41 protein-coding genes are annotated in these 46,544 nt (G+C 72.8%); 23 read left to right on the top strand and 18 right to left on the bottom strand.

Going from position 1 to position 46,544, the window contains the following annotated elements:
• Positions 1–129 precede the first annotated feature (129 nt).
• From leuA to ACWERV_RS24160, 7 genes are all read left to right on the top strand, one after another.
• Complete coding sequence (gene leuA, locus ACWERV_RS24190) at positions 130–1,893, top strand: 2-isopropylmalate synthase (protein WP_398181930.1); 1,764 nt, start codon at positions 130–132, stop codon at positions 1,891–1,893.
• Between the two features lie 279 nt (positions 1,894–2,172).
• Entirely contained in the window at positions 2,173–2,877 is a 705-nt protein-coding gene (locus ACWERV_RS24185; RefSeq protein WP_452936568.1) for a TerB family tellurite resistance protein, read from the top strand.
• Between the two features lie 167 nt (positions 2,878–3,044).
• A complete protein-coding gene (locus ACWERV_RS24180; RefSeq protein ID WP_452936506.1) occupies positions 3,045–5,213 on the top strand; it encodes an MMPL family transporter in 2,169 nt (722 codons plus the stop codon).
• Between the two features lie 102 nt (positions 5,214–5,315).
• Positions 5,316–6,620, top strand: coding sequence for a sensor histidine kinase (locus ACWERV_RS24175; protein ID WP_452936504.1), 1,305 nt, complete (start codon positions 5,316–5,318; stop codon positions 6,618–6,620).
• A complete protein-coding gene (locus ACWERV_RS24170) occupies positions 6,617–7,315 on the top strand; it encodes a response regulator (protein ID WP_398181941.1) in 699 nt (232 codons plus the stop codon). The genes ACWERV_RS24175 and ACWERV_RS24170 overlap by 4 nt, the downstream gene beginning before the upstream one ends.
• Before the next feature lie 71 nt (positions 7,316–7,386).
• Positions 7,387–8,181, top strand: coding sequence for a DNA repair protein RecO (recO, locus tag ACWERV_RS24165; RefSeq protein WP_398181944.1), 795 nt, complete (start codon positions 7,387–7,389; stop codon positions 8,179–8,181).
• A gap of 13 nt (positions 8,182–8,194) precedes the next feature.
• Entirely contained in the window at positions 8,195–9,007 is an 813-nt protein-coding gene (locus tag ACWERV_RS24160) for an isoprenyl transferase (RefSeq protein WP_452936501.1), read from the top strand.
• A gap of 15 nt (positions 9,008–9,022) precedes the next feature.
• Here ACWERV_RS24160 and ACWERV_RS24155 read toward each other — a convergent pair whose 3' ends face one another.
• From ACWERV_RS24155 to ACWERV_RS24140, 4 genes are read right to left on the bottom strand one after another with little or no spacing between them, the layout of a single operon-like run.
• Positions 9,023–9,454, bottom strand: coding sequence for a Fur family transcriptional regulator (locus ACWERV_RS24155; protein ID WP_452936498.1), 432 nt, complete (start codon positions 9,452–9,454; stop codon positions 9,023–9,025).
• 10 nt (positions 9,455–9,464) lie between these two features.
• Positions 9,465–10,331, bottom strand: coding sequence for a metal ABC transporter permease (locus ACWERV_RS24150; RefSeq protein ID WP_398181952.1), 867 nt, complete (start codon positions 10,329–10,331; stop codon positions 9,465–9,467).
• Positions 10,319–11,086: a metal ABC transporter ATP-binding protein gene (locus ACWERV_RS24145; protein ID WP_452936494.1), complete on the bottom strand. Its 768-nt coding sequence runs from the start codon at positions 11,084–11,086 to the stop codon at positions 10,319–10,321. Before ACWERV_RS24145 ends, ACWERV_RS24150 begins: the two co-directional genes overlap by 13 nt.
• Positions 11,083–12,078 (bottom strand): metal ABC transporter substrate-binding protein, encoded by a 996-nt coding sequence (locus ACWERV_RS24140; protein WP_452936491.1) that lies wholly within the window; start codon positions 12,076–12,078, stop codon positions 11,083–11,085. The genes ACWERV_RS24145 and ACWERV_RS24140 overlap by 4 nt, the downstream gene beginning before the upstream one ends.
• A gap of 160 nt (positions 12,079–12,238) precedes the next feature.
• Here ACWERV_RS24140 and ACWERV_RS24135 point away from each other — a divergent pair, with 160 nt between their 5' ends.
• On the top strand, positions 12,239–13,621 hold the full coding sequence (locus tag ACWERV_RS24135) for a glycine--tRNA ligase (RefSeq protein ID WP_398181962.1): 1,383 nt from the start codon (positions 12,239–12,241) through the stop codon (positions 13,619–13,621).
• Positions 13,622–13,791: 170 nt separating this feature from the next.
• Here the strand turns inward: ACWERV_RS24135 and ACWERV_RS24130 are convergent, their stop codons facing one another.
• Positions 13,792–15,264: an MFS transporter gene (locus ACWERV_RS24130; RefSeq protein ID WP_452936566.1), complete on the bottom strand. Its 1,473-nt coding sequence runs from the start codon at positions 15,262–15,264 to the stop codon at positions 13,792–13,794.
• Positions 15,265–15,374: 110 nt separating this feature from the next.
• Here ACWERV_RS24130 and ACWERV_RS24125 point away from each other — a divergent pair, with 110 nt between their 5' ends.
• Both ACWERV_RS24125 and ACWERV_RS24120 read left to right on the top strand, forming a co-directional pair.
• Positions 15,375–16,301: a helix-turn-helix transcriptional regulator gene (locus ACWERV_RS24125; RefSeq protein WP_452936488.1), complete on the top strand. Its 927-nt coding sequence runs from the start codon at positions 15,375–15,377 to the stop codon at positions 16,299–16,301.
• A gap of 9 nt (positions 16,302–16,310) precedes the next feature.
• Positions 16,311–16,913 (top strand): TetR/AcrR family transcriptional regulator, encoded by a 603-nt coding sequence (locus ACWERV_RS24120; RefSeq protein ID WP_452936486.1) that lies wholly within the window; start codon positions 16,311–16,313, stop codon positions 16,911–16,913.
• Between the two features lie 60 nt (positions 16,914–16,973).
• Here the strand turns inward: ACWERV_RS24120 and ACWERV_RS24115 are convergent, their stop codons facing one another.
• Entirely contained in the window at positions 16,974–17,510 is a 537-nt protein-coding gene (locus tag ACWERV_RS24115) for a MarR family winged helix-turn-helix transcriptional regulator (RefSeq protein ID WP_452936483.1), read from the bottom strand.
• A complete protein-coding gene (locus tag ACWERV_RS24110; RefSeq protein ID WP_452936563.1) occupies positions 17,507–18,898 on the bottom strand; it encodes an MFS transporter in 1,392 nt (463 codons plus the stop codon). Before ACWERV_RS24110 ends, ACWERV_RS24115 begins: the two co-directional genes overlap by 4 nt.
• Positions 18,899–19,067: 169 nt before the next feature.
• Between ACWERV_RS24110 and dusB the strand changes: the two genes are divergently transcribed.
• Together dusB and ppdK are read left to right on the top strand one after the other, a co-directional pair.
• The gene (gene dusB, locus ACWERV_RS24105) at positions 19,068–20,231 is read left to right on the top strand and encodes a tRNA dihydrouridine synthase DusB (protein ID WP_452936480.1); all 1,164 of its coding nucleotides are present in this window, start codon (positions 19,068–19,070) and stop codon (positions 20,229–20,231) included.
• A 443-nt stretch (positions 20,232–20,674) separates the two neighbouring features.
• A complete protein-coding gene (gene ppdK / locus ACWERV_RS24100; protein ID WP_452936477.1) occupies positions 20,675–23,386 on the top strand; it encodes a pyruvate, phosphate dikinase in 2,712 nt (903 codons plus the stop codon).
• 146 nt (positions 23,387–23,532) lie between these two features.
• Here the strand turns inward: ppdK and ACWERV_RS24095 are convergent, their stop codons facing one another.
• From ACWERV_RS24095 to ACWERV_RS24080, 4 genes are all read right to left on the bottom strand, one after another.
• On the bottom strand, positions 23,533–23,883 hold the full coding sequence (locus ACWERV_RS24095; RefSeq protein ID WP_452936475.1) for an ATP-binding protein: 351 nt from the start codon (positions 23,881–23,883) through the stop codon (positions 23,533–23,535).
• Positions 23,884–24,377: 494 nt separating this feature from the next.
• Positions 24,378–25,523 (bottom strand): helix-turn-helix domain-containing protein, encoded by a 1,146-nt coding sequence (locus ACWERV_RS24090; protein WP_452936560.1) that lies wholly within the window; start codon positions 25,521–25,523, stop codon positions 24,378–24,380.
• Positions 25,524–25,549: 26 nt separating this feature from the next.
• Positions 25,550–26,191, bottom strand: a complete 642-nt coding sequence (locus ACWERV_RS24085; protein ID WP_452936472.1) for an HAD family hydrolase — start codon at positions 26,189–26,191, stop codon at positions 25,550–25,552.
• 9 nt (positions 26,192–26,200) lie between these two features.
• Positions 26,201–26,605 carry a MarR family winged helix-turn-helix transcriptional regulator gene (locus ACWERV_RS24080; protein ID WP_398182165.1) on the bottom strand — a complete coding sequence of 135 codons (405 nt, stop codon included), beginning with the start codon at positions 26,603–26,605 and terminating at the stop codon, positions 26,201–26,203.
• Between the two features lie 207 nt (positions 26,606–26,812).
• On the opposite strand from ACWERV_RS24080, the gene ACWERV_RS24075 reads away from it, so the two are divergent.
• The 3 genes from ACWERV_RS24075 (at position 26,813) to ACWERV_RS24065 (ending at position 29,694) form a co-directional block, all read left to right on the top strand.
• A complete protein-coding gene (locus ACWERV_RS24075; RefSeq protein WP_452936469.1) occupies positions 26,813–27,655 on the top strand; it encodes a nitroreductase/quinone reductase family protein in 843 nt (280 codons plus the stop codon).
• A gap of 150 nt (positions 27,656–27,805) precedes the next feature.
• Entirely contained in the window at positions 27,806–28,894 is a 1,089-nt protein-coding gene (locus ACWERV_RS24070) for a LacI family DNA-binding transcriptional regulator (protein ID WP_398181982.1), read from the top strand.
• Positions 28,895–29,121: 227 nt separating this feature from the next.
• Positions 29,122–29,694, top strand: coding sequence for a cellulose binding domain-containing protein (locus ACWERV_RS24065; protein WP_452936466.1), 573 nt, complete (start codon positions 29,122–29,124; stop codon positions 29,692–29,694).
• Between the two features lie 31 nt (positions 29,695–29,725).
• Here ACWERV_RS24065 and nirD read toward each other — a convergent pair whose 3' ends face one another.
• Both nirD and nirB read right to left on the bottom strand, forming a co-directional pair.
• Positions 29,726–30,100, bottom strand: coding sequence for a nitrite reductase small subunit NirD (gene nirD / locus ACWERV_RS24060; RefSeq protein WP_452936464.1), 375 nt, complete (start codon positions 30,098–30,100; stop codon positions 29,726–29,728).
• A complete protein-coding gene (gene nirB, locus ACWERV_RS24055; protein WP_452936461.1) occupies positions 30,097–32,691 on the bottom strand; it encodes a nitrite reductase large subunit NirB in 2,595 nt (864 codons plus the stop codon). The genes nirD and nirB overlap by 4 nt, the downstream gene beginning before the upstream one ends.
• 251 nt (positions 32,692–32,942) lie before the next feature.
• On the opposite strand from nirB, the gene ACWERV_RS24050 reads away from it, so the two are divergent.
• From ACWERV_RS24050 to ACWERV_RS24030, 5 genes are all read left to right on the top strand, one after another.
• On the top strand, positions 32,943–33,545 hold the full coding sequence (locus ACWERV_RS24050) for a cysteine hydrolase family protein (RefSeq protein WP_398181994.1): 603 nt from the start codon (positions 32,943–32,945) through the stop codon (positions 33,543–33,545).
• Positions 33,542–34,453 (top strand): GlxA family transcriptional regulator, encoded by a 912-nt coding sequence (locus ACWERV_RS24045; protein WP_452936457.1) that lies wholly within the window; start codon positions 33,542–33,544, stop codon positions 34,451–34,453. Before ACWERV_RS24050 ends, ACWERV_RS24045 begins: the two co-directional genes overlap by 4 nt.
• 97 nt (positions 34,454–34,550) lie before the next feature.
• Positions 34,551–35,237, top strand: a complete 687-nt coding sequence (locus tag ACWERV_RS24040; RefSeq protein ID WP_452936454.1) for a SanA/YdcF family protein — start codon at positions 34,551–34,553, stop codon at positions 35,235–35,237.
• Positions 35,238–35,505: 268 nt separating this feature from the next.
• Complete coding sequence (locus tag ACWERV_RS24035) at positions 35,506–36,354, top strand: GH25 family lysozyme (RefSeq protein ID WP_452936452.1); 849 nt, start codon at positions 35,506–35,508, stop codon at positions 36,352–36,354.
• A 201-nt stretch (positions 36,355–36,555) separates the two neighbouring features.
• Positions 36,556–37,779, top strand: coding sequence for an FG-GAP-like repeat-containing protein (locus ACWERV_RS24030; protein ID WP_452936449.1), 1,224 nt, complete (start codon positions 36,556–36,558; stop codon positions 37,777–37,779).
• 56 nt (positions 37,780–37,835) lie between these two features.
• Here the strand turns inward: ACWERV_RS24030 and ACWERV_RS24025 are convergent, their stop codons facing one another.
• The 5 genes from ACWERV_RS24025 to ACWERV_RS24005 form a co-directional block, all read right to left on the bottom strand.
• A complete protein-coding gene (locus ACWERV_RS24025; protein WP_452936446.1) occupies positions 37,836–38,324 on the bottom strand; it encodes an OsmC family protein in 489 nt (162 codons plus the stop codon).
• 13 nt (positions 38,325–38,337) lie between these two features.
• The gene (locus tag ACWERV_RS24020) at positions 38,338–38,961 is read right to left on the bottom strand and encodes a GntR family transcriptional regulator (protein WP_452936443.1); all 624 of its coding nucleotides are present in this window, start codon (positions 38,959–38,961) and stop codon (positions 38,338–38,340) included.
• Positions 38,962–39,417: 456 nt separating this feature from the next.
• The gene (locus tag ACWERV_RS24015; protein WP_452936440.1) at positions 39,418–40,692 is read right to left on the bottom strand and encodes a deoxyguanosinetriphosphate triphosphohydrolase; all 1,275 of its coding nucleotides are present in this window, start codon (positions 40,690–40,692) and stop codon (positions 39,418–39,420) included.
• A 39-nt stretch (positions 40,693–40,731) separates the two neighbouring features.
• Positions 40,732–41,472 carry a sirohydrochlorin chelatase gene (locus tag ACWERV_RS24010; protein ID WP_452936437.1) on the bottom strand — a complete coding sequence of 247 codons (741 nt, stop codon included), beginning with the start codon at positions 41,470–41,472 and terminating at the stop codon, positions 40,732–40,734.
• 115 nt (positions 41,473–41,587) lie between these two features.
• Positions 41,588–42,007, bottom strand: coding sequence for a peptidase inhibitor family I36 protein (locus tag ACWERV_RS24005; RefSeq protein ID WP_452936434.1), 420 nt, complete (start codon positions 42,005–42,007; stop codon positions 41,588–41,590).
• 429 nt (positions 42,008–42,436) lie between these two features.
• Here ACWERV_RS24005 and ACWERV_RS24000 point away from each other — a divergent pair, with 429 nt between their 5' ends.
• From ACWERV_RS24000 to dnaG, 3 genes are read left to right on the top strand one after another with little or no spacing between them, the layout of a single operon-like run.
• Complete coding sequence (locus ACWERV_RS24000) at positions 42,437–43,699, top strand: NAD(P)/FAD-dependent oxidoreductase (protein ID WP_452936431.1); 1,263 nt, start codon at positions 42,437–42,439, stop codon at positions 43,697–43,699.
• A gap of 42 nt (positions 43,700–43,741) precedes the next feature.
• Complete coding sequence (locus ACWERV_RS23995) at positions 43,742–44,197, top strand: GNAT family N-acetyltransferase (protein WP_452936428.1); 456 nt, start codon at positions 43,742–43,744, stop codon at positions 44,195–44,197.
• A 53-nt stretch (positions 44,198–44,250) separates the two neighbouring features.
• The gene (dnaG, locus tag ACWERV_RS23990) at positions 44,251–46,170 is read left to right on the top strand and encodes a DNA primase (protein WP_452936425.1); all 1,920 of its coding nucleotides are present in this window, start codon (positions 44,251–44,253) and stop codon (positions 46,168–46,170) included.
• The last annotated feature ends 374 nt before the right edge of the window (positions 46,171–46,544 follow it).

The raw sequence follows: 46,544 nt of genomic DNA, 5'->3' as shown, positions 1-46,544 counted from the left end.
GTTTCGGGCTGCTTCTCCTTAGCTGCCGCGGCGAGGGCCTGTAGTCGTAGGCCGACCCCCTCCCCGCGGAGTTCGGCGTTTCCCAGCCGTCGGCCGTTCTCGAAGCGGACCCCGAGGAGATCAGGACCCATGAGCACCCCCCAGCGTGTCGGCAAGCCCACGCCCATCACCGCCGCCACCGTCACCCAGCGGCCCAGCGGGATGCCGATCCACAAGTACGGCCGCTACGAGCAGGTGGACCTGCCCGACCGCACCTGGCCGGACGCGCGCATCACGAAGGCCCCGCGCTGGCTGTCGACCGACCTGCGGGACGGCAACCAGGCCCTGATCGACCCCATGTCGCCCACCCGCAAGCGCGAGATGTTCGACCTGCTGGTCCGCATGGGCTACAAGGAGATCGAGGTCGGCTTCCCGGCCTCCGGCGCGACCGACTTCGACTTCGTGCGCTCCATCATCGAGCAGGGCGCGATCCCCGAGGACGTGACGATCTCCGTCCTGACCCAGGCCCGCGAGGAGCTGATCGAGCGCACCGTCGAGGCCCTGCGCGGCGCCCCGCGCGCCACCGTGCACCTCTACAACGCCACCGCCCCGGTCTTCCGCCGTGTCGTCTTCCGCGGCAGCCGCGAGCAGGTCCGGCAGATCGCGGTGGACGGCACCCGGCTGGTCATGGAGTACGCCGACAAGCTGCTGACCGACGAGACGGTCTTCGGCTACCAGTACAGCCCGGAGATCTTCACCGACACCGAGCTGGACTTCGCCCTGGAGGTCTGCGAGGGCGTCATGGACGTCTGGCAGCCCGAGCCCGGCCGCGAGATCATCCTCAACCTGCCCGCGACCGTCGAGCGCTCCACGCCCTCCACGCACGCCGACCGCTTCGAGTGGATGTCCCGCAACCTGTCGCGGCGCGAGTACGTATGCCTGTCCGTGCACCCGCACAACGACCGCGGCACCGCCGTCGCCGCCGCCGAGCTGGCTCTGATGGCGGGCGCCGACCGCATCGAGGGCTGCCTGTTCGGCCAGGGCGAGCGCACCGGCAACGTCGACCTGGTCACGCTGGGCATGAACCTCTTCAGCCAGGGCGTCGACCCGCAGATCGACTTCTCGCAGATCGACGAGGTCCGCCGCACCGCCGAGTACTGCAACCAGATGGAGGTCCACCCGCGCCACCCCTACGCGGGCGACCTGGTCTACACCTCCTTCTCCGGCTCCCACCAGGACGCCATCAAGAAGGGCTTCGAGGCGATGGAGGCCACCGCTGCCGCCGCCGGGAAGACCGTGGACGACATCACGTGGGAGGTCCCGTACCTGCCCATCGACCCCAAGGACGTCGGCCGCTCCTACGAGGCCGTCATCCGCGTCAACTCGCAGTCCGGCAAGGGCGGCGTCGCCTATGTGCTGAAGAACGGGCACAAGCTGGACCTGCCGCGCCGTATGCAGATCGAGTTCTCGAAGATCATCCAGGCCAAGACCGACGCCGAGGGCGGCGAGGTCACGCCCGAGCAGATCTGGTCCGTCTTCCGCGACGAGTACCTGCCCACGCAGGACAACGCCTGGGGTCGCATCACGCTGCGCTCGGCGCAGGCGTCAACTTCGAGCGACGGCACGGACGCTCTTACGGTGGAAGCCGTCGTGGACGGCGAGCCGACCGTGCTGAGCGGCAACGGCAACGGCCCGATCTCCGCCTTCTTCGACGCCCTGGGCAAGATCGGCGTGGACGCCCGGCTGCTGGACTACAGCGAGCACACCATGAGCGAGGGTGCCTCCGCGCAGGCCGCCTCCTACATCGAGTGCGCCATCGGCGGCCGCGTCCTGTGGGGCATCGGCATCGACGCCAACACCACGCGGGCCGCGCTCAGCGCCGTCGTCTCGGCGGTCAACCGCGCCGGCCGCTGACCTCGGCAGGCCCGTTCGACACCCGTGCCGCACCCGTTCCGCACCCGTTCACCAACCGGGTAAAACGGCATGAAACGTCCTACGCGTACGGGGGCGGTGGGGAATTGCCCCCGTACGCGGTACTGACTGCGCCTCACTGATGTGGCTAACATCACGGCGTACGGCACCGTCGCCGGGGCTTCACCGCGCACGCAGCGCATGATGCAGCGCACGCCGGGCCGATGCGGGCGATGCGAGTGCGTACCGGGACGAGGACGGGCCGGAGGGTGCAGCGTGAAGATGCTGGGGCTGATGATCTGGGGTGTGCGCACGTCCTGGCACACCGAGGACGACGGTGAGTTCTTCTGCCCCGACTGCGGGGGCGACCGCAGCTACCACCGCAGAACCGGCACCCGCCGCCTGACCGTCCTCAGCGTGCCGCTGCTCAGCCGCGGCAGCGCGGGCTCCGTCATCGAGTGCTCCGCCTGCCACCGCCACTACGACTCCGCCGCGCTGCTCACCCCCACCACCACCCGCTTCTCCGCGATGCTGCGCGACGCCGTCCACACCGTCGCGCTCGCCGTCCTCACCGCGGGCGGCACCGGCGGACGCCCGGCCCGCGAGGCCGCCGTCGGCGCGGTGCGCGCGGCCGGATTCAGCGACTGCACCGAGGACCAGCTGCTCGGCCTGCTCGCCGCGATCGTCGCCGACGAGGGCCGCTACGGCACCTCGCAGGAACTCGGCCACTACTCCTTCGCCGACCAGCCCATCGACGGCTGCGGCAGCTGGCTGTCCATCGAGCTGCACGAGGCGCTCGAACCGCTCTCCGACCACCTCGACGACCTCGGCCGCGAGCGGGTGCTGCTCCAGGGCGCCCACATCGCCCTCGCCGACGGGCCCTACCTGCCCGCCGAGCGCGAGGTCCTGGAGGCCGTCGGCCGCTGCCTGTCGCTGAACCGCGACGACATCGACCGCCTGCTGGCCGCGGCTGCGACCACGGGCTGACACCCACGGGCGTCAGCTACCTCCCCGCGTCTACTCCGCGGGGAGTAACAGCCCCCCGCGGTCGTCGCAGGGAGTAACACCCACTTCACTCCTCAGCCCGATGATCCGCGCTCCCCGTGACGGGACGCTGGTGTGGTCAGCCAGTGCACGTCGGAGGGGAGGCCCCGATGAGGGCCACGGATCGTCACAGCGCAGAAAACAGCGAACACCGCACGAGCGCGCAGGGCCCCGCGCCCGGCGGCGGGACGGCGACCGCCCAGCTGCGGTCAGCCGCCGACGCGGGCCCGCCCCGACCGGGCGGCGCGAGAAGGTCCACGGGGCGGCGGGGGCTGCCGTGGGCCGTGATCGGGCTGTGGATCGTCGTGCTCGCCGTGGCCGGTGTCTTCGCGGGCAAACTCAACGGCGTCAAACACGACGAGGCCGTCGACTACCTGCCCGCGAGCGCCCAGTCCACCCAGGTCGCCAAGATCCAGCAGCGGATGGCCGGCGGCAGCGCCACCGACCTCGTACTCGTCTACGACCGCGCCGCAGGCCTCACCGCCGCCGACCGGGCGACCGCCGCACGCCAGGCCGCCGAACTGGGCCGCGCCTACCCGCTCGCCGCCCCCACCCCGGCACCCGTCACCTCCGCCGACGGCCGCACGCTCATGGTGCCCGTCTCCCTCGCCGAGAGCGCCGGCAAGCCCGAGGACGTGGTCAAGGAGGTACGGGACCGGCTCGCCGCCGACCGCCCCGCCGGCCTCACCCTCGACGTCGGCGGACCCGGCGCCGCCCAGGGCGACGCCAAGGAGGTCTTCGCCAGCATCGACGGCACCCTGCTCTTCACCACCGCCGGGATCGTCGCCCTGCTGCTCATCCTCACCTACCGCAGCCCCTTCCTGTGGCTCGTGCCGCTCGGCGTCGTCGGCGTCGCCGCCGGCACCTCGATGGCCCTCGTCTACGGCCTGGTCAAGGCCTTCGGACTGACCGTCACCGACATGAGCTCGTCCGTCATGACCGTGCTCATCTTCGGCGCGGGCACCGACTACGCCCTGCTGCTCATCTCCCGCTACCGGGAGGAACTGCGCCGCGAACCCGAACCGTACGCGGCGATGCGCGCCGCCCTGCGCGGCGTCGGCCCCGCCGTCCTCACCTCCGCCGCCACCGTCGTCGCCGGACTGCTCTGCCTGCTGGCCGCCGACCTCAACAGCAGCCGCGGCCTCGGACCCGTCGGAGCCGTCGGCATCGTCTGCTCCCTCGCCGCCATGACGACCCTGCTGCCCGCCGTGCTCGTCCTGCTCGGCCGCCGCGTCTTCTGGCCCCTCATCCCGGCATACGGCAGCGCCACCCGCTCCCGCCGCGGCGTCTACCGGCGCATCGGCCTCTTCGTCACCCGCCGCCCGGTCGCCGTCCTCGCCGCCTCCACCCTCGCCGTCGGCGCGCTCGCCCTCGGCATCGGCAACCTCCCCGGCGCCCTCCACCAGGACGACACCTTCACCAGCACCCCCGAATCCGTCTCCGCCGACCACACCCTGCAACGCGCCTTCCCCGGACACAGCGCCCAGGCCATCACCGTCGTCGTCCCCACCGCGAAGGCCGCCACCGCCAAGGCCGCCGCCGCGGCCACCGACGGCGTCGCGAGCGCGTCCACCGGGCGCACCGGCAGCGGCTGGACGGAGATCAACGTCTACGCCACAGCCGCACCCGACACCGCCGCCGAGAAGGCCACGATCAAACGGCTGCGGGCCGCCACCGCAGCGGACCACGGCCTCGTCGGCGGCGCCAGCGCCCAGACCATGGACACCGCGACGACGTCCTCGCGCGACCGCGACCTCGTCATCCCGCTCGTCCTCGCCGCGGTCTTCCTGCTCCTCACCGCCCTGCTGCGCAGCCTCGTCGCCCCGCTGCTGCTCACCGCCGCGATGGTGCTCGTCTGGGCCGCCGCCCTCGGCATCGGCGGCCTCATCTTCGGCCCCCTGCTGGGCTTCCACGGCATCGACCCCGGTCTGCCGCTGCTGAGCTTCGTCTTCCTGGTGGCACTCGGCGTCGACTACGGCATCTTCCTCATGCACCGCATGCGCGAGGAAGCCCGCGCCGGGGCCGACCCGAAGGAAGCGGCGGTCGCCGCGCTCGACACCACGGGCGGTGTCATCGCCTCCGCGGGCATCGTCCTCGCGGCGACGTTCACGGTCCTGGCGTCCCTGCCGCTGGTGATGATGGTCGAGATGGGCCTCGTCATCGCCCTCGGCGTCCTCCTCGACACGTTCGTCGTCCGCCCCTACCTCGTCCCCGCGGCCACCACCTTGCTGGGCAACCGCGTCTGGTACCCGTCCCCGACACCGCCGGGCAAACGGTAGAAGCTCGCGGCTGCGCCCGGGGGGCACCCGTTTTCAGGGGCGCAGCCGCGGCCTCCACCAAGCCCGCCCCCGCGGGGGCACCTCATCCCGGAAGATGGAGCCGTGCTCAAGAGCCTCGACCTCAGCGTGAGGTCCCCCAAAGCGGCGGAGCCGCACGCCGCGGCGAAGCCGCCCGACGTGTCGGGCCGGGACATCGCGCTGGTGGTCGTGGTCCTCGCCGTCCAGGCCGCCATCGCCCTCGCCCTGCCGGAGGCCCCCCGCAGCCACCGCCCCGACGCCCTCGGCTGGCTCCTGCTCGCGTCCAGCGCCGCCGTGCTCACCTGGCGGCGCCGCGCCCCGATGTGGTGCCTGCTCGGCATGCTCGTGGTGGTCGCGCCCTACCACTACCTGGAGAACATCCAGGAAGCCCCGCTGCTGTCCAGCGTCGTCGCGCTGTACTCCGTGGCGGTCGCAGGGCCCCCGCTGCGGACGTTCCTCGCGGTGCCGACCGTCTTCGGGCTGATGGCCACCGTGATGACGACGATCGGCAAGCCCACCGCGGGCACCGCGATGCTCCAGGGCGCGGGCTGGATAGTGGCGGTCGCGGTGGTCGGCGAGGTCGTCCGGATGCACCGAACGTACATCGCCGCGATCAAGGAGCGCGCCGACCGGGCCGAGCGCACCCGCGAGGAGGAGGCGGCCCGCCGGGTCGCCGAGGAGCGGCTGCGGATCGCGCGGGACCTGCACGACCTGCTCGCGCACAGCATCACCCTCATCGGGGTGCAGACGTCCGTGGCCGCGCACATCCTGGTCGCCGACCCCGAGCGGCTGGACCGCACCGCGGTGGCGGGCGCGCTCGACGCCATCGCCGACACCTGCCGGGAGGCGCGCGCCGAGCTGCGGACGACGCTGAAGGTGCTGCGGGCCGACAGCGACGGCCCGCTGCCGGACCTCGAAGGCATACCGGCCCTGACCCGGGCGGCCGAGGCCGCAGGCGCCAAGGTCGAGCTGGACCTCGACACCAAGCCCCAGCCGGTACCGCCCGGAGTGGGCGCGGCGGCGTACCGGATCGTGCAGGAGTCGCTGACCAACGCCGTACGCCACTCCGGCGCGCTCTCGCCGGTGGTGCGGGTGAGCGTGGTGCGCCAGGGCGAGGCGCTGCGGGTGTCCGTCGAGGACGACGGGCCCGAGCCGGTCAAGCCGCCCGAGGCCGGGCGGCCCGAGGGCTTCGGGCTGGTGGGCATGCGCGAGCGGGCCCGCAGCGTCGGCGGCACCTTCACGGCGGGCCCGCGGACCGACGGCGCCCCGGGCTACGCCGTCCTCGCGGTGCTGCCGTGCACCGCGTCCGCGCCGGGCGAGGAGACCGGCGGGATTCCCGGACCCGCCGCCGAACCCGGCACCGACCACCTCCAGGGAGAGCCCAGATGACCACCCCCGAACCGATCCGGGTGCTGCTCGCCGACGACCAGACGCTGGTGCGGGCGGCCTTCGCGATGCTCGTCGAGTCGGCGCGCGACATGGAGGTGGTCGGCGAGGCGGCCAACGGTGCCGAGGCCGTCGCGGCGGCCCGCACCTCGCGCGCCGACGTCATCGTCATGGACATCCGCATGCCGGTCATGGACGGTATCGAGGCCACCCGCCGGATCGCCGCCGACGACGACCTCGCCGGGGTGCGCATCCTGGTGCTGACCACCTACGACGACGACGATCACGTGGTGGCGGCGCTGCGCGCGGGCGCGTCCGGCTTCATGGTCAAGGACACCCGGCCGGCCGAGCTGCTGGACGCGATCCGTACCGTCGCCGCCGGTGACGCGCTGCTGTCGCCCGGTCCCACCGCCCGGCTCATCGCCCGGGTGCTGCGGCTGCCCGACCGCCCGCCCGTCCCGGTGCCCGCCCCCGCCGCCGGACGGCTCGCCGGGCTGTCCGACCGGGAGCGCGAGGTGCTCACCCTCGTCGCCCGTGGCCTGAACAACACCGAGGCCGGTGAGGCGCTGGGCCTCAGCCCGCTCACCGCCAAGACGCATGTGAGCCGCATCATGGGCAAGCTGGGCGCCCGCGACCGGGCCCAACTGGTCATCGCCGCGTACGAGTCCGGCCTGGTCGCCCCGGGCGCCGAACGCTGAGCCGGGCGGTGGCGCGGACCAACCCCGGGAGACGGCCCGCGGCGGTCGCGGCGTAGGCGAGAATGGGCCGCATGAGTCTGTTCCGCGACGACGGCATCGTGCTGCGCACCCAGAAACTGGGTGAGGCGGACCGGATCATCACGCTGCTGACCCGCCGGCACGGCCGGGTGCGCGCGGTCGCCCGCGGGGTGCGCCGCACGAAGTCCAAGTTCGGCGCCCGGCTGGAGCCCTTCAGCCATGTCGACGTGCAGTTCTTCGCACGCGGCGGCGACCTCGTCGGCCGCGGGCTGCCGCTGTGCACACAGAGCGAGACCATCGCCCCGTACGGTGGCCCCATCGTCGCCGACTACGAGCGCTACACCGCCGGCAGCGCCATGCTGGAGACCGCCGAGCGCTTCACCGACCACGAGGGCGAGCCCGCGGTGCAGCAGTATCTGCTGCTGGTCGGCGCCCTGCGCACGCTCGCCGCCGGGGACCACGACGCCCGGCTCGTCCTCGACGCCTTCCTGCTGCGCTCCCTCGCCGTCAACGGCTACGCCCCCAGCTTCGACGACTGCGCCAAGTGCGGCATGGCCGGGCCAAACCGTTTCTTCGCCGTCGGCGCGGGCGGTGTGGTCTGCGGGGAGTGCCGCGTTCCGGGAAGCGTCGTACCCTCGCGGGAGTCGCTGGAACTCCTCGGCGCGCTGCTCGGCGGCGACTGGGAGACCGCCGACGCCTGCGAGCCGCGGCACTGCCGTGAGGGCAGCGGGCTGGTCGCGGCGTATCTCCAGTGGCACCTGGAGCGCGGCCTGCGCTCCCTGCGGTTCGTCGAGAAGAACGACAAGTCCGAGAACACCGGCAAGGCCGCCGCGCCGGCCGAGATGTAGGAGAAGCACGAGCATGGCACGTCGCGGGATTCTGGCCCGGAACCGGTCCTCCTACCGCACTCCCGACCCGCACCCCTCCGGCGCCAGGCCGCCGAAGCTCCCCGCGGAGCTGGTGCCCAAGCACGTCGCGATCGTCATGGACGGCAACGGCCGCTGGGCCAAGGAGCGCGGCCTGCCCCGCACCGAGGGCCACAAGGTCGGCGAGGGCGTCGTCCTGGAGGTGCTCAAGGGCTGCCTGGAGATGGGCGTCAAGAACCTCTCGCTCTACGCCTTCTCCACCGAGAACTGGAAGCGCTCGCCCGACGAGGTGCGCTTCCTGATGAACTTCAACCGCGACGTCATCCGCCGCCGCCGCGACGAGATGAACGAGATGGGCATCCGCATCCGCTGGGCCGGCCGCATGCCGCGCATGTGGAAGTCCGTCGTCCAGGAGCTCCAGGTCGCGCAGGAGCAGACCGTCGGCAACGACGCGATGACGCTGTACTTCTGCCTCAACTACGGCGGCCGCGCGGAGATCGCCGACGCGGCGCAGGCCATCGCCCGCGATGTCGCCGCGGGCAAGCTCGACCCGGGCAAGGTCAACGAGAAGACCTTCGCGAAGTACCTGTACTACCCGGACATGCCGGACGTCGACCTCTTCCTCCGCCCGAGCGGCGAGATGCGCACGTCCAACTACCTCATCTGGCAGAGCAGCTACGCGGAGATGGTCTTCCAGGACGTCCTGTGGCCCGACTTCGACCGCCGCGACCTGTGGCGGGCCTGCCACGAATTCGCTTCCCGCGACCGGCGCTTCGGCGGTGCCCTCCCGAACGAGGCCCGCGGGTAGCGCCGCGGAAGGCGCTCACCCCGCGGCGCAGTCCTTGCAGGTGCCGAAGATCTCGACCGTGTGGGCCACGTCCACGAAGCCGTGGTCGGAGGCCACCGCCTCCGCCCACTTCTCGACCGCGGGGCCCTCGACCTCGACCGCCTTGCCGCAGGTGCGGCAGACGAGGTGGTGGTGGTGGCCGCCGCCCGAGCAGCGGCGGTAGACGGACTCACCCTCACCCGTACGGAGGACGTCGATCTCGCCCGCGTCGGCGAGAGACTGCAGGGTGCGGTAGACCGTGGTGAGGCCCACCGAGGCGCCGCGGTGCTTGAGGATGTCGTGCAGGTCCTGCGCGCTGCGGAATTCGTCGACCTCGTCGAGTGCCGCCGCGACGGCCGCCCGCTGGCGCGTCGCGCGCCCGGCGACCGGGGGAGCGCCGGCGGGGGCGGACTGCTTCGTGGTGGTCACCGGTGCCTCCTCATGACGGCGTACGCGTCCCGACGCCCCCATTGTGCCAGCCCCGGCGCATCCGGCCGAGCCGCCGGAGCGCGGGAGAGCCCGCGGCGGCGAAGAGCAGGAAGAGGGCCAGGGCGGCGAGCACGATGCTGGAGCCGGGCGGCACGTCCGCGTAGTAGGAGAAGACCGTGCCGGACAGCGCGACCGTGACGCCGATCACCACGGACACCGCGAGGGTCCACGCGAAGCCCCGGGTGACCTGCTGGGCTGCGGCGACCGGGATGACCATGAGCGCGCTGACCAGCAGCAGCCCCACCGCCCGCATGGCGACGGTGACGGTGACGGCGGCGGTCACCGCGAGCAGCAGGTTGAGCGCGCGCACCGGCAGCCCGCCGACGTACGCGAACTCCTCGTCCTGGCACACGGCGAACAGCTGCCGCCGCAGCGCCACCACCACGAGCAGCACGAACGCGGCGAGCGCGATCATCGGCGGGATGTCCTGCGGGGAGACCGTGCTGATGGAGCCGAAGAGATAGGTGGCGAGGTTGGCGTTGGAGCCGTTGGGCGCCAGGTAGATGATCATCACGCCGCCGGCCATGCCGCCGTAGAAGAGCATCGCGAGCGCCAGGTCGCCGCGCGCCTTGCCGTACGAGCGGATCAGCTCCATCGCGACGGAGCCGGCCACCGAGACGGCGACGGCCGTCCACACCGGGCTGACCTGGAGCAGGAAGCCCAGCGCGACACCGGTGAGCGCGACATGGCCGATGCCGTCGCCCATGATCGCCTGCCGCCGCTGTACCAGGAAGACGCCGACGGCGGGCGCGGTCATCCCGACCAGCAGCGCGGCCAGCAGCGCGCGCTGCATGAAGGCGTAGTTCAGGAGGTCCATGGGTCCAGCGGTCCCTTCACCGGAGCGGTCGCCGGGTCGGCGTGCGGGTGCACGGTCTGGGCGGGCAGCGTCAGCTCGCGCGGCGGGCCGGTGTGCGCCACGCGGCCGTCGCGCAGCAGCACCGCGCGGTCGATGAGCGGTTCGAGCGGCCCCAGCTCGTGCAGCACGAGCAGCACGGACGTACCGGCCGCGGCCTGCGTGCGGACGGTGTCGGCCAGCACGTCCTGCGCGGCCAGGTCCACGCCCGCCATCGGCTCGTCCATGACGAGCAGTTCGGGCTCCCCGGCCAGCGCGCGGGCGATCAGCACCCGCTGGTGCTGGCCGCCGGACAGCGCCTCGACGCTCTCCCGGGCCCGGTCGGCGAGCCCGACCAGCTCCAGCGCGCGGGTGACGGCCGCGCGGTCGGCCCGGCGCGGCGGGCGCAGCCCGGTACGGGCCAGCCGCCCGGAGGCGACGACCTCCCGTACGGTCGCGGGCACCCCGGAGGCGGCGGTCGTGCGCTGCGGTACGTAGCCGAGCCGGGACCACTGCCGGAAGCGGGCGCCCGGTGTGCCGAACAGCTCCCACGCGCCCGCGGTCAGCCGCACCCGGCCGACCGCGGCGCGTACGGCGGTGGACTTGCCCGAGCCGTTCGCGCCCAGCAGCGCCACGACCTCGCCGGGCCCCACCGCGAGGTCGATGCCGTGCAGCACCTCGCGGCCGCCCAGTTCGGCGTGGGCGCCGCGCAGGCTCAGGACCGGGACCGGGCCGCTCACTTGTGGACGCCCAGCGCCTGCTGGAGGGCGGCGAGGTTGCTGTGCTGGACGGCGAAGTAGTCCTTGCCGCGGGACGCGTCCGTGATGCCCTCGATCGGGTCGAGCACGTCGGTGCGCAGGTGCAGGTCGCCCGCGACGGTCTTCGCGGTCTTGTCGCTGACCAGCGTCTCGAAGAAGACGGTGGTGACGTGGTCGCGCCCGGCCAGGTCGTGCAGGGCCTTCAGCCGGGCTGCGCTCGGCTCGGACTCGGGGTCGATGCCGTTGATGGCCTCCTCGACCAGGCCGTAGCGCTCGGCGAGGTAGCCGAAGGCGGCGTGGGTGGTGACGAACGTATCGGTGGAACGGTTCTTCAACCCGTCCCGGAAGGCGGTGTCCAGCGCGCCGAGCTGCGTGACGAGCGTGTCGGTGTTCTTCCCGTACGCGGCCGCGTGCGCGGGGTCGGCCGCCTCCAGGGCCTTGCCGACGCCCTTGGCGACCTCGGCGTAACGCACCGGGTCCAGCCATATGTGGGGGTCGGAGCCCGCGTCCTCGTCGCTCTCGCCGCCGGTGCCGTTGTCGCCGGTGGTGTGGTGGCGGCCGTCGACCTCGGTGCCGTGGTCCTCCAGCGTGGTGAGCTTCGCGGCGTCGACGGTGTGCTTGACCCCGGACTGCGCGACCGCGTCGTCCACGGCGGGCTGGAGGCCGTGCAGCGAGATGATCACATCGGCCTTGGTCAGCGCCGCTATCTGCTTCGGCGCCAGCTCCAGATCGTGCGGTTCGACGCCGGGCTTGGTCAGGTCCGTGACGTGGACGTAGGAGCCGCCGATGCGCTCGGCGAGGAATTCCAGCGGGTAGAACGACGCGGTGACCTGGAGCTTTCCGCCGCTCTTCGGGTCGTCGCCGCCGGAGCCGGACGTGTCGGAGGAGTCGGAGCAGGCGGTCAGGGCGGGCACGGTGAGGACGGCGACGGCGGCGAGCGCGGCAGCGGGGATCACCCGGCGACTGGTGTTCATGACAGTCATTTTCATCTCAGGTGGAAACGATTGTCAATTGCGTCGCGGACGGTACCGCCCCGGGCCTGTCCTTGCAGGCCGACCGACGGATTTGATAAGCGCCCCGTCCCCGCCGGTAATCTGGGGCAACTGACCCCTTCGTCGCACTGAAGAGAGCACCGTGGCCGCCGACAAGATCGACACCATCGTCAGCCTGAGCAAGCGCCGTGGCTTCGTATTCCCGAGCAGCGAGATCTACGGCGGCTCGAAGGCCGCCTGGGACTACGGGCCGCTGGGCGTCGAGCTGAAGGAGAACATCAAGCGCCAGTGGTGGCGGGCGATGGTCACCTCGCGCGAGGACGTGGTGGGCATCGACTCCTCGGTGATCCTCGCCCCCGAGGTGTGGGTCGCCTCCGGCCATGTCGCCACCTTCTCCGACCCGCTCACCGAGTGCACCTCCTGCCACAAGCGCTTCCGCGCCGACCACCTGGAGGAGGCTTACGAGGCCAAGCACGGCAAGCTCCCCGCGAACGGCCTCGCCGACATCAACTGCCCGCACTGCGGCACCAAGGGCGCCTTCACCGAGCCCAAGCAGTTCTCCGGCATGCTCCAGACGCACCTCGGCCCGACGCAGGACGCCGGCTCGCTCGCCTACCTGCGCCCCGAGACCGCGCAGGGCATCTTCGTCAACTTCGCCCAGGTGCAGATCGCCTCGCGCAAGAAGCCGCCGTTCGGCATCGCGCAGATGGGCAAGTCCTTCCGCAACGAGATCACGCCCGGCAACTTCATCTTCCGCACCCGCGAGTTCGAGCAGATGGAGATGGAGTTCTTCGTCAAGCCCGGCGAGGACGAGAAGTGGCACGAGTACTGGATGCAGGAGCGCTGGAACTGGTACACGGGCCTCGGTCTGCGTGAGGACAACATGCGCTGGCTGGAGCACCCCAAGGAGAAGCTCTCCCACTACTCCAAGCGCACCGCCGACATCGAGTACCGCTTCAACTTCGGCGGCCAGGAGTTCAGCGAGCTGGAGGGTGTCGCCAACCGCACCGACTTCGACCTCGCCGCGCACTCCAAGGGCTCCGGCCAGGACCTCCTGTACTTCGACCAGGAGGCCAACGAGCGCTGGTACCCGTACGTCATCGAGCCGGCGGCGGGCGTGAACCGCGCGATGCTGGCCTTCATGCTCGACGCGTACAACGAGGACGAGGCGCCCAACGCGAAGGGCGCCATGGAGAAGCGCACCGTCATGCGCCTGGACCCGCGGCTCGCCCCGGTCAAGGTCGCGGTGCTGCCGCTGTCCCGCAACGCCGAGCTGTCCCCGAAGGCGAAGGGCCTGGCGGCTGCGCTGCGGAAGAACTGGAACATCGAGTTCGACGACGCGGGCGCGATCGGCCGCCGCTACCGCCGCCAGGACGAGATCGGCACGCCGTTCTGCGTCACGGTGGACTTCGACACCCTTGAGGACAACGCGGTGACCGTGCGCGAGCGCGACACGATGACGCAGGAGCGGGTGTCCCTCGACCAGGTCGAGTCCTACCTCGCGGTGCGCCTCCTCGGCTGCTGAGCCGCCTCCCGGCGGGGTGGGGGACTCCCTCCGCCCCGCCGGCGCGTGCCCGCGCCGGGATTGAAATCGCTCACCCTGCGTGCAGAGGGCAGGCCATCAGGGGCGCGGGGAACTGCGCGACCAGCCACGACGAGACGCGCACTCGCCCGGCGGCGGGAAGCGGCACCCCCTCAGGCGACCGTACGCGGCAGCCTGAAGCTCAGGGCGATCTGCGCGGCCACCGCGGCGAGCTGGGTCAGGAGGGTCCAGACCAGGGCGTCGCGGACGCCCACCGACGTGCTCAGCGTCAGGAACAGCGTGCCCAGTGTGGCGACGCCCAGCGCGAGGCTGGCCTGCTGGGTCGTGGCCATCGCGCCGCCGCCCACTCCCGCCCGCGCCGCGGGCACCTCGCTCAGGACGATGCGGAAGACCACCGGCAGCAGGAAGCCCTGCCCGAAGCCGGTCAGCGCCATGCCCGGGGCGAGGGCCCACACGCCCAGGTGCGGCCAGCCCCAGAAGAAGGTCCCGGTCAGGGTGAGCAGGCCCGCGGCCTGGAGGACGGAGCCGCCGGTGACGGTGAGCCGGCCGAAGCGGGCGACGACCCGCGGGCCCAGCAGCGAGGCCGCGAAGAACGCGGCGGACAGCGGCGCGAGAGCGGCGCCCGCCGCGAGCGCTCCGAAGCGCAGCCCGTCCTGCATGGCCACGGCGAGCACGAACATGAAGCCGCCGAAGCCGACGCACAGCGGCAGGATGAGCAGCAGCCCGCTGCGTACGCTGTGGATCCGCAGCAGCGACGGCGGCAGCAGCGGGTCGCCGCCGGTCCGCTCCCCGCGGCGTTCGACGGCGACGAAGGCCGCGCCCGCGAACGGTGAGACGCCCAGCAGCACCCATGACCACAGCGGCCAGCCCGCCGCGCGGCCCTCGGTGAGCGGCAGCAGCAGGGCGACGAGCGTCACGGCGAGCAGCACGGTGCCGGGCCGGTCCACCCGCGCGGGGTCGGCCGCGCGCGTCTCGGGCACGGCCTTCCAGGCGAGCGCCAGCGCGACCGCCGCGATGGGCACGTTGACGAGGAAGATCGAGCGCCAGCCGGTCCCGGCGAGGTCCGCGGAGACCAGCACCCCGCCGAGCACCTGCCCGACGACGCTCGCGATGCCCGCGGTGGCGCCGTAGTAGCTGAGCGCGCGGCCGCGGCTGCTGCCGGACGTGGCGGCCTGGATGGTGGCGAGCGCCTGCGGCAGCAGCAGCGCGGAGGCCGCGCCCTGCGCGATACGGGCGGCCACCAGCGTCCACGCGGTGGGGGCGAGGCCGCAGGCGAGCGAGGCCGCGGCGAAGAGGCCGAGGCCCCACAGGAAGAGGGTGCGGCGGCCGAACATGTCGCCCAGCCGGCCGCCGAGCACGAGCAGCACGGCGTACGCGACGCCGTACCCAGCCACCACCATCTCCAGCACCGCGGGTCCCGCGGCCAGATCGCGGTCGATGGTGGGGAGGGCCACGTTGACGATGAAGAAGTCGACCATGGGGAGAGCGGCGCCGAGCAGCACGGTCAGCAGGCCGAGCGCGCTCAGCACGGGTGCCGCGGGCGGCGCGGCGGGTACGGGGGCGGGTGCCGCGATGCGGGTCACGCGGGGCAGCACCTCGGCCCGGGACGTGAGGGCCTTGTTCATATCGGTCACGTCCTTCACACTGGACCTCCGCTCAGGGGGGTACCAGAGAGCGTTTATCCAGGTATACCGACCACCTGGCAACCGGCTGCCGCGTCCGGCACGCTGGACCCATGACCACGACCCCGGCGCCCACGCCCACCGCGCACGTACCCGACGCCGTCTCCGGCGCCGCGCCGGACGCGGAGTCCGGGCGGAGCCGGCGGCGGGAGCTGGCGCACTTCCTGCGCAGCCGCCGCGAACGCATCGCGCCCGAGCAGGTCGGCCTGCCGCCGGGGCGCCGGCGGCGCACCCCGGGGCTGCGCCGCGAGGAGGTCGCGCAGCTCGCCGAGGTCGGGGTCACCTGGTACACGTGGTTGGAGCAGGCCCGCGACATCCGGATGTCGGGTCAGGTCGCGGACGCCATCGCCCGCGCGCTGATGCTCGACGCCGGTGAGCGCAGCCACCTGTTCACGCTGGCCGGTGTCACCGACCCGCACCCGCACCTGGACGGCCCGGGGATGTCCCCGGCGATGCGCGCGATGCTCGACCAGCTGGAGCCGCTGCCCGCCGCGGTCTTCAACAGCCGCTTCGACATCCTCGCGTACAACCGCACGTACGGGCGGCTGGTGACCGACCTGGACGTGCTGCCCGCCGAGGACCGCAACATCATGTGGCTGGCCTTCACCCACCCGCTGTGGCGCGAGCGCATGCTGGACCGGGAGGAGAACACCCGGCTGATGGCGGGCAAGTTCCGTACGTCGATGGCCCAGCACATCGGTGAGCCCGGCTGGAAGGAGCTGCTGCGGCGGCTCCAGCAGAACTCGGCGGAATTCCGCCAGGCCTGGGAGCGGCACGACGTGCTGCGTCCGGGCACCCACGTCAAGCGCTACCTCAACCCCGAGGTGGGCCTGCTCGCCTTCGACTTCAGCCACCTGTGGCTCGGCCCGCAGGACGGCCCGCGGATGACCGTCTACGCCCCGGCGGACCCGCAGACCCGCGAGCGACTGGACCGGCTTCTGCGCCTCGTGACCGCCGACGGCGCCCCCGCCGCGGTCTAACATCGCCCCATGACCCCCACCCGCGCCACCGCCTCCGGCCTGCGTGAGCTGACCCGCGCGACGGTACGCGCCCAGATCGCCGAGCGGGCGATGGAGCTCTTCCTCGCCCAGGGCTTCGAGGAGACGACGGTCGAGCAGATCGCCGCCCAGGTCGGCATGTCGGCGCGCAGCGTCTTCCGCTACTTCGCGACCAAGGAGGACATGGTCGTCGGCAGCATGCAGGAGTCCGGCGCGGTGCTCGCCGGCGCGCTCGCCGAGCGGCCCGCGGGGGAGGGGCCGTGGGAGTCGCTGCGCGGCGCGATGGACGTGCTGCTCGCGGCCATGGCCCACGACAAGGAGGGCGCGCTGGCCCGCGCCCGGATGTTCGCGAGCACCCCGTCGCTGCGCGCGGCCCGCCTCCAGAAGCACGCCTGCTGGCGCGAGTTGCTGGAGCCCGGTGTGCTGTCCCGCCTCCCGGAGGGCCCGGCCGCCGACCGCGAACTGCGCGCCGCCGCCGTCACGACCGCGGTCCTCGGCTGCCTGGACGTCGCCGTGACCCGCTGGTCGGGCGACGGCGGCACGGGCGACCTCGGCGAGCTGCTGGACGCGGCGATCCGCGCCGTACGGGAGTGACGGACGGGGGGGGGACGGCCGGGGAGTGACGGCCGGGGGGAGTGACGGCCGGGCGCCGCGTCAGCTCTGCTGCGGGAAGGCGGCCAGGTCGGCGGTGATCCGGTCCAGGGCCGCGAGGTCCTCCGGCGGGAGGGCGAGCAGCGCCGGGGGAGGGGTGCCGAGGATCGCGTTGGCGCGGGCGGCCGTCGCGAGGCCCGCCGGGGTGGCCGAGACGATCTTGGCGCGGCGGTCGTCCGGGTGCGGGGTGCGCCGGACGAGGCCGCGCTCCTCCAGGTCGTCCACCACGAGCGTCAGATAGGGGCGGTCGCAGGCCAGTTCGGCGGCCAGCTCGCTCATCCGGTAGGGCTGCTCGGCGTGCTTGGCGATCCGGCGCAGCGCCTTGACGCGGAAGAAGCTCATGCCGAGGGCCTCGGCGACCTCCTTGCGGCGCTCGTTGTGCTCCAGCACGAGCGAGCGCAGGTTGCCCCACGCCCGTTCGGCCGCGGTCTGCTCCGCGCCCTGTCCCGGGGCCCGCCCCGGGGTGTGCTCCGGGCCGTGCTCCGGCACCGGGTCCGCCGGGGGATCCGCCTTGTGCCGTGCCGTCGTCGCGCTGGTCACGCCTTCACCGCCATCCGGTTGTCCGCCGTCTCGGGGGCGATGAGCAGCCCTGCCGTACGGTCCGCCGTGCGCCTGGCCCAGCGACCGGTCGTGAGCGTACCGAGCACGAGCACCGCCGCACCACAACCGGTGATGATCCACCACGCCCCCTGGTGCAGCCCGGCGGCCAGCGCCGCGCCCAGCACCGCGACGCCGAGCGACTGCCCCACCTGCCGGCTCGTCGAGGCGACCGCCGCCGCCACGCCCGCCTGCGACCGCGGCATACCGGACACCGCCGTGTTGGTGATCGGGGCGTTGACGAAGCCGAAGCCGATGCCGAAGAGCACGTAGGCGGGGAAGAGCAGCGCGTTCGTGGACTGGGCGTCGAAGCCCGCGAAGAGCACGCCGCTCGCCGTCATCGCCACGCCCGCGAGCACGAGCGGGACGCGCGGCCCGCGCGAGCCGACGAGGCGGCCCGACAGCGGCGCGAAGACCAGCGCCATCGCGGCCATCGGCAGCATGTACAGGCCCGCGTCGAGCGCGGACAGCCCGCGGGTGTTCTGCAGGTAGAGCGTGTTGAGGAAGAGGAAGCCGCCGAGCGCGGCGAAGCCGCACACCGCGATGACGGTCGCCCCGCTGAAGGGCACGCTGCGGAAGAAGCGGGTGTCGATGAGCGGGTCGTCGCGCCGGGACTCGTACCGGGCGAGCGCCACCGCCGCGGCGGCCGCGACGACGAAGCAGGTCAGGATCTCCGGGGACGTCCAGCCCGCGCCGGAGCCCTCGATGATCCCGTACGTCAGGGTGCCCAGCAGCGCGACCACCAGCAGCTGCCCGACCGGGTCGATCCGGCGGGCGCGCGGCGCGCGCGACTCGGGCACGAAGCGGGCGGTCAGCACGAGCGCGGCGAGCCCGATCGGCACGTTGATCCAGAAGATCGCCCGCCAGCCGACCGACTGCACGAGCGCGCCGCCCACGATCGGCCCGGCCGCCATCGAGATGCCGACGACGCCGCCCCACACACCGATCGCGCGGGCCCGTTCGCGCGGCTCGTGGAAGGTGTTGGTGATGATCGACATCGCGACCGGGTTGAGCATCGAGCCGCCCACCGCCTGCACCATCCGGAAGACGATGAGCCAGCCGAGGCTGGGCGCGAGGCTGCACAGCAGCGATCCGGCGGTGAAGACCGCGAGCCCGGTCTGGAAGATCCGCCGCCGTCCGACGCGGTCGGCCGTCGATCCCGACAGCAGCAGCAGGGAGGCGATGACCAGCAGATACGCGTCGATCGTCCACTGCAGGCCGGAGACGGAGGAGTGGAAGTCCCGTTGCAGCGACGGCAGCGCGACGTTCAGGATCGTGTTGTCGAGGCTGACGATCAGCAGGCTCATGCAGCAGATCGCCAGGATGAGCATGCGGCGGCGGGCCGTGTCGGTCTCGGGCGCGGCCGTGCGGGACGCGGTGTGTTCGGGTGCGGTGGGGTCCGGCATGGATGGAGGATCCAATGATTGTATGAACGTAATCGTTATCACTGTACAACCATTCCGGGCAGGTGTGCCCGCCGGGTACGGGACAATGGACCCCATGACCGCTGACACCACCCTCGCCCCGGCCGCGCCCGGTGCCCTGCGGATCGGCCCGCACACCGTGTGGCCGCCCGTCGTGCTCGCGCCCATGGCCGGTATCACCAACGCGCCCTTCCGCACGCTGTGCCGGGAGTCCAGCGGCGGCAAGGGCCTGTTCGTCAGCGAGATGATCACCACCCGCGCGCTGGTCGAGCGCAACGACAAGACGATGCAGCTCATCCACTTCGACGCGACGGAGACACCGCGCTCCATCCAGCTCTACGGCGTCGATCCGGCGACCGTCGGCAAGGCCGTGCGGATGATCGTCGACGAGGACCTCGCCGACCACATCGACCTCAACTTCGGCTGCCCCGTCCCCAAGGTCACCCGCAAGGGCGGCGGCTCCGCGCTCCCGTACAAGCGCCCGCTGCTGCGGGCCATCCTGCGCGAGGCCGTCGGCAACGCCGGGGAGCTGCCCGTCACCATCAAGATGCGCAAGGGCATCGACGACGACCACCTCACCTACCTCGACGCCGGGCGGATCGCCGTCGAGGAGGGCGTCACCGCGGTCGCCCTGCACGGCCGCACCGCCGCGCAGCACTACGGCGGCACCGCCGACTGGGACGCCATCGCGCGCCTCAAGGAGCACGTGCCCGAGATCCCGGTGCTCGGCAACGGCGACATCTGGTGCGCGGAGGACGCGCTGCGGATGATGCGGGCCACCGGCTGCGACGGCGTCGTCGTCGGCCGCGGCTGCCTCGGCCGCCCCTGGCTCTTCGGCGACCTCGTCGCCGCCTTCGAGACACCGGACGCGCCGCCCGCCGCCTTCGGCTTCGCCCAGGTCGCCGCCGTCATGCGGCGGCACGCCGAACTGCTCGGCCAGTGGCTCGGCGACGAGGCCCGCGGTGTCATCGACTTCCGCAAGCACGTGCCCTGGTACACCAAGGGCTTCGCGGTGGGCTCCGACGCCCGCCGTGCCCTCGCCTCCGCGTCCTCGCTGGCGGAGATGGACGAGCAGTTCGCGGGCCTCGACCTCGACCAGCCCTGGCCCGCGGGCGCGGACGGCCCGCGCGGCCGTACGGCCCCCGGCAAGCGCGTGGTCCTCCCCGACGGGTGGCTGGACGACCCCTTCACGTGCGACGCCCTCTCCGAGGACGCGGAATCCTCCACCTCGGGCGGCTGAGTGTACGGCTGCGCCGCTGAGCGAGCGTTTCTGGGGCCGCGTGGGGGCACCTGTGCGCGTGCCCCGGGGCGTGTTCCGCGGGTCCGAACAGTGAGACCCGCGAGGGTGATTCCGCTCACAAGACGAGTGTTCGCGCTCAAACGAGCGCCCAGGTGAGCGCATCACCTCTCGAATGGTGAGCCTGCCGACCCCCCGGCAATCGTGCAGAGAGTCACGCCAACCGTCACCCTCAGCCACCGCGGCCCGCGAGCGGCTCGCGCAGCGGAGCGGTGGCTTCGGGTTGTGAACGCGGGGTGAAGCCCCGCCGAAGCGGCGAGGACTTTCGATGTGAACGCAGACGGGGGTTTACACCCGTGTGTCGTACGGATGGACGCACTGCGGAGCCTTCGAGATGGGTACGCTCCCCGCCGTCAGGGCAACCCGTTGCGAGGAGTCGAGGCCCAGTGTCGGCACGGCAGAAGCAGCAGAAATTCGTCTACGACTTCACCGAGGGCAACAAGGACCTCAAGGACCTGCTCGGCGGGAAAGGTGCGAACCTCGCCGAGATGACCAACCTCGGGCTCCCGGTCCCTCCCGGGTTCACGATCACCACCGAGGCGTGCCGGGTCTATCTGGAGTCCGGCGCGGAGCCGTCCGCGCTGCGCGACGAGGTGAGTGCGCACCTCGACGCGCTGGAGCAGCGGATGGGCAAGAAGCTCGGCCAGGCCGACGACCCGCTGCTGGTGTCGGTCCGCTCCGGGGCCAAGTTCTCGATGCCCGGGATGATGGACACCGTCCTCAACATCGGGCTGTCGGACGCGTCCGTCGCGGGCCTGGCCGCCCAGGCCGACAACGAGCGCTTCGCGTGGGACTCCTACCGCCGCCTGGTGCAGATGTTCGGCAAGACCGTCATGGACGTGGACGGCGAGCTGTTCGAGGAGGCGCTCGACGCGGCCAAGCGCGCGAAGGGCGCGGCCAGCGACCTCGACCTGGACGCCGCCGACCTGCGGCAGCTCGTCGCCGACTTCCAGCACATCGTGAAGCAGGAGACCGGCCGGGACTTCCCGCAGAACCCGCGCGAGCAGATGGACCTCGCCGTCCGCGCGGTGTTCGCGTCCTGGAACGGCGAGCGGGCCAAGCTCTACCGCCGCCAGGAGCGCATCCCCGGCGACCTGGGCACCGCCGTGACCGTCTGCTCCATGGTGTTCGGCAACCTCGGCCCTGACTCCGGCACCGGCGTGGCCTTCACCCGCGACCCGGCCAGCGGCGCGCAGGGCACGTACGGCGACTACCTGCAGAACGCGCAGGGCGAGGACGTCGTCGCCGGCATCCGCAACACCGTGCCGCTCGCCCAGCTGGAGACGATCGACAAGACGTCGTACGACCGGCTGATGGCGATCATGCAGACGCTGGAGGAGCACTACAAGGACCTGTGCGACATCGAGTTCACCATCGAGCGCGGGCAGTTGTGGATGCTCCAGACCCGGGTCGGCAAGCGGACGGCCGCGGCCGCCTTCCGGATCGCGACACAGCTCGTCGACCAGGGCGTCATCGACGAGGCGGAGGCACTGCGCCGGGTCACCGGCGGGCAGTTGGCGCAGCTGATGTTCCCGCAGTTCGACGGCGAGGTCGCCGACAGCGGGGACGTGCGGCGGATCGGCTGGGGCATCGCGGCCTCGCCGGGCGCGGCGGTCGGCAAGGCCGTCTTCGACTCCTACACCGCCGTGAAGTGGTCCCGCTCGGGTGAGCAGGTCATCCTCATCCGCCGGGAGACCAACCCGGACGACCTCAACGGCATGATCGCCGCCGAGGGCATCCTCACCTCCCGCGGCGGCAAGACCTCGCACGCGGCCGTGGTCGCGCGCGGCATGGGCAAGACGTGCGTGTGCGGCGCGGAGGAGCTGGAGGTCGACACCAAGCGGCGGCGGCTGACCGCGCCGGGCGGTGTGGTGATAGAGGAGGGCGACCTCATCTCGATCGACGGCTCGTCCGGCAAGGTCTACCTCGGCGAGGTGCCCGTCGTGCCGTCGCCGGTCGTCGAGTACTTCGAGGGCCGCATGCACGCCGGGGCCGACGAGGCCGACGGGCTGGTGCAGGCGGTGCACCGGATCATGGCGTACGCCGACCGGATCCGTAAGCTCCAGGTGCGGGCCAACGCCGACAACGCCGAGGACGCCTCGCGGGCCCGGCGGTTCGGGGCGCAGGGCATCGGGCTGTGCCGCACCGAGCACATGTTCCTCGGCGAACGCCGGGAAATGGTCGAGCGGTTGGTGCTCGCCGACACCGACGCCGAACGCGACGAGGCACTGGCCTCCCTGCTGCCGCTCCAGAAGGCCGACTTCATCGAGCTGTTCGAGGCGATGGACGGACTGCCCGTCACCGTACGGCTGCTGGATCCGCCGCTGCACGAATTCCTGCCCGACATCACCGAGTTGTCGGTACGCGTCGCCCTCGCCGAATCCCGCAAGGACGCCAACGAGAACGACCTGCGGCTGCTCCAGGCCGTCCACAAACTGCACGAGCAGAACCCGATGCTGGGCCTGCGCGGGGTACGCCTCGGGCTCGTCATCCCGGGCCTGTTCGCGATGCAGGTGCGGGCCATCGCGGAGGCCGTCGCGCACCGCAAGGCCGCCAAGGGCGACCCGCGCGCCGAGGTCATGATCCCGCTGGTCGGCACGGTGCAGGAGCTGGAGATCGTCCGCGAGGAGGCCGACCACGTCATCGCCGAGGTCGAGGCGGCCACCGGCACGCGGCTCAAACTCGCCATCGGCACGATGATCGAGCTGCCGCGCGCCGCCCTGACCGCCGGACAGATCGCCGAGGCCGCGGAGTTCTTCTCCTTCGGCACCAACGACCTCACCCAGACCGTGTGGGGCTTCTCCCGCGACGACGTCGAGGCGTCCTTCTTCACCGCCTACCTGGAGAAGGGCATCTTCGGCGTCTCCCCGTTCGAGACGATCGACCGCGACGGCGTCGGCTCCCTCGTCCGCAGCGCCGCCGAAGCGGGCCGGGCCACCCGCCCCGGACTCAAACTCGGCATCTGCGGCGAACACGGCGGCGACCCGGAGTCCGTCCACTTCTTCCACCAGGTCGGCCTGGACTACGTCTCCTGCTCCCCCTTCCGCATCCCCGTCGCCCGCCTGGAGGCCGCCCGCGCCACCACCCTGACCCCCTGACCGGGCCGGCCCGTGGGCCCACCGCCGGCGGCCCCACGCCCTGGGGGCCAACCCTCACCGACCGGTGACCCACCACCCGGCCCACCCCGCCGGGGACGGCACATCGTGCGGACGTGCCGTCCCCGGCTTTTCCCTTGCCGGGGGGCTCAGGGGGCGGAGCAGACCGCCCATACGCACTTTCCCACGCCGGTGCGCTCACCCGCCCCCCACCGCCCGCCCGTCAAGGCGTCCACCAGGGCGAGCCCGCGGCCCCGCTCCGCGTCCGGGGCGGGAGATCGCGGAAAAGGACGCGCCTCGTCGGCGTCGTGGACCTCGATCCGCAGGGAGCGGTCCGGGAGCAGTTCGTAGCGGGTCTCGATCTCGCAGTCGTCCGGGACGTCCGCGTGGCGGACGGAATTGGTGAGCAGTTCGCAGAGGACGACCTCCGCGCTGTCCGCCACGTCCTCCAGTCCCCAGGCGGCCAGGACGTGGTGCAGGTCGCGTCGGGCCTCGGGCACGGATCGGGGTTCGTGGGTCCACCGTCGTACGTAGGGCGACGCCGGAGGCACCGCAACCGCGTACGTCTCCGCGGGCGTGGCCATCCGCAGGAGATCGCCGAGGGATTCGTGGAGCCGGCGCGCAGCGCCTGCGGGTCGGCGGCCGGGTCGTCCAGCACCGACGGGGCGAGATCCCACACGGCGCGTGCACAGCCGAGTTGCACGGCCTCGGTCTCGTCGGCCAGCCGGGAGAGGTATCCACTGTCTCCGATCAGATGAGCGGGCCGCCCTTCGGAGCCCTGCCACGGCAGCAGCCGTAAGGGGCGGCGGCACGGGGAGTGGGCGGGGCGGATGTCCGTTCCGTCGTGCATGGCGTCGCCTCTCACTGGCCTGAGCCACCGGGCCCGGACCACTCACGCGACTCCGGGCACTGGTCACCGGTCTGGGGCCGGTCCCATGGATGGTGGCGTGCCACAGTGGCGCGAACTGCTACACCGCGTAGCAGTAGTTGGCGTTCACACGGCGCCGATCCACTCGGCGAACCGGGTGAGTTCAGGATCCGGCGCACGCTGCAAGCGCCGCAGCGTACGGGTGTCCTCTCGGGCCCACGGGTGTTCCCGGGTGTGCTGAGGTGCGATCCTGCGCGCGGACCGCAGGCTGTCGAACGCGGCGGTTCGTTGCCCTGCCCACAACTGGGCGCGGGCCACCTCGATGTAGAAGCCTGACCGACGTTCGCCGGGCATACTCGCGGGCGGCATCCACTGCTGCGCGATGGCCAGTACGCGGGTGATCCCGCTACCGCCGTTGCTCAGGCCGACGCTGACCTCGTGGATGCGCAGCGAGTCCGGCCCTACCGCGGTTCCTTCGTAGATACCCTCCGGCACTCGCTCCACCAGTCGGCGCGCCCACGCCAGATGGGATGCGGCAACCTCGGCCTCCGAGGCCCGGCTCGCGGCGACGGCAGCACGCATGTGCAAGGCCGCACGCACCGCGGCTGCCGTGCGATCGGCCGTGTCTGGACAGCTGCCGAGGGCGGTTTCCAGAGCTTCCAGGCCCTGCCGGTGGGCGCGGGCGGCGAAGAACGTCTCGGTCCGCACGTAGGCCACGACCGCCGACGTCATTTCGGAATCGGTCTGCGGTGCTGCCCAGCGCATGAGTTCCACCAGCCGCGCGGACAGGTCGTGGTGGCCGCTCTTGTACGCCACCGCGTCAGCCGCGCGGTACGCAGCGACGAGCAGGCGTGCGGTCTCAGGCCTTTCCCGGCCGTCCGCGGTTTTCAGGGCTCGGGACAACTCCCGCAGGAGAGCGGGCATTTCGGTAGCGAGGCGCACGTACTGGGAGGCGAGACGCCACTGCACCGCCTCCGTGACGGCCGCACGCAGCCGAGGCAGCGACCGTACCGGCCCTTCCGCAGGCACGTCGTAGTCGGCGATTGCCGCTGACAGCACGGGCATTGCCTGGTGGACGCGGCTTTCGGTGCGCGCGGCATCCACCGACAGTCGCGCCGGATCGACCCCGAGGGCCGCGGCGAGAGCGTCGAGCACGTCGTCGCTCGGCGTCCGCGCACCACGTTCGACGGCGCGCACCATGGCGTACGACACCTTTGCGGCCGAGGCGAGTTGGGTCTGGGTGAGCCCGCGGGCCCGGCGGCGGGCGGCGATCCGCAGCCCCGCGTCGCGCTCGGTGGTCAGTGCGGAATGACGGACACCAGCTCCGTGAGGCTGTCGACACGCCAGTCCGCGGCGGCTGCCACCTCGGGAGCGTCCGCCCAGAAGTAGCCCCAAGGGCCGCGGCGGAGGTGGGCTGTGCGCAGGCCTGCGGCGGAGGCAGGAAAGACGTCGTTGGCCGGGTGGTCGCCGACATAGACGATCTCGGCGGGAGCGGTGTCGGCCACGGCGGCGAGGCGGGCGAAGAAGGCAGGCTCGGGCTTGGCGACGCCCCACTCGCCGGAGGTCGTGACGATGTCCGCGGGGAGGTCGAGGGCACGGAGCAGGTCGGCGGCGCGGGCGGTCTGGTTGCCGGCGATCACCACCCGGAAGCCCACCGCGCGGAGAGCGGCGAGGGCGGGGCGGACATCCGGGTAGAGGTCGGACTCGGCCAGCCGCTCACCGTCACCGGCGGCTTCGCGGGCCGCCTGCTCAGCGGCAACGTCCAGGCCGGGGCGGATCAGCCGGAGCGCGTCCGCATTGTCTCGGCCCTCGGCGACGACCGCGCCGACGAGGGCGGACACGGTGTGCGGCGGGACGCCGAGCCATCGGGCCCAGCCGGTCCAGACGGAAGTGTCGCTGATCAGTGTCTCGCCGACGTCGAAGGCAATGGTCGTGATCACCGGCGCAGCCTACGACGGCTCGTCCGACAGGGCGTCCTCGTAGGCGGTGAGGGTGCGGATGAAGAGGGTGCGTTCCGGCGGGGTCAGGGGGGTGAGGGCGGTGCGCCAGGCGGTGGCGCCGCGGGCGAGCCAGGTGTCGATCGCGGGGCGGTGGGCGGGGGCGATCGTGACGATGGTGCGGCGGCGGTCGGCGGGGTCGGGGGTGCGGTCGAGGATGCCCTGGCGGCCGAGGTCGCTGACCATCAGGCTCACCGTGGCGGGGGCGACTTCGAGCCGGGAGGCCAGTTCGTTGACGGTCAGGGGGCCGTCGAAGAGCAGGTAGGAGAAGAGGGAGAGGTGGCGGGGGGCGAGGGAGAAGCCGCTCAGCTCCGCCGGGACCTTGATCCGCTTGGCCCGGCCCACCATCCGCGGCATGAGCAGCAGCAGGCTGCGGATGCCGTCCTCGACGCTGATGCCGACGTCACCGGGGGTCCGCCCGGCGCCGTCGGGGGTCGTATCGGGGGGCTGGGCGCCGTCCGCGGTTGACATACGTCTCTCCTGCCTTTTAGCTTTGCGCTCAAAGCTTCTTTGCTTGCAAAGCAAAGTTGTACTGGACGGTCGAGCTTATCGGAGGGGTCTGCCATGGCCGATTGGAACGCGTCGATCATCGCCGAGTTCCGCGCCGGCGGAGGGCGCGTCGGCGGCATGTTCGAGGGTGCGGACCTCGTCCTGCTGACCACGACAGGCGCGCGCAGCGGCGAGCGGCGCACCTCGCCGCTCGGCGTCGCCCGGGAGGACGGGCGGCTGCTGGTCTTCGGCTCCAACGCCGGCGGCGACCGGCACCCGGACTGGTACCGCAACCTGCTCGTCCATCCGCGCGCCGAGGTCGAGACGGCGGACGGGCACGGGGGAGTGCGCACTCTCGCGGTACGGGCCGAGGTGCTTCAGGGGGCCGAACGGGACGCCGCCTACGCGCGGCAGGCGGCCCGCGTCCCGGCGTACGGCGACTACCAGCGGGGGACCGCGCGGGTCATCCCCGTGGTGGCGCTGCACCCCCTGGACCTCACCACGCCCGACCCGGCGCGCGACCGGGCCATCGCCACCCAGCTGCTGACCGTCCACGCTCAGATGCGGGAGCAGCTGGCGCGGCTGCGCGACGGGCGGGACGCGGACGCCGGGGCGGACCTGGCCGCGCACTGCCTGGCCTTCTGCGAGGCACTCGGCATGCACCACGCCGCCGAGGACGCCGTCCTCCCCGCCTTCGACGAGGGCTACCCGCACCTCGCCCCCGTCCTGGCCCGGCTGCGCGCCGAGCACCGGGAGGTGGCCCAGGAGCTGGCCGGACTGCGGAGCGCGGCGGGCGAGGGCGCGGACCTGGCGGCGCGGCTGGACGCCCTCGCGGTGCGTATGGAGGAGCACTTCGCCTACGAGGAGGAGCACCTCATCCCCGTCCTCACCGGGCAGGGGTCCGGGGACGAGGGCTGAACGGCACGCTGGTACGGACCTCTTTCCGGCTGCCCCGCCCAGGATTTCCGAAGCTTTCGGCTGCCCATTCGAATCTTTTGGTGCCCCCGGTGGGAATCAGGTGTGACACGGTGCGGACGGGCCCCATCCCGCCGGGCTACGATCCCTCCCATGAGTGCCACGATTCCCCAGCCCTCGCGCGATGACCAGTCGGGAGCCACCGGCGAGGGCACGGCGACGCTCGCCGAGATCGCCCGCGCCGCCGGGGTCTCGGCTCCGACTGTTTCGAAGGTCCTCAACGGCCGAGGTGACGTCGCCCCCGCGACCCGCAGCCGGGTCGAGGACCTGCTGCGGCAGCACGGCTACCAGCGCCGCCGCGGCAGCATGCAGCCCGCCCCGCTGCTCGACCTGGTCTTCCACGAGCTGGACAGCTCCTGGGCGATGGAGGTCATCCGGGGCGTGGAACGCGTCGCGGGCCAGGAGAGCCTGAGCGTGGTGCTCTCGGAGTCGGCGGGCCGCCTCAGCCCCGGCCAGACGTGGGTGGACGGCGTGCTCGCGCGCCGCCCCACCGGCGTCATCCTGGTGCTCTCCGGGCTCGACCCGGCCCAGCGCTCGCAGCTCATCAGCCGCGACATACCGTTCGTGGTCCTGGACCCGGCCGGTGACCCCGGCGAGGACGTGCCCGCGATCGGCGCGACCAACTGGCAGGGCGGCCTCGCCGCGACCCGCCACCTGCTCGACCTCGGCCACACCCGGATCGGCGTGCTCGGCGGGCCCGCGGGCATGATGTGCAGCCGCGCCCGCATCGACGGTTACCGGGCCGCGCTGGAGACCGCGGGCGTCCGCTTCGACCCCGGCCTGGTCGTCCCGGGCAACTTCCACCAGGAGGCCGGTTACGAGGCGGGCCTGGAGCTGCTGCGCCGCCCCGACCGCCCCACCGCCGTCTTCACCGGCAACGACCTCCAGGCGGTCGGCCTGTACGAGGCCGCGCGCGAACTGGGCCTGTCGATCCCGCGCGACCTGAGCGTGGTCGGCTTCGACGACCTGCCGCTGGCCACCTGGATCAGCCCGCCGCTGACCACCGTGCGGCAGCCGCTCACGGAGATGGCCGAGGCCGCCGCCCGGCTCGTCCTCGACCTCAGCCGCGGCCGCGAGCCCAGCACCCTGCGGGTGGACCTGGCGACCCGGCTGGTCGAGCGCAGCAGCACCGCGGCCCCGGCCGGCGCCGTCCCCGGGCAGGCCGACGGAGCGGCCAACTGACAGCGGCCGCCGGGGACTTCACCCGCCGTACGCGCGTACGGCCGCCGCGCGCCGGGCGGCCCGCGACCTGTTGACGCCCTCCGGCGCCGACCGTAATCTCGCCGCGCGGATCGGGATCGGCCCGAAAATTTCGGAACATCCCGTTCCGCACCCCGTATCCCTGTACCCCAGCACGCACACGGACTGCCTGATCCAATCCCCCACTTGGAGAGAGGTACCGATTCCCCATGCCTTCGAAGCGAGTGCTGCGGTCCGCCGCGGGCGGATCCGCCGTGGCGCTGCTCGCGGCGGCCGCCGCGTGTGCGGCCGTCGCGATGCCGGCCGCTTACGCCGACGCCCCGCCCGCCTCCGCGCCGACGTCGGCGTCGACGTCGGCCCCCGTGACGCCGCCGACCACCCCGACCGCTCCGACCACCCCGCCCGGCACCATCCCGCCGACCACCCCCACCGGGCCCGTGACGCCGACACCCCCGCCGCCGGGGTCCACCTGCGCGGTCCACTACCGGGCCCAGCAGTGGCGTACCGGATTCGCCGCCACCGTCACCCTGACCACCACCGGCCAGGCCAACGGCTGGCTCGTCACGTGGGACCAGCCGTCCGGCAGCCAGAGCGTCACGCACGCCTGGAACGCCACCGTCACCAAGTCCGGCACCACCTACGCGGCCCGCAACCTCGACGGCGACGCGGTGATCCCGCGCGGCGGCGGCACCGTGACCTTCGGGTTCACCGCCACCTGGTCCGGCGCGAACCCGACGCCGACCGGCTTCGTCTTCAACGGCCTGGCCTGCACGTCCCGTTGACGCGCCGCCGGCCCGCCGTACGGGGCCGTGGTCAGCTCACCCGCACCGGGTAACTGGCCACGGCCACCGTGTCGTCGTCCAGGCACCGCCCGTCCGCGAGGTCGAAGCGCTGCTTGAGCAGCGGCGAGGCGACGTACGGGCGGCCGTCCGCCGAGCCGAGCAGCCCGTGGCTGAGCACCGACGCGCCGGTGAAGGGATCGACGTTGCCGATCGCGTAGAGGCGCCCGGCGCGGTCGCGGAAGAGCGCGGCCTGCCGCCCGTCCGGCAGCAGCGCGGCCACTCCGCGGCCGGGTTGCAGGGCCTGCGCCGGGCAGACGGCGAACCAGCCCTGGGCGGTGCGCAGTTCGACGGTGCCGCAGGCTGCGGCGGCGGGCAGCGCGGACGTGAGGTCGGTCGTGGCGGTCATGCGGTCACCGTTTCCGTGAGGCTCAGGAGCACAGGCTCGGGCTTGATCTGGCCGCGCTCGGGGACGAAGCGGACCGTGGGGTCGGGGGTGTCCGGGGCGTTGACGAAGGACACGAAGCGGCTCAGCCGCTCCGGGTCGTTGATGGTGTCGGCCCACTCGTCGCGGTAACCGGCGACGTGCGCGGCCATCAGAGCCTCCAGTTCGTCGCAGATGCCCAGCGAGTCGTGCACGACGACGTCGCGTACGTGGTCCAGGCCGCCGGGGATGCGTTCCAGCCACACGCTGGTGCGCTCCAGCCGGTCGGCGGTGCGGATGTAGAACATCAGGAAGCGGTCGACGAGCCGGACGAGTTCGGCGTCCGACAGGTCCTGCGCCAGCAGGTCGGCGTGCCGCGGGGTGGCGCCGCCGTTGCCGCCGACGTACAGATTCCAGCCGTTCGCGGTCGCGATGACCCCGAAGTCCTTGCTCTGCGCCTCCGCGCACTCGCGCGCGCAGCCCGACACCGCAGACTTGAGCTTGTGCGGCGAGCGCAGGCCCCGGTAGCGCAGCTCCAGGTCGATCGCCATCCGCACGCTGTCCTGCACGCCGTAGCGGCACCACGTCTGCCCGACGCAGGACTTCACCGTCCGCAGCGCCTTGCCGTACGCGTGGCCCGACTCGAAGCCCGCGTCCACCAGCCGGGCCCAGATCAGCGGGAGCTGCTCGACCCGTGCGCCGAAGAGGTCGATCCGCTGGCCGCCGGTGATCTTCGTGTAGAGGCCGAAGTCACGGGCCACCTCGCCGATCACGATGAGCTTGTCGGGGGTGATCTCACCGCCCGGGATGCGCGGCACGATCGAATAGGAGCCGTTCTTCTGCATGTTGGCGAGGAAGTGGTCGTTGGTGTCCTGCAACGCCGCCTGCTCGCCCTCCAGGACGTGCACGCTCGCCCCGACCGTGGGCGCCAGCGACGCCAGGATCGAGGCGACGGCCGGCTTGCACGTCTCGCAGCCCTCGCCGCCGCGCGCGCCCTCCCGCCCGTGCCCGTCGAGCAGTTCGCGGTAGGAGGAGATCCGCAGCGCCAGCACGATCTCGTACAGCTCGGCGCGGGTCTGCGCGAAGTGCGGGCACAGGCCCTTGTCGACCGCGACACCGGACGCCTCCAGCTCGGCGTCCACCAGCTGGCCCAGCACCTTCAGGCAACTGCCGCAGTTCGTACCGGCCTTGGTGCACTTCTTCACCTCCGGCACACCCGTGCAGGAGTGGTCGGTGACGGCCGAGCGGATCGCGCCCTTGGTGACGTTGTTGCAGCTGCACACGACCGCCTCGTCCGGCAGCGCGGCCGGTCCCAGCGCGACCGGGGCGCCCGCGCCCGCCGGGAGCACCAGGTGCTCGGGCGCCACCGGCGGCACCGAGCCGGTCAGCGGCCGCAGCACCCCGTACGACTCGACGTCGCCGACCAGGACGCCGCCCAGCAGCGTGCCGTCCTCGGCCACCACGAGCTTGCGGTAGACGCCCGAGCGGGCGTCGGAGTAGCGGACGTCGAGGCAGCCCGGCGTGGCGCCGTGCGCGTCGCCGAAGCTCGCGACGTCCACGCCCAGCAGCTTCAGCTTCGTCGACAGGTCCGCGCCGGTGAAGGCACCGGCGGCGCCCGCGATGGTCCGCGCGGCCGTCTCCGCCATCTCGTTGCCGGGTGCGACCAGCCCGTACACCCGCCCGTCCGCCGCGAGCGCGCACTCGCCGATCGCGAAGACCGCCGGGTCCGCGGGCGTACGGCACTGCTCGTCCACCACGATCCCGCCGCGCTCGCCGACCGGCAGCCCGCACTCCCGCGCCAGGTCGTCACGCGGCCGCACGCCCGCCGAGAACACCACCATGCCGACGGGGAGTTCGGAGCCGTCCGACAGCTCCATGCCCGCCACCCGGCCCGCCCCGCCGACGGTGACACGCTGCGTGCCGACACCTGTGTGCACGCTCACCCCCAGGCCCTCGACGCGGCGCCGCAGCGCGTCCCCGCCGCCCTCGTCCACCTGCACCGGCATCAGCCGCGGCGCGAACTCCACGACGTGCGTGTCCAGTCCGAGCCCCTTGAGCGCGCCCGCCGCCTCCAGGCCCAGCAGCCCGCCGCCGACGACGGCGCCGCTCGTCACGCCCTGCGCGTACGCCTCGATCGCCAGCAGGTCGTCGATCGTGCGGTACACGAAGCAGCCCGCCGCGTCCTTGCCGGGGACGGGCGGCACGAACGGGTACGAGCCGGTCGCCAGCACCAGCGTGTCGTAGCGCACCACCAGGCCCGAACGGGCCGTCACCGTACGGGAGTCGCGGTCCACGGCCACCGCCGGATCGCCCACGTGCAGCTCGATGCCGTGCCGCGCCATGAAGCCGTCCTCGACCATCGACAGGTCCTCCGGGCGCGCGCCCTCGGAGAAGTACGACGTCAGGTGGACGCGGTCGTACGCCGGGCGGGACTCCTCGCACAGCACGACGACCCGCGCCCACCGCGTCACGCCCCGGTCCGCGAGCGCCTCCAGGAAACGCTGGCCGACCATGCCGTGGCCGACGAGCACGATCGTGGTGTCCGGTGTGTCCGCGGTAGCGGGAGTGGCAGCCATGGTCAGAACCTTCCGTCGTCGCCCGTGCCACCACGGTGGGCCGCGGCTGTTACCCACCCGGATCCCCGCCATTACCCGAAGGGAACGGTGCGCTCATCCGCTCTCCGCGGCGGCTGTGAGCGGGTGAGGGCGGGTGCGGGCGGGGTGCTGGCAGGGTGCGGGCAAGGCCCGTACGGCGCTGACCGGATCGTTCCGCCCCCGGTCATGATCGTGTCTGGCGGCGGCGCTCCCCGGCGGCAGAGGATCGAGCCATGACACACACCGACACCGTGCCCACCGCCCTCCTCGTCATCGACGTCCAGGAGTCCTTCCGGCAGCGCGAGAGCTGGCAGGCCGCCTCCGACCCCGACGTGGCCGCCAAGGTCGCCGCGCTCGTCGACCACGCCCGCGGGCGCGGCCACCTCGTCGTGTGGGTGCTGCACGCCGAGCCCGGCACCGGCACCGTCTTCGACCCCGCGGGCGGCCACGTCCGGCTCATCGACGGCCTCGATCCCCGGGACGGCGAACCGCTGCTCACCAAGACCGCGCACAACGCCTTCACCACCACCAACCTCCAGCAGATCCTCACCGAACGCGGCATCCGCGCCCTCGTCACCTGCGGCATCCGCACCGAGCAGTGCGTCGAGACCACCACCCGGCTCGCCTCCGACCTCGGCTACGACGTCACCTTCGTCACCGACGCCACCGCCACCGAGCCGATCGAGCACCGCGACGCGCCCGCGGGGCGGCCGCTCGCCGAGGTGCTCGCCGATCCGCGTACGCTGCTGCCCGCGGACGTCATCGCCCGCACCGAGTACGCGCTCGCCGGACGGTTCGCCACCGTGACGACCCTCAAGGAGCTGACCGGATCGTGACCCGGGTGGTCTTCCTGCTCGTACCGCAGCTGCACCTGCTCGACCTCGCCGGGCCCGCGCAGGTCTTCTCCACGGCCGCCGACCACGGCCTCGGCCACACCCTGCACTACGCGGCCGAACAGGAAGACGTCCCCACCGCGCAGGGGGTCGTGCTGCGCGCCGACCCCCTGCTGCCCGCGCTCACCCCGGACGACCTCGTCGTCGTCCCCGGCTGGCGCTCGCACGGCCTGCGCGACAACGGCGACCTCACCCCCGCCACCCTGCGCTGGCTGCACGCCCACCACACCGCGGGCGGCACCGTCGCCAGCATCTGTGCCGGAGCCGACGCGCTCGGCCGCGCCGGACTCCTCGACGGCCGCCGCTGCACCACCCACCACGACCTCCAGGACGAACTCGCCCGCCGCCACCCGCGCGCCCACGTCGTCCGCGACGTGCTGTACGTCGTGGACGGGCGCGTCGTCACCTCCGCCGGGATCGCCAGCGGCATCGACCTCGCGCTGCACCTCGTCGCCGTGCGGCACGGACCGGGCGCCGCCGCGCGCGTCGCCCGGCAGATGGTCGTCTACGCCCGGCGCAACGGCGACGACCAGCAGGCGAGCGCGATGCTGCGGCACCGCGGGCACGTCAGCGACGCGGTGCACCGCGTCCAGGACGTCCTGGACGCGCGCTTCACCGCCCGGCTCGCGCTCGCCGACCTCGCCGCCGCCGCAGGCCTCAGCGAACGCACCCTCACCCGCCGCTTCACCGCCGCGACCGGGCTCACCCCGCTGCGCTACCAGCAGGAGCTGCGCATCGAACGCGCCGAGCACCTCATCGCGCGCGGCGCCACCGTCGAATCCGCCGCCCGCTCCGTCGGCTTCCAGGACGCCCGCATGCTCCGCCGCCTGCGCTCGCGTACGGCGGAATGAGCGCCGGGGCGCTCCGGGCCGGGTGCCGCCGACTTTCGCGCACGGGGGCGCAACCCGGAGGGCGAAAGCGACGTCAGGAGGGGTGAGGGGGTACCGGATGGGGCTCAGGGCGTGGGCGCGGGGGCTGCGGACACGGAAGGGGCAGCGGCGGTTCGTGCAGGCCGCCGCGGGCGTGTGCACGGTCGCGCTGCTTCCCGCCGTGTGGGTGCAGCTCGCGGGCAGCGGGCGGGTGCGGGATCTCGCGGACGTGCCGTCCGCCCCCGTGGGCGTCGTGTTCGGCGCGGGCCTGACCCCGGCGGGCCACCCCTCGCCGTACCTCGCGCACCGGCTGGACACCGCCCTCGCGCTCTACCGGGCGGGCAAGGTGCGGGTGCTGCTGGTCACGGGCGACAACAGCCGTACGACGTACGACGAGCCGGGCGCCATGCGGACGTACCTGGTGGGGCACGGCGTGCCCGCGTCCCGGGTGGTCGTGGACGACGCGGGTTTCGACACCTGGGACTCGTGCAGCCGCGCGAGACGCGTCTTCGGGGTCGAGCGGGCGATCCTGGTGAGCCAGGACTTCCACATCCGGCGGGCCCTCGCGCTGTGCGAGGCGGCGGGACTGACCGTGTACGGCGTCGGTGTCGAGGAGCCGCACGACAGGACGTGGTACGCGGGCGGCGCCCGCGAGCTGTTCGCCGCGGGCAAGGCGGCGGTGGACGCGACCCTGCACCCCTCCCCGCGCTTCCTCGGCCCGAAGGAGCCGGGTGTGACGCGGGCCCTGGAGGCCCCCGCCGGGTGACCCGGCGGGCCCCGCGGGACTTTCACGGCGGTGAAAGTTCTACGCGCGTTGCGACACCCTCGCACGCCCGCCGCACGGAGCGTGGTCCAGACCTCTGCTGGTTGTCCGCAACCCCTTTACGTCACAGGACACTTCATGCCTCACTCATGACGCGTTCACAACAACGCCACGTCCGCGGTCGACGATCCGCAGCGAACAGCACGCCCGTGTTCCGTGCCACACAGACGCGCTCAGGAGGAAAGCGATGCTTCCCCGTACCCGGAATCTGATGGCGATCGCAGCGGTGGGGGCGAGCGTGGCGCTCGCCACCACCCTCTCGGCCGGCACCGCCGGTGCCGCGCCCGCCACCGCCCAGGCCAAGGTCTCGAAGGGCAACAACATCCCGCTCGGCCAGGGCTACATGGGCGCCGGCTACGCCCAGGACACCAAGGGGCAGCTCGCCGCGCCCGCCGGTGACGACCTGGTGATGTCGCCCGACGCCAGCTACCCCGCCGGTATCGACGTCTCGCACTACCAGGGCTCCATCAACTGGTCGTCGGTGAAGTCCGCGGGCATCCAGTTCGCCTACATCAAGGCGACCGAGAGCACCGACTACAAGGACCCGAACTTCAACGCGAACTACCTCAACGCCTACAACGCCAAGGTGATCCGCGGGGCCTACCACTTCGCCCGCCCCGACCTCTCCAGCGGTGCCGCGCAGGCCACCTACTTCGCCACCCACGGCGGCGCCTGGTCCGCCGACAACCTCACCCTGCCGGGCATGCTCGACCTCGAAGGCGGCTGCTACGGGAAGTCCGCCGCGTCGATGCAGTCCTGGATCCTGGACTTCTACAACACCTACAAGTCCAAGACCAAGCGCGACGTCGTGATCTACACCAGCCCGAGCTGGTGGAACAGCTGCACCGGCGGCTGGGGCGGCATGTCCGCCAAGAGCCCGCTGTGGGTCGCGCACTGGACGACCGCCGCGAGCCCGACGATCCCGAGCGGCTTCCCGTTCTGGACGTTCTGGCAGTACAGCGACTCCGGCTCGGTCTCCGGCATCTCCGGCGCCGTCGACCGCGACCGCTTCAGCGCCGGCGCCGACCGCCTGCTCGCCCTGGCCAACAACACCCCCTGACCCCGGGGCCGTTCCGCCCGCGGGGCGCCCCCCTGGCGCACGACGCCGGGGCGCCCCGCGGGGCACACCGCACCGCCCCCAGCGGTCGACAGGCTGCTGAGCTGCGGCTGAGCAGGGTCCGGCGGCGGCCGGAGAAGAGCGCGTCGCTACACTGCGCGCAGCCGCGGACGATGCCGCGGCGTTCTCCGTGGGGGGTACCACATGACACGAAGACCAATCCGTGCTGCCTTCGTCACCATGGCGGCGGCACTCGGACTGTGCGCCGGCATGGCCACTCCGGCGCACGCGGCCACCGGCTACGACCGTTGCCCGAAGGGGAGCTTCTGCCTCTTCGACGGCAACGACGGCACCGGGGCCATGGTCGCCTACACCAGCTCGCACGCCAGCCTCGGTTCGTGGGACAACAAGGCCAACTCGGTCTACAACCACACCGGGCTGCACAACGTGGCCATGTACAGCCTGCCGTCCTACCAGTACCTGGACCCGGTGCACGACGTGCAGATCACCTGGTCGAACAGCGGCGACCAGGAACTCGACCTGGCGCCGTTCGCCGACGCCAACAGCCACATGGTGAACAACCTCAGCTCCTTCCGGATCGCCCACACGGCACGGGAGTCGCAGGGTGGCAGCGAGGCCCTGGACTATCAGGACGGCAACTGGAGGGTCGGCGAACCCGCACAGCCGTTCTTCGACCTCAACCACGACGGCAACCCCGACATGCTGGGCCGCACCTGGTCCGGCAAGCTGTGGTTCATGGACGGCAGCGGCTCCAGCCGGCTGGTCGGATCCGGCTGGAACCAGATGAAGCGCGTGACCCGGCACGGCGACTTCAACGGCGACGGCCTGGAGGACCTGCTGGCCCAGGACTCCGTGGGGAAGCTGTGGCTCTACCCCGGCAACGGCCGTGGCGGGTTCGGCGCCCGCAAGCTCGTCGGGTCGGGCTGGAACTCGATGACCGCGATGCTCGCCGTCGGCGACATGAGCGGCGACCACGCCAACGACCTGCTCGGCCGCGACTCCTCCGGCAAGCTCTGGCTCTACCTCGGCAAGGGCAACGGCACCTTCACCTCACGCGTGCTGATCGGCACCGGCTGGAGCCAGATGCTCGCCGTGAGCGAGCCCGGCGACATGAACGGCGACGGTCACCCGGACGTCGTCGCCAGCGACGGCGCGGGCAAGCTGTGGCTCTACCCCGGCAACGGCAAGAGCAAGCTCGGTGTCCGCAAGATGATCGGCACCGGCGGCTGGAAGCGCTTCCCGACCCTGCTCCCGGCCGGGGACTACAACGGCGACGGACGCCTGGACCTCCTTGCCGTGGCCGGGCCCGACGACGGCTGGGTCGGCGTGTACGAGGGCCGCGGCGGCGGGACGATCGCCAGCCGCATCGACCTCCAGGTCCTGGACGAGGGCGACTCGCTGTTCTGAGCCCGTCCGCGGCACGAGGCGGCGCGGCAGCCGGGAAGGCGGCCGCGCCGCCCCCGTCACCCCGCGACCGTCAGCGAAGCCTCGTGCCGCACGGGGAAGTTGACCGAGTTCGCGATGAAACACACCCGGTGCGCCCGCTCGTGCAGCTCGGCCGCGAGCGCGGCGGACTCCGCGTCCGCGACCTCCACCACCGGGTGCAGCACCGCCTCCGTGAAGTGGCCGCCGCCGTCCGGGGTCTGCCGCATCGTGGCCTCGGCGCGGTCCGTGTACGCGGTCACCGTCACGCCCTTGACCGCGCACAGACTCAGATACGACAGCATGTGGCACTGCGACAGCGCCGCCAGCAGCAGCAGTTCCGGATTCCACCGGGACTTGTCCCCGCGGAAGAACGGATCCGCCGACCCGAGCAGCACCGGGACGTCCGGCGCGTCCGGCGCCGACACCTCGTGACCGCGCTCATAGGTCCGGTAACTGCTCGTACCCGTACCGGTGTTGCCCGTCCACACCAGATCGGTGCGGTAGGAGTGCGCATTCGCTGACGCCATGGTGAGGGCCCTTTCAGCCGCAGGTGTCGAGTACGTGCTGCCGCGCGACCGCGGCGGCGTCCGCGGCCCGCCCCGCGGTGATCGCCGACACCAGCTCACGGTGCTGGGCGTTCACCTGCGCGGGACGGTGCGGAGGATCGAGGGACGCGCGCGTCGAGACCACGATCTGGTCCCACAGCCGGTCGAGAGCCGCCTGCGCGGGGGCGTTCGCGGCGAGGGCCGCGACACGGGTGTGGAAGGCGCGGTTGAGCACCACCGCCTCCGCGAGACGCCCCGCGAGGGTCGCCTCCTCGGTACGGTCCGCCTCCGCGGCGAGCGCGACCAGCTCCGCCGGGGCGATCAGGCCCGCGGCCTGGCGCTCCGCGGCGAGCTCCGCGGTCAGCGCCTCCAGCGCGGCGCGCACCCGGTACGTGTCGCGGAGCGCCGCGGCGTCCAGGGCCGCCACCACGACGCCGCGGCCCCCGGCGCTCCTGACCAGCCCGTCCGCGGTGAGCCCCCGCAGGGCCTCACGCACCGGCGTCCGACTCATCTCCAGCGCGGCGGCCACCTGCGTCTCCGTGAGCCGCTGCCCCGCGGCGTACTCCCCACCCACGATCATCGCCCGCAGGCGCGCGCGGGCCTCTTCCGTCTGCTGCACGCCCCCAGTATTGCATGCAATGTATGCAATGAGGTTCGCCCCGGGGTGCCTGTTGCGGTGGTGTTCGCGATCGTCCCGCCGTCGTGGCTTGTCGCGCAGTTCCCCGCGCCCCTGAAAACGAGAACTCTCCGCCCGCAGCCGCGCCCCAAAGACGCTCACCCCCGCCGGCGGGCAGCCGCTGAACCTGCCTGGAGGGGGACGGTGCGGGGTGCCCCCGCAGGAATGCGCTGGGAGGGGCTCACCAACCAGGTATGAGGGTGAAGGCGCATTCCGAGGAGGTGCCCCGTGGCGGCGCCCGACCCCACCCCCCGGAGGGAAAGCGCGATGCCCCGCCGGGCAACAACCAGGGGCGCGTGGGGGCACCTCCCAGGCGAAGCTCTGGGGGAGAACTGCGCGAGCAACCCCCACCCCACCGCAAGGTCGCACAGCGAAACCGCACCACGCAGAGCGAAGCGCTCAGCCCAAGCGTGCGTGGAGAGCCGTCGCCGCCGCGTCCGTGAGGGACGCGATCTGGTCGACGATCACGCGGCACCGGCCGCGATCGTCCCCGGCGGCCGCGAACAACGCGGCGAACTGCGGATCGAGCCCCTCCGGCGCTCGGGCGAGCAGCGCCGCGGCCAGCTCGGCGATGACGACGCGCTGCTCGGCGCGCCGCCGCGCCTGGGCGGCGCGCTGCATGACGTACCGGTCGGCGACAGCCTTGAGCACCGCGCACTCCAGCCGCTGCTCACGCGGGACGACGAGCTCCGCGGCGTACCGGGTGAGGCGCGCGGTGCCGTAGCGCTCGCGGGTGGCGCCTTCCGCGGCGAGGCAGAAGCGGCCGATGAGCTGGGAGGCGGCGTCCTTGAGGCGGGCCTGGGCGAGGGCGGTGGCGTCGTAGTGGTCGGGCCACCAGGGCTGGGCGAGGAGGCGGTCGAGGGCGTCGGCCAGCTCGTCGGGGGCGGTGCCGGGCGGGGCGTAGCGGGTGGCGGCGCAGTCGAAGACGTCGGCGCGTTCGGGGGCGGAGTGCAGCGCGCGGGGGTCGATGTGGCCGGCCTGGAGGCCGTCCTCCAGGTCGTGGGCGGAGTAGGCGACGTCGTCGGACCAGTCCATGACCTGGGCCTCGAAGCACTGGCGGCCTTCGGGGGCGCCTTCGCGGGCCCAGCGGAAGACGGGGAGGTCGTCCTCGTAGACGCCGAATTTCGGGCTGCCGGGGTCGCCTGGGCGGGCCCCGCGCGGCCAGGGGTACTTCGTGGCGGCGTCGAGCGCGGCGCGCGTGAGGTTGAGGCCGACGCTGACGTCGGGGGACGCGAAGCGCTTGGGCTCCAGGCGGGTGAGCAGCCGCAGGCTCTGCGCGTTGCCCTCGAAGCCGCCGCAGTCGGCGGCGAACTCGGCGAGGACCATTTCGCCGTTGTGCCCGAAGGGCGGGTGGCCGAGGTCGTGGGCGAGGCACGCGGTCTCGACGAGGTCGGGGTCGCAGCCGAGGGCCGCGCCGAGTTCGCGGCCGACCTGCGCGCATTCGAGCGAGTGTGTCAGCCGGGTGCGCGGGCTGGTGTCGGGGACGGTGCCGGAGCTGACACCGGGGTCGACGACCTGGGTCTTTCCGGCGAGGCGGCGCAGCGCGGCGGAGTGCAGGACGCGGGCCCGGTCGCGCTGGAAGGCGGTCCGGCCGGGGCGTTTGTCGGGCTCGGGCACGTACCGTTCGGTGTCGGCGGCCCGGTAGCCGTCGCTGCGGGCGTCATGGCTCTCCATAGGGCCGACGGTAACCGCCCGGCGCGGTGAGCGGGGAGTTCAGGCGGTGCGGACGAGCCGGTGCGAGCCGGTGCGCGGCAGTTCCGCGGCGGCCTGGTCGTAGCGGTGCAGGACCAGGCGGGCCGTCGCCGGGTGCGCGCCGAGCGGCTCGGCGGCGATCCAGGGCGCGGCGGCGGCGGTCTGGGTGGCGAAGCGGCCGGGGGCGGTGAAGTAGCAGGCGACGGCGATCTTGTCGCGGGCGATGCCCCGGTGTGCGAGCGCGTCGACCGCGTCCGGCACGGTGGGCGCCGCCGCGGAGGCGTACGCGGGGGTGACGGGGACGCCGAGGCGGGCTTCGAGCAGGGCGGCGGCGCGGGCGGTGTCCGCCGCGGACTGCGGGTCCCGCGATCCGGCCGCGGCGAGTACGACCGCCTGCCCGGCGCGCGACCAGCCCGCGGCCCGCAGCCGGTCGTGCAGCGTCTGCGCGAGCAGCGGGTGCGGCCCGAGCGGCGCCGCGACCGTTCCCGTCACCCAGGGGGCGGCCGCGAGCGCCGCGGGCAGGTCGTGCTTGACGTGGAAGCCGCGGCTCAGCAGGAGGGGGACGAGCACGGCGGGCCCGCGCAGCGCGGCGAGCGTGTCGCCGAGCAGCGGCTCGTCCAGTTCGACGTGCCCGAGCCGTACGTCCAGTCCGGGCCGGGTGGCCCGGACCCGTTCCACCAGCGCCCGTACGGCGGGCAGCGCCCGGGGGTCCCGGCTGCCGTGCGCCACCGCCACGAGCGTGGGCCGCTGTGTCGTCCTCATACCTACGAGGATGCCCCCTGCGGGTTGCTCCGGGATGTCCCGTGGATCTCGCCGTTTTGCCCCCGCCTCACGCCGCCCGCGCGGGCGGCGTGAGGGTGGTGCCTGCCGGGGACCGTCAGGTGTCCATGGCGACGTCCCAGTTGTACGCGGTGTTGAGGTTTCCGGCGTAATGCGCCTCGTAATGCACGTAGTAGCCGGCCGGAACGTAGACGTTCACGAAGTGGTCGGTGTTGTTGACGATGGACGCGGCGTTCATGGCGATGACGTCGCCGTAGCCGTTGCCGGTGTTCCCGTGATTGGTGAACTTGAAACGCGACAGGTCGAGCCCGTGCTGCCCGGGGGAGAAATGCTCGAAGGCCCCCCAGCCGTTCTCCGGCGAATTGTAATAGAGACACACGGAATTGCTCGGGCACGTCGCCGCCCCGCCGGGCGGCGCGACCGCCTGCGCGCCCCCGGTCGCCAGCGCCGTCGCGCCGATCGTCAGGGCACCCACTGCCACCGCCTGAGCGGTGCGGCGTCCGACCTTGATGCGCATTCTCTTTCCTCCCCGTGTCCACCGTGCACGACAAAATGACGGAAAACTGATGGAACGCTGATGGAACGCTGATGGAACGCTGTTGGAGCGCTGACGGAAAGAGGCCATGAATGCGCATGGCCGTCCCCCCGGCGTGCCGATCGTAGGGTGGCCGGGCGCACGGCGACAACCATGTTTCGTCAAGGATTTCCCCGGTGCGTTTCTCACCCCCCGCGGGGTGCAACACATCCGCCCCGCCCGGGACGCGCCGCGCGGAACCGGAGGCCCGGACCCGTCCCGGCAGGCCCCGGGGGAGCGGTCCGGCGGGGGACCCCCGGAGCAGGCCGGGGCGGGAGCGGTCACAATGATCGTTCGGCGCGGCGCACTTCCCGACGGCCCCGCCGTGAGGGACGCTCGCGTATAAGGAAAGACCGGCAGGGGAGGCGCACAGTGGTGGACGCACACCAGACCTTCGTGATCGTCGGAGCGGGGCTCGCCGGGGCGAAAGCCGCGGAGACGCTCCGCTCCGAGGGTTTCACCGGCCGGGTGATACTGATCGGCGACGAGCGCGACCACCCCTACGAACGGCCGCCCCTGTCGAAGGGCTACCTCACCGGCGGCGCGGAGCGCGACTCCGCGTTCGTGCAGCAGCCCGGCTGGTACGCCGAGCACGACGTCGAGCTGCACCTGGGGCAGCCGGTGGTGCACCTGGACAAGGACGCCCGCAGCATCAGCCTCGGCGACGGCACCACCCTCCCCTACGACAAGCTGCTGCTCGCGACGGGTTCCGAGCCGCGCCGCCTGGACATCCCGGGCACCGACCTCGCCGGGGTGCACCACCTGCGGCGGCTCGCGCACGCCGACCGGCTCAAGCACGTGCTGACCTCGCTGGGCCGGGAGAACGGCCACCTGGTGATCGCCGGTGCGGGCTGGATCGGCCTGGAGGTGGCGGCGGCGGCCCGCGGCTACGGGGCCGAGGTGACCGTCGTGGAGCCGGACCCGACGCCGCTGCACGGGGTGCTCGGGCCCGAGCTGGGCGCGGTCTTCACCGACCTGCACACCGAGCACGGCGTCCGCTTCCACTTCGGCGCGAAGCTCACGGAGATCACCGGCCAGGACGGCATGGTGCTGGCCGCGGTCACCGACGACGGCGAGGAGCACCCGGCGCACGACGTGCTCGCCGCGATCGGCGCGGCCCCGCGGACCGCGCTCGCGGAGGTCGCGGGCCTGGCGCTGGCGCCGCGCGAGGAGGGCGGCGGGATCGCGGTGGACGCCTCCCTGCGCACCTCCGACCCGCACATCTTCGCGGCCGGGGACGTCGCGAACGCCGAGCACCCGCTGCTGGGCCGCAGGCTGCGCGTCGAGCACTGGGCGAACGCGCTGAACGGCGGCCCGGCGGCCGCCCGCGCCATGCTCGGGCAGCAGGTGACGTACGACAGGGTGCCGTACTTCTTCTCCGACCAGTACGACCTGGGGATGGAGTTCTCCGGGCACGCCGCACCGGGGACGTACGACCAGGTGGTGTGCCGCGGGGACGTCGGCAAGCGGGAGTTCATCGCCTTCTGGCTGCGCGAGGGCCGGGTGCTGGCGGGCATGAACGTCAACGTGTGGGACGTGACCGAGCCCATCCAGCAGCTCATCCGCTCCGGCCGGGCCATTGACCCCGAGGCTCTGTCCGATCCGACCGTGCCGCTACCCTCGTTCCTGGAATAGACCACCGGGGCGACCCGGGCCTGGCCAGGAGGGACAGTCACGATGTCCGTTTCGCGTACCGCCGTCGTCGCGGTCGAGGAGATCTTCGCGCTGCGCTGGGCGGTGCTGCGTACCGGGCTGCCGCGCGAGACGGCCGTCTATCCCGAGGACGCGCTCCCCGGCACCTTCCACATAGCCGCCTACGACGAGACGGGCGCGGTCCGCGGCTGCGCCACCTTCTTCCCCGATCCCTTCCCCGGCGAGGCGGCCACCGCCTACCGCTTCCGCGGCATGGGCAGCGCCCCCGAGGTCCGCGGTCAGGGCTTCGGCGGCGCCGCGCTGACCGCGGGACTGCGCGAGTGCGCGGCCCGCGGCGCGGCCCTGGCCTGGTGCCACGGCCGCACCTCGGCGACCGACTTCTACCGGCACATGGGCTTCGACCGCGTCGGCGAGGAGTTCCTGCTGGAACCGAGCGGTCTGCACTACGACTTCGTGACCAAGGACCTGCTGCGCGACTGAGCCGCGCCGCGGCGGCGTCCCGAGCTGTCCGAGCCGGGCCGTAGACTTCTGGCGTGGCGGGCAGGATCAGGGACGAAGACGTGAAGGCGGTACGCGACGCCGTCCCGATCGACGCGGTCGTCTCCGAGTACCTCCAGCTGAAGTCCGCCGGCGGCGGCAATCTGAAGGGCCTGTGCCCCTTCCACGACGAGAAGACGCCGTCCTTCCAGGTCAGCCCGTCCAAGGGGCTCTTCCACTGCTTCGGCTGCGGCGAGGGCGGCGACACGCTCGCCTTCGTCATGAAGGTCGACCACCTGTCCTTCACCGAGGCCGTGGAGCGGCTCGCCGGGCAGGCCGGGATCACCCTGCGGTACGAGGAGGGCGGGCACGTCCCCGGCCGCCAGCAGGGCGAGCGGATCCGGCTGGTCGAGGCGCACCGCGCCGCCGCGGCCTTCTACGTCGAGCAGCTCGCGGGCGCCGAGGCGGAGATCGCCCGCCGCTTCCTGGCCGCGCGCGGCTTCGACCAGGCCGCCGCCGGGCATTTCGGCGTGGGCTACGCGCCCGCCGGGTGGGACGCGCTGGTGCGCTTCCTGCGCGGGAAGGGCTTCTCCGACCGCGAGCTGATCACCGCGGGACTGGCGCTGGAGAGCCGCCGGGGCGGTGCGATCGACCGTTTCCGCGGGCGGCTCATCTGGCCGATCCGGGACATCACCGGTGAGGTGATCGGCTTCGGCGCGCGCAAGCTGCGCGACGACGACCAGGGGCCGAAGTACCTGAACACCTCCGAGACCCCGCTCTACCGCAAGTCCCAGGTGCTCTACGGGATCGACCTGGCCAAGAAGGAGATCGCCAGGACCGGGCGGGCGGTCGTGGTCGAGGGCTACACCGACGTCATGGCGTGCCACCTGGCCGGGGTGACGAACGCCATCGCGACATGCGGCACGTCCTTCGGCGGCGACCACATCAAGATCCTGCGCCGGCTGCTGATGGACAACGCCACCTCCGAGGTCGTCTTCACCTTCGACGGCGACGAGGCGGGCCAGAAGGCCGCGCTGCGGGCGTTCGAGGACGACCAGAAGTTCGCCGCCGAGACGTCCATCGCGGTCACCCCGGGCGGTATGGACCCGTGCGAACTGCGGCTCGCCGAGGGCGACTCGGCGGTGCAGCGGCTCATCGAGGGGCGCACCCCGCTGTTCGCGTTCGCGCTGCGCTCGATCGTCTCGCGCTACAACCTCGACACCGACGAGGGCCGGGTCGCGGCGCTGGACGCGGCGGTGCCGGTCGTCGCGGCGATCAAGAACCAGGCGCTGCGCGACCGTTACGCGATCCGGCTGCTCGGCATGGCGGGCATGGCCACGCAGGCCGAGGAGCAGTCGGTCATCCGCCGGGTACGGGCGCTGGCCCGCGCCCGCGCCGCGGGCCAGGGCGCCCCGGTACGGCCGGACTTCGCGGGGCGGCCCGGCCCCGAACGGCGCCCGGCGGGCCCGCCGCAGAACGTGCCGCGCGGCCCCCGCCTGGACCTGCGCAGCCCCGCGCACCGCCTGGAGCGCGAACTGCTCAAGCTGGCCCTGCAGTTCCCCGCGCTCGTCGCGCCCGCCTTCGACGCCTACGGCGAGGACGAGTTCACCGGCCCGCCCTACGCCCAGGTCCGCCGGGTGATCGCCGAGGCGGGCGGGGTGGAGTTCGCGGACGCCGAATTCCTCACCCGGGTACGGGAGCTGGCGCCCGACGACGCGGTGCGGATGATGGTCACCGAGCTGGCGGTGGAGCCGGTCATGCACAAGAGCCCGGAGTTCTACGCGGGCGAGGTGCTGGTGCGGGTGCGGATGAACGCGGTGGAGCGGCGCGTCGCCCAGGTCCTCGCGACCCAGGCCCGGCTGAACGCGCAGGGCGTGCGCGAGGACGCGCCCGAGTTCGTCGCCGCGCAGAACGAGCTGTGGGCGCTCCAGCAGTACGGCCAGCGGCTGCGCGGCCACGGGGCCGCGGCGCTCTGACCGGCGCGTTCCGGAGGGCGTGTCGGACCGTACGCGAAGCGTGACGGAAAACCGAAAAACCGCCCGCACGACCCTCGTGGCGGGAGCGGTGTGTGCGCCACACTGAAGGACGGCCCAGAGCCCGCCTCGGCGCCACTCCCGAGCCTCTCCGAGCCCGCTGCAGAGCCCAATGTCGCGCTCACCGCGGAGGTCGATTCCGTGCAGACGCACACTCACCCCCAGGCGCAGATTCCGGTGCCGCCCGCGCGGCCGCTGCTCACCCCGGTGCCCGATCCGCCGCCGGACGCCCCGCCCGCCGCCGGGGCCGGTGCCCGGGTGCCGGAGCAGCGGGCGGCGGGCCAGGGCCAGGGCCCTGGCCCGGAGCCGCATCCGGC

The organism is Streptomyces sp. NPDC004031, assembly GCF_053604375.1.
The sequence above is the reverse complement of the archived record's forward strand: the minus strand, read 5'-3'. Positions and strand labels throughout refer to the sequence as shown.

What these genes read in the sequence shown, in the direction of transcription:
- ACWERV_RS24160 (WP_452936501.1), top strand. Translation starts at nt 8,195, where the DNA reads ATGGCACGTCGCGGGATTCTGGCCCGGAACCGGTCCTCCTACCGCACT.
- ACWERV_RS24125 (WP_452936488.1), top strand. Translation starts at nt 15,375, where the DNA reads ATGACCACGACCCCGGCGCCCACGCCCACCGCGCACGTACCCGACGCC.
- nirB (WP_452936461.1), bottom strand. Translation starts at nt 32,691, where the DNA reads ATGGCTGCCACTCCCGCTACCGCGGACACACCGGACACCACGATCGTG.
- leuA (WP_398181930.1), top strand. Translation starts at nt 130, where the DNA reads ATGAGCACCCCCCAGCGTGTCGGCAAGCCCACGCCCATCACCGCCGCC.
- ACWERV_RS24140 (WP_452936491.1), bottom strand. Translation starts at nt 12,078, where the DNA reads ATGAACACCAGTCGCCGGGTGATCCCCGCTGCCGCGCTCGCCGCCGTC.
- ACWERV_RS23995 (WP_452936428.1), top strand. Translation starts at nt 43,742, where the DNA reads ATGTCCGTTTCGCGTACCGCCGTCGTCGCGGTCGAGGAGATCTTCGCG.
- ACWERV_RS24070 (WP_398181982.1), top strand. Translation starts at nt 27,806, where the DNA reads ATGAGTGCCACGATTCCCCAGCCCTCGCGCGATGACCAGTCGGGAGCC.
- ACWERV_RS24035 (WP_452936452.1), top strand. Translation starts at nt 35,506, where the DNA reads ATGGCGATCGCAGCGGTGGGGGCGAGCGTGGCGCTCGCCACCACCCTC.
- ACWERV_RS24050 (WP_398181994.1), top strand. Translation starts at nt 32,943, where the DNA reads ATGACACACACCGACACCGTGCCCACCGCCCTCCTCGTCATCGACGTC.
- ACWERV_RS24025 (WP_452936446.1), bottom strand. Translation starts at nt 38,324, where the DNA reads ATGGCGTCAGCGAATGCGCACTCCTACCGCACCGATCTGGTGTGGACG.
- dusB (WP_452936480.1), top strand. Translation starts at nt 19,068, where the DNA reads ATGACCGCTGACACCACCCTCGCCCCGGCCGCGCCCGGTGCCCTGCGG.
- ACWERV_RS24180 (WP_452936506.1), top strand. Translation starts at nt 3,045, where the DNA reads ATGAGGGCCACGGATCGTCACAGCGCAGAAAACAGCGAACACCGCACG.
- ACWERV_RS24110 (WP_452936563.1), bottom strand. Translation starts at nt 18,898, where the DNA reads ATGCTCATCCTGGCGATCTGCTGCATGAGCCTGCTGATCGTCAGCCTC.
- ACWERV_RS24065 (WP_452936466.1), top strand. Translation starts at nt 29,122, where the DNA reads ATGCCTTCGAAGCGAGTGCTGCGGTCCGCCGCGGGCGGATCCGCCGTG.
- ACWERV_RS24150 (WP_398181952.1), bottom strand. Translation starts at nt 10,331, where the DNA reads ATGGACCTCCTGAACTACGCCTTCATGCAGCGCGCGCTGCTGGCCGCG.
- ACWERV_RS24040 (WP_452936454.1), top strand. Translation starts at nt 34,551, where the DNA reads ATGGGGCTCAGGGCGTGGGCGCGGGGGCTGCGGACACGGAAGGGGCAG.
- ACWERV_RS24080 (WP_398182165.1), bottom strand. Translation starts at nt 26,605, where the DNA reads ATGCCGCGGATGGTGGGCCGGGCCAAGCGGATCAAGGTCCCGGCGGAG.
- ACWERV_RS24120 (WP_452936486.1), top strand. Translation starts at nt 16,311, where the DNA reads ATGACCCCCACCCGCGCCACCGCCTCCGGCCTGCGTGAGCTGACCCGC.
- ACWERV_RS24130 (WP_452936566.1), bottom strand. Translation starts at nt 15,264, where the DNA reads ATGAACAAGGCCCTCACGTCCCGGGCCGAGGTGCTGCCCCGCGTGACC.
- ACWERV_RS24005 (WP_452936434.1), bottom strand. Translation starts at nt 42,007, where the DNA reads ATGCGCATCAAGGTCGGACGCCGCACCGCTCAGGCGGTGGCAGTGGGT.
- ACWERV_RS24170 (WP_398181941.1), top strand. Translation starts at nt 6,617, where the DNA reads ATGACCACCCCCGAACCGATCCGGGTGCTGCTCGCCGACGACCAGACG.
- recO (WP_398181944.1), top strand. Translation starts at nt 7,387, where the DNA reads ATGAGTCTGTTCCGCGACGACGGCATCGTGCTGCGCACCCAGAAACTG.
- ACWERV_RS24075 (WP_452936469.1), top strand. Translation starts at nt 26,813, where the DNA reads ATGGCCGATTGGAACGCGTCGATCATCGCCGAGTTCCGCGCCGGCGGA.
- ACWERV_RS24030 (WP_452936449.1), top strand. Translation starts at nt 36,556, where the DNA reads ATGACACGAAGACCAATCCGTGCTGCCTTCGTCACCATGGCGGCGGCA.
- ACWERV_RS24185 (WP_452936568.1), top strand. Translation starts at nt 2,173, where the DNA reads ATGCTGGGGCTGATGATCTGGGGTGTGCGCACGTCCTGGCACACCGAG.
- ACWERV_RS24010 (WP_452936437.1), bottom strand. Translation starts at nt 41,472, where the DNA reads ATGAGGACGACACAGCGGCCCACGCTCGTGGCGGTGGCGCACGGCAGC.
- ACWERV_RS24015 (WP_452936440.1), bottom strand. Translation starts at nt 40,692, where the DNA reads ATGGAGAGCCATGACGCCCGCAGCGACGGCTACCGGGCCGCCGACACC.
- nirD (WP_452936464.1), bottom strand. Translation starts at nt 30,100, where the DNA reads ATGACCGCCACGACCGACCTCACGTCCGCGCTGCCCGCCGCCGCAGCC.